42 protein-coding genes, 1 tRNA gene and 1 pseudogene (1 of these 44 running past the window's edge) are annotated in these 46,295 nt (G+C 54.7%); 17 read left to right on the top strand and 27 right to left on the bottom strand.

Features of this window, described 5'->3' with window-relative positions; translation table 11 throughout:
- The 14 genes from CRO87_RS14400 to CRO87_RS14340 form a co-directional block, all read right to left on the bottom strand.
- A partial coding sequence (locus CRO87_RS14400) for a DUF3304 domain-containing protein (RefSeq protein WP_141398706.1) occupies window positions 1-326 on the bottom strand: 326 nt, incomplete at its 3' end.
- A gap of 203 nt (window positions 327-529) precedes the next feature.
- Complete coding sequence (locus CRO87_RS14395) at window positions 530-1,063, bottom strand: DUF3304 domain-containing protein (RefSeq protein WP_097163630.1); 534 nt, start codon at window positions 1,061-1,063, stop codon at window positions 530-532.
- A gap of 62 nt (window positions 1,064-1,125) precedes the next feature.
- Window positions 1,126-1,344 (bottom strand): YceK/YidQ family lipoprotein, encoded by a 219-nt coding sequence (locus CRO87_RS22585; protein ID WP_141398705.1) that lies wholly within the window; start codon window positions 1,342-1,344, stop codon window positions 1,126-1,128.
- A 71-nt stretch (window positions 1,345-1,415) separates the two neighbouring features.
- Window positions 1,416-2,201, bottom strand: a complete 786-nt coding sequence (locus CRO87_RS14390; protein WP_097163629.1) for a DUF4123 domain-containing protein — start codon at window positions 2,199-2,201, stop codon at window positions 1,416-1,418.
- A gap of 3 nt (window positions 2,202-2,204) precedes the next feature.
- Window positions 2,205-4,583, bottom strand: coding sequence for a type VI secretion system Vgr family protein (locus tag CRO87_RS14385; protein WP_097163628.1), 2,379 nt, complete (start codon window positions 4,581-4,583; stop codon window positions 2,205-2,207).
- Window positions 4,580-7,234 (bottom strand): type VI secretion system ATPase TssH, encoded by a 2,655-nt coding sequence (tssH, locus tag CRO87_RS14380; RefSeq protein WP_097163627.1) that lies wholly within the window; start codon window positions 7,232-7,234, stop codon window positions 4,580-4,582. Before tssH ends, CRO87_RS14385 begins: the two co-directional genes overlap by 4 nt.
- Before the next feature lie 175 nt (window positions 7,235-7,409).
- Entirely contained in the window at window positions 7,410-7,901 is a 492-nt protein-coding gene (gene hcp / locus CRO87_RS14375) for a type VI secretion system effector Hcp (RefSeq protein WP_028019678.1), read from the bottom strand.
- 13 nt (window positions 7,902-7,914) lie between these two features.
- A complete protein-coding gene (locus tag CRO87_RS14370) occupies window positions 7,915-9,618 on the bottom strand; it encodes an OmpA family protein (protein WP_097163626.1) in 1,704 nt (567 codons plus the stop codon).
- Complete coding sequence (gene tssL / locus CRO87_RS14365) at window positions 9,615-10,304, bottom strand: type VI secretion system protein TssL, short form (protein WP_097163625.1); 690 nt, start codon at window positions 10,302-10,304, stop codon at window positions 9,615-9,617. The genes CRO87_RS14370 and tssL overlap by 4 nt, the downstream gene beginning before the upstream one ends.
- Window positions 10,301-11,641, bottom strand: coding sequence for a type VI secretion system baseplate subunit TssK (tssK, locus tag CRO87_RS14360; protein ID WP_097163624.1), 1,341 nt, complete (start codon window positions 11,639-11,641; stop codon window positions 10,301-10,303). The genes tssL and tssK overlap by 4 nt, the downstream gene beginning before the upstream one ends.
- A gap of 16 nt (window positions 11,642-11,657) precedes the next feature.
- Entirely contained in the window at window positions 11,658-13,208 is a 1,551-nt protein-coding gene (gene tssC / locus CRO87_RS14355; RefSeq protein ID WP_097163623.1) for a type VI secretion system contractile sheath large subunit, read from the bottom strand.
- 35 nt (window positions 13,209-13,243) lie between these two features.
- Complete coding sequence (gene tssB, locus CRO87_RS14350) at window positions 13,244-13,741, bottom strand: type VI secretion system contractile sheath small subunit (RefSeq protein WP_097163622.1); 498 nt, start codon at window positions 13,739-13,741, stop codon at window positions 13,244-13,246.
- A 661-nt stretch (window positions 13,742-14,402) separates the two neighbouring features.
- Window positions 14,403-14,490: transfer RNA gene (locus tag CRO87_RS14345), tRNA-Ser, on the bottom strand.
- Between the two features lie 145 nt (window positions 14,491-14,635).
- Complete coding sequence (locus CRO87_RS14340) at window positions 14,636-16,264, bottom strand: ABC transporter substrate-binding protein (protein ID WP_097163621.1); 1,629 nt, start codon at window positions 16,262-16,264, stop codon at window positions 14,636-14,638.
- Between the two features lie 273 nt (window positions 16,265-16,537).
- On the opposite strand from CRO87_RS14340, the gene yccA reads away from it, so the two are divergent.
- Both yccA and tusE read left to right on the top strand, forming a co-directional pair.
- On the top strand, window positions 16,538-17,197 hold the full coding sequence (gene yccA / locus CRO87_RS14335; protein ID WP_097163620.1) for an FtsH protease modulator YccA: 660 nt from the start codon (window positions 16,538-16,540) through the stop codon (window positions 17,195-17,197).
- A 90-nt stretch (window positions 17,198-17,287) separates the two neighbouring features.
- Window positions 17,288-17,617 (top strand): sulfurtransferase TusE, encoded by a 330-nt coding sequence (gene tusE, locus CRO87_RS14330; protein WP_097163619.1) that lies wholly within the window; start codon window positions 17,288-17,290, stop codon window positions 17,615-17,617.
- Here tusE and yccX read toward each other — a convergent pair.
- On the bottom strand, window positions 17,614-17,895 hold the full coding sequence (gene yccX, locus CRO87_RS14325; RefSeq protein WP_097163618.1) for an acylphosphatase: 282 nt from the start codon (window positions 17,893-17,895) through the stop codon (window positions 17,614-17,616). The two genes, tusE and yccX, sit on opposite strands and share 4 nt — an antisense overlap.
- A gap of 86 nt (window positions 17,896-17,981) precedes the next feature.
- On the opposite strand from yccX, the gene rlmI reads away from it, so the two are divergent.
- The gene (rlmI, locus tag CRO87_RS14320; protein ID WP_097163617.1) at window positions 17,982-19,172 is read left to right on the top strand and encodes a 23S rRNA (cytosine(1962)-C(5))-methyltransferase RlmI; all 1,191 of its coding nucleotides are present in this window, start codon (window positions 17,982-17,984) and stop codon (window positions 19,170-19,172) included.
- Window positions 19,173-19,235: 63 nt separating this feature from the next.
- On the top strand, window positions 19,236-19,553 hold the full coding sequence (hspQ, locus tag CRO87_RS14315) for a heat shock protein HspQ (protein WP_097163634.1): 318 nt from the start codon (window positions 19,236-19,238) through the stop codon (window positions 19,551-19,553).
- Window positions 19,554-19,586: 33 nt separating this feature from the next.
- Here hspQ and CRO87_RS14310 read toward each other — a convergent pair whose 3' ends face one another.
- Window positions 19,587-20,000, bottom strand: a complete 414-nt coding sequence (locus CRO87_RS14310; protein ID WP_097163616.1) for a CoA-binding protein — start codon at window positions 19,998-20,000, stop codon at window positions 19,587-19,589.
- A gap of 168 nt (window positions 20,001-20,168) precedes the next feature.
- Between CRO87_RS14310 and CRO87_RS14305 the strand changes: the two genes are divergently transcribed.
- The gene (locus CRO87_RS14305; protein WP_097163615.1) at window positions 20,169-20,831 is read left to right on the top strand and encodes a DUF2057 family protein; all 663 of its coding nucleotides are present in this window, start codon (window positions 20,169-20,171) and stop codon (window positions 20,829-20,831) included.
- Window positions 20,832-20,925: 94 nt separating this feature from the next.
- Window positions 20,926-21,384, top strand: coding sequence for a methylglyoxal synthase (gene mgsA, locus CRO87_RS14300; RefSeq protein WP_097163614.1), 459 nt, complete (start codon window positions 20,926-20,928; stop codon window positions 21,382-21,384).
- A 29-nt stretch (window positions 21,385-21,413) separates the two neighbouring features.
- Here the strand turns inward: mgsA and helD are convergent, their stop codons facing one another.
- Window positions 21,414-23,468: a DNA helicase IV gene (gene helD, locus CRO87_RS14295; protein ID WP_097163613.1), complete on the bottom strand. Its 2,055-nt coding sequence runs from the start codon at window positions 23,466-23,468 to the stop codon at window positions 21,414-21,416.
- Between the two features lie 124 nt (window positions 23,469-23,592).
- Between helD and CRO87_RS14290 the strand changes: the two genes are divergently transcribed.
- Complete coding sequence (locus CRO87_RS14290; protein WP_097163612.1) at window positions 23,593-24,039, top strand: YccF domain-containing protein; 447 nt, start codon at window positions 23,593-23,595, stop codon at window positions 24,037-24,039.
- Between the two features lie 17 nt (window positions 24,040-24,056).
- Window positions 24,057-26,192, top strand: a complete 2,136-nt coding sequence (gene yccS / locus CRO87_RS14285) for a YccS family putative transporter (RefSeq protein WP_097163633.1) — start codon at window positions 24,057-24,059, stop codon at window positions 26,190-26,192.
- On the opposite strand, the gene CRO87_RS14280 is transcribed toward yccS, so the two are convergent.
- Window positions 26,173-26,802 (bottom strand): TfoX/Sxy family DNA transformation protein, encoded by a 630-nt coding sequence (locus CRO87_RS14280; protein ID WP_097163611.1) that lies wholly within the window; start codon window positions 26,800-26,802, stop codon window positions 26,173-26,175. The genes yccS and CRO87_RS14280 overlap by 20 nt on opposite strands.
- A gap of 217 nt (window positions 26,803-27,019) precedes the next feature.
- On the opposite strand from CRO87_RS14280, the gene sulA reads away from it, so the two are divergent.
- On the top strand, window positions 27,020-27,517 hold the full coding sequence (gene sulA, locus CRO87_RS14275) for an SOS-induced cell division inhibitor SulA (protein ID WP_097163610.1): 498 nt from the start codon (window positions 27,020-27,022) through the stop codon (window positions 27,515-27,517).
- A gap of 355 nt (window positions 27,518-27,872) precedes the next feature.
- Window positions 27,873-28,931, top strand: coding sequence for a porin OmpA (ompA, locus tag CRO87_RS14270; protein ID WP_097163609.1), 1,059 nt, complete (start codon window positions 27,873-27,875; stop codon window positions 28,929-28,931).
- A 115-nt stretch (window positions 28,932-29,046) separates the two neighbouring features.
- Here the strand turns inward: ompA and matP are convergent, their stop codons facing one another.
- Window positions 29,047-29,514, bottom strand: coding sequence for a macrodomain Ter protein MatP (gene matP, locus CRO87_RS14265; RefSeq protein ID WP_097163608.1), 468 nt, complete (start codon window positions 29,512-29,514; stop codon window positions 29,047-29,049).
- A gap of 184 nt (window positions 29,515-29,698) precedes the next feature.
- Between matP and CRO87_RS14260 the strand changes: the two genes are divergently transcribed.
- A complete protein-coding gene (locus CRO87_RS14260; RefSeq protein WP_097163607.1) occupies window positions 29,699-31,456 on the top strand; it encodes a Lon protease family protein in 1,758 nt (585 codons plus the stop codon).
- Between the two features lie 69 nt (window positions 31,457-31,525).
- Entirely contained in the window at window positions 31,526-32,044 is a 519-nt protein-coding gene (fabA, locus tag CRO87_RS14255; RefSeq protein ID WP_097163606.1) for a bifunctional 3-hydroxydecanoyl-ACP dehydratase/trans-2-decenoyl-ACP isomerase, read from the top strand.
- 80 nt (window positions 32,045-32,124) lie between these two features.
- Here fabA and rmf read toward each other — a convergent pair whose 3' ends face one another.
- The 6 genes from rmf to rlmKL form a co-directional block, all read right to left on the bottom strand.
- On the bottom strand, window positions 32,125-32,292 hold the full coding sequence (gene rmf / locus CRO87_RS14250; RefSeq protein WP_097163605.1) for a ribosome modulation factor: 168 nt from the start codon (window positions 32,290-32,292) through the stop codon (window positions 32,125-32,127).
- A gap of 255 nt (window positions 32,293-32,547) precedes the next feature.
- Window positions 32,548-33,114: a membrane integrity-associated transporter subunit PqiC gene (pqiC, locus tag CRO87_RS14245; protein ID WP_097163604.1), complete on the bottom strand. Its 567-nt coding sequence runs from the start codon at window positions 33,112-33,114 to the stop codon at window positions 32,548-32,550.
- Window positions 33,111-34,751 (bottom strand): intermembrane transport protein PqiB, encoded by a 1,641-nt coding sequence (gene pqiB, locus CRO87_RS14240; protein WP_097163603.1) that lies wholly within the window; start codon window positions 34,749-34,751, stop codon window positions 33,111-33,113. The genes pqiC and pqiB overlap by 4 nt, the downstream gene beginning before the upstream one ends.
- A gap of 4 nt (window positions 34,752-34,755) precedes the next feature.
- Complete coding sequence (gene pqiA, locus CRO87_RS14235; protein ID WP_097163602.1) at window positions 34,756-36,009, bottom strand: membrane integrity-associated transporter subunit PqiA; 1,254 nt, start codon at window positions 36,007-36,009, stop codon at window positions 34,756-34,758.
- 16 nt (window positions 36,010-36,025) lie between these two features.
- Window positions 36,026-37,930, bottom strand: a complete 1,905-nt coding sequence (locus tag CRO87_RS14230) for an ABC transporter ATP-binding protein (RefSeq protein WP_097163601.1) — start codon at window positions 37,928-37,930, stop codon at window positions 36,026-36,028.
- 12 nt (window positions 37,931-37,942) lie between these two features.
- A complete protein-coding gene (gene rlmKL, locus CRO87_RS14225) occupies window positions 37,943-40,048 on the bottom strand; it encodes a bifunctional 23S rRNA (guanine(2069)-N(7))-methyltransferase RlmK/23S rRNA (guanine(2445)-N(2))-methyltransferase RlmL (protein ID WP_097163600.1) in 2,106 nt (701 codons plus the stop codon).
- Window positions 40,049-40,141: 93 nt separating this feature from the next.
- Between rlmKL and CRO87_RS14220 the strand changes: the two genes are divergently transcribed.
- On the top strand, window positions 40,142-41,251 hold the full coding sequence (locus CRO87_RS14220; protein ID WP_097163599.1) for a YcbX family protein: 1,110 nt from the start codon (window positions 40,142-40,144) through the stop codon (window positions 41,249-41,251).
- Here the strand turns inward: CRO87_RS14220 and zapC are convergent.
- Complete coding sequence (gene zapC, locus CRO87_RS14215) at window positions 41,248-41,790, bottom strand: cell division protein ZapC (RefSeq protein WP_097163598.1); 543 nt, start codon at window positions 41,788-41,790, stop codon at window positions 41,248-41,250. The two genes, CRO87_RS14220 and zapC, sit on opposite strands and share 4 nt — an antisense overlap.
- Window positions 41,791-41,958: 168 nt before the next feature.
- Window positions 41,959-42,969, bottom strand: coding sequence for a quinone-dependent dihydroorotate dehydrogenase (gene pyrD / locus CRO87_RS14210; RefSeq protein WP_097163597.1), 1,011 nt, complete (start codon window positions 42,967-42,969; stop codon window positions 41,959-41,961).
- 234 nt (window positions 42,970-43,203) lie between these two features.
- Between pyrD and ssuE the strand changes: the two genes are divergently transcribed.
- The 4 genes and pseudogenes from ssuE to ssuC form a co-directional block, all read left to right on the top strand.
- Window positions 43,204-43,779: an NADPH-dependent FMN reductase gene (gene ssuE / locus CRO87_RS14205; RefSeq protein ID WP_097163596.1), complete on the top strand. Its 576-nt coding sequence runs from the start codon at window positions 43,204-43,206 to the stop codon at window positions 43,777-43,779.
- A gap of 1 nt (window position 43,780) precedes the next feature.
- A pseudogene (locus tag CRO87_RS14200) lies at window positions 43,781-44,783 on the top strand (sulfonate ABC transporter substrate-binding protein).
- Window positions 44,743-45,888: an FMNH2-dependent alkanesulfonate monooxygenase gene (ssuD, locus tag CRO87_RS14195; RefSeq protein ID WP_097163594.1), complete on the top strand. Its 1,146-nt coding sequence runs from the start codon at window positions 44,743-44,745 to the stop codon at window positions 45,886-45,888. The pseudogene CRO87_RS14200 and the gene ssuD overlap by 41 nt, the downstream one beginning before the upstream one ends.
- A 9-nt stretch (window positions 45,889-45,897) precedes the next feature.
- Window positions 45,898-46,295 carry the 5' portion of an aliphatic sulfonate ABC transporter permease SsuC gene (gene ssuC / locus CRO87_RS14190; RefSeq protein ID WP_097163593.1) on the top strand. 394 nt of this gene lie beyond the right edge of the window, so 398 of the gene's 792 nt are visible here — the first part of the coding sequence; the start codon lies at window positions 45,898-45,900; the stop codon falls past the right edge of the window.

Below are 46,295 nucleotides of genomic sequence, written 5' to 3'. Positions count from 1 at the left end.
CAAGTTTTATACTTTTCACGATCAGCGAAACCTGGAAAACCTTCTGAAGTTCCAACGCCAGTCTGCCAGTCTACACGTACCGTCATCCCAGGTTTCCATACAGCAGGCACGCCATAACAACACCCACCACCGCCACCGTCAAAAGGTCCAATAATATCAATACCCGACTGCCCGTTAACGCTGAAGTGGTTGATGGCCCACTTAGTATGGTTAATGGCTTTAATTGTTCCTGTGCCACCGCTTTGCGTTTGTGCTTCTGCCTTTGGCTGGCTGCATCCGGCCAGTAAAAAAACACCCAGTAACACGCCAGAGATTGTTATCTTCATCCTTATCTTCCTTTTATTTCGCCGCCCACTCTTACAGATAAAATGATTTAATTATGCCACTGACTGGCATAATTAAATCATTTCTACCATTGAGATAAATCTTTATCAGACTCTTTTCTGTTGGTTTCTAGCTACCAACGCAGCCTGTGACGGCAAACGCCCCTGCGCCGGAAATTCCGGCGGATACCAGACCAGACCTGTTATTACTTGGGACAAACCTTCGGCTCCTTCATTTCCAACGGCAATTTGATAGGGTAAGAGGGGCTAACGTAGGTAAAGGAGCTTGTTGTCACCTTCACATCGTCACAGGGCAGAAAATGCACTGTAATGCCGCAAGTTTCCTGTCCAGTGTAATCTGGCAGCGACACCGTTTTACTGTGCTGACGGTTCTGAGCCTTTATTTTTTTTGCCCATTCCAAAAATTTCTTCTCATCAGCATATCCTGGAAAATCATCAGAACTCCCGACTCCTGTTTCCCAGTCAACTCTGACTGTCATATCTGGTTTCCAGACGGAAGGCACACCATAGCAACATCCGCCACCACCGCCATCAAATGGACCGATCGCATCAATTCCAGATTGCCCATTAACGCTGAAATGGTTGATGGCCCATTTGGTATGGTTAATGGCCTCAATCGTCCCCGAACCACCTCTTTGCGTCTGTGCTTCTGCCTTTGGCTGGCTGCATCCGGCCAGTAAAAAAATGCCCAGTAATACGCCAGAGATTGTTATCTTCATCCTGATTTCCCTCCAAAAAAAATGATATATCCCAATATCATTTAAAAAATCACATTCCTTTATTAACGATTTTCAATACAAATTGCATCAATCGGCAGCGTCACTGTATCCAGTACGGCAGAGAAAGGGACATCAAGCCAGGGAAGGTAGACCCAGTATCCCATATCCACCATTTTTCGTGTTCCCTGATAATACTCTCGATAACACCCTGAGGCATGTTCTGATAGAGAACCACAGCCACTTAAAAGAAACACAGACATCAACACTGTTATTTTTTTCATTCCCTTTCCTTATTTATTTTTGTCATCCTAAAAACAAATAAATCAAATGATTTGACTTAAAAAAGCTGTCCTCATTCGATTTGATTACCCAATCGGGTTAAATGGTCGATTGCAAAGGCATCGCGCTCATCGTCAAACAACACCCCGGCCTGGGTCGCTTTCACCATGCCTTCAAAACAGGCTTTGAATTGGGACTCTTTGGAGGAGAACATATTTATTATTGGCAGTTGCTGGGCGACAAAACGTTTTGCATCACACAGGCACATAAATTTTTCATACTGCCTATCACTGAAATCAAGCTGCTGGGCAGCCTCATCGTGTTTCGAAATACTTCCCCGCCCCGCCAAAAATGCCGGTTGTCCGTCAAGATCCTGCCACCTCCAGAATAGTACCGGGTATTTCAGTTGTTCCTGTTGCTCGGTATCCAGAATATCCGTAAAAAGATGCGGAAAAATACGCGTATCCCAGAACCGAAAAATCCCTTCCCGGCCTTCTTGCCGGGCATTAGCGATTTGCGTCAGCCATTTTCCCAATCTGGATAATGGCCATGACGAACATAAGATCAGTAAAGGCGCCTTTGTAGACATCTCTTTTGCCAGCGCCTGAAGCCAGTTCCATTGTTGCAGATCGTTAATCACTATCCGAATCAGCAGTGGCGCATCTTCGGGATAAATATCTTCAGGCAAATCCTTATAGAGCGACTGCCATTTAATCTGCGGTGAAAAGCCAGATAGCGCAGGGATTACGGAATAATCCACGCTGCACTGATCAACAATGACATCGATGTAGGCCTGTCCAATCTGCTGGCAAAGCCGTTTAGCGTCCTCTAACCAGGCATCAGAGTATTCATTCTGCACTTATTAACTCTCCCTTGGCACAAATCCTTTCGCCATCTCCTGCGCCCTTTTCAGGCATTCCTTACAGACAGAGGATGGAAGTTCCGGCAGCGGAAAATCCTCGCTCTGCGGCCCCAGCATTTCGTGCTGGCCCTTCAGGCTCAGCAGACCAGGCCCGTGTATATGAATCTCTCCCTGCGGCGAAAGCTTTATATACGCTCCGCCACAGCTAAGCGTAATACCGTTTTTCGCAGTAAGCTGCAGATGGCCCTGAGTGGACTGTACGGCCACGTCTTTCAGAGAGGTCAGGGAGAGGGTGTCTGCGTGTGATTCAAAAGTCATCGGACCTTTTGCAGAAACAAGCCGCACTCCCTCCTGCTGAGCCAGCATCGAAATTGCTTTGCTGGCATTGACTGAATGACGTTGTGCTGTGGCTATATTGACCTCACCCAGACTTTGCAGGTAAAGACCTTTTCCACTGTGCATTAACGTACTTTCAGGTGTGACCGCAGCAATTCCTTTTGGTGCCGCTATTAATAATGCGGCCTCTTTCAGGTTGTCTGCTCCGCTGACGAATTCCCTCAGCGAATCTGCATCCGGCGAAAAGTTGCGATGAGCCCTGGTTATGCTCCCCCACTCGATTATCTGGTTCAAAGCCCCTTTTAGCAGGCTGATGGTCGGGGCCATTTCCAGCACCTGGCCCTGCCCTGATGCCTGTCCATCCGCAGTAATGAACAACCCTTTCTGCGCCCTTATCGCGCCCCAGCTGTCCGTGCGCAGCTCGAAGCCCTCGCCCCGCTTCTGCTTTTCACTGTCAACCAGGTGACCGAGGTTCAGCTGGCTCTTGCCGCCGTACTCCGTCGAGACCTTGATGTGCTCCTGCCCACGGTTATCGTCGAGGCGGATTTTGTTGTTCGCTGGCGTGCGCAGAACGTTGCGTTTGTAGTTCTGGATGGTGACGTGGTCGCCGTGGGCTGAGTCGTGCAGCACGCCCGCAATATAGGGCCTGTCCGGGTTGCCGTCCTCAAAGCCAATCGCCACTTCGGTGCCCGCCAGCAGCGGCAGGTGCAGGCCGTAGGTGTCACCGGCGTACGGGCGGGACTGGCGTACCCACAGGCTTTCGAACCCGGTCTCCCAGTTATCGCGGTCAAACAGCATATTGACGCGGTAGCGCCCGTCTTTATCGATATGGCCGTAGGTGTCGTTCTCGGTGGTGCTGGTGACGCGGGCCGGTAAGGTGCCCGCCATCACCGGGCGTGAGCCGGGCTCAGGACGGAAACTAAAATCAGTGCTGTCCGGGATGCCATCGAAGTTGACGCTGAAATCTTCATCACGCCTTGCGTGGGTGTGCATCGCCGTGATGATTACACCTTTCGCGAACACCTCTGCCACTTCGTACCCGCCGGTAACTTTCAGCACCTGCCCCGGAGAGAGGGTCGGGCAGCTGGTGATGGCGTGCGTCTGCGTCTGACCATTCAGATAACGTTCATGACGAATGCGGGCATAAAAGGCACCGGATTCCGGGGCCGGATTGCGGTCATATGCGCTGCCCGGCGTCAGGTAGTTGTCGGCGTAGTGATAGGCATCACCGTAGGTGGTCACATCCCCGCCAGTCGCATCCACCAGCGTGTTCATGTCTTCCGTGGCCTGGCGGTAGTTGTAGTCGCGGGTGCTGACCTGCTTTTGCACCACGCTGTGGTGGCATTCCATCTCCCAGACCGAGTCCACGCCTTTCGAGTGCTGGCCGGACGGCGGTACGGACGGCAGGGTCAGGCCTTTCTCGTAACCCTGCTGGCTGTCGTAAAACTCCACCACATCGATATTAAGGCGCGTGTCGGTGGTGAAGCGGAACCAGATACCGACCTCACCCAACAGGCGGGTGATAAAATGCAGGTCGTCTTCGCCGTACTGCATCACCTGCTCACGGCGCGGGTACGCTTTTGAAAGCGAGAACAGAAAATCCTGACCGCGCATGCTGTGGCGCTCGCGCAGGATTTTTTCCACGATTTGTGGGACCGACATGTCCTGATAAATAGCGTTCTGGCGCGAACGGTCGAGCAGCGCCAGGCGTGGCTGGAGCGTCAGGGCATAATGGGTTTCATCCTTTGAGGTGTTGAGACGTTCAAAGCCGCTCACCACCCCCTGAAGGGTTCGCACGGCCTGCTGCATTTTGATGCCATAACCCTGGTCGACCGGGGCCTGCAGCTTCAGGGAGGCTGCTTTCATCAGAATCATCTCTTTGCTGATGGCGTGGTCGCCGCTGGTGAATTCAATGCGGTAGCTGAACGGTTTACTTAAGGCCTCTTCGCCCTCGAAGGCCAGCACGTCGAGTTCCTTTTCACAGCCTTTCACCGACAGCTGGTGATGGTTGTGGCTGAATCTTATTCGTGGATTGGTGCTCATGCGTTCTCTCCTTCAGTCCGGTTGAAGTTCAGTGAGATCCCCTCAGCCTCACTCCAGCCAAGCGTCAACGCATTAGGTTTCTGTTTCGCCGCCATATGGCTCAGCAGCTGCTGACTCAGCACCGGCAGGATTTGCTGATTAAGCAGGCTGTCGACGTTACGCGCCCCGGTGTCCGGCAGCAGGCAGGCGCTGGTCAATGCGTCATACAGGCTCTCATCGATTTGCGTGGTCAGGCCGTAATGACGGTGCAGACGCTTGCTCACCTGGGCGAGTTTCATTTCCACAATGGTGCGCATGGCAGTTTCCGCCAGAGGGCGGTAAATCACAGTCTGGAAGCGTGCCAGCAGCGCGGGCTGGAAGTGGTCACGCAGGATCGGACGCAGCAGCTCGTGCAGATCGGCTTCGGTGGCTTCCGGGCTTTCATCCAGCAGCTGCATCAGATGGTCGCTGCCGAGGTTGGAGGTCATCAGAATAACGGTGTTGCGGAAGTCGATTTCGCGCCCTTCTCCGTCGCGCATAAAGCCACGGTCGAACACCTGGTAGAACAGGTTCATCACGTCGCGGTGAGCTTTTTCCACTTCATCCAGCAGCACCACGCTGTATGGGCGCTTCCGCACGGCTTCGGTGAGAATGCCGCCCTGCCCGTATCCGACGTAACCCGGTGGGGAGCCTTTCAGCTGGGAGACGGTATGGGGTTCCTGGTATTCGGAGAGGTTGATGGTGATCAGTGATTTTTCGCCACCGTACAGCACGTCAGCCAGCGTCAGTGCGGTTTCGGTTTTGCCTGTGCCGCTCGGGCCAACCAGCAGGAACACACCCTGCGGGCCATTCTCAGAGGTCAGCCCGGTTTTTGCTGCACGCAGGCGCTGAGCAATCGCAGTCAGTGCCACATCCTGGCCCACTACACGTTTGCCGATTTCCTTTTCCAGGCTCAGCAGTTCGGTCTGCTCGTCCTTCATCAGTGAAGACAGCGGCACGCCCGTCCAGTCGGCAATCACGGTGGCGACGGTGCGTACGTCCACATCCACGGAAAGCAGCGGGTTACTGTGCTGCATGCCGTTCAACTCCTGCTGTAGCGCGCGGGTTTCACTCTGACGGGAGATGTCCTGGCGACACTCCAGTAGTTGTTCGGTGAGTTTCAGCTCCTGGCCGTACTGGGATTCCAGTTCGTCGAGTTGAACGATATGATCGCTCTCTTCCTGCTCAATGGCGGCCAGGCGTTCACCATGGCTCTGGTTGCCGACGACAATGTCCTCCATCAGCGCCTGCTTCTCCATTTCCAGGGCAGTGATTTGCGCGCGGATGCGGGTCAACTGTTCTGGTACGGTATCGAGGCTCATGCGTACGCGTGCAGCGGCGGTATCGAGCAGGTCAACAGCCTTGTCCGGCAGCTGACGACCCGTCAGGTAACGGCGCGACAACGTAACCGCAGCACGCACCGCATCGTCGGTGATATGCACATTATGGTGTTCGGCATAGCGGGATTTCAGGCCGCGCAGCATCAGGCAGGCGGTGTCGTCATTCGGCTCATCGACTTTCACCATCTGGAAGCGACGTTCCAGGGCGGCATCGCGCTCGAAATACTGTTTGTACTCGCTCCACGTGGTGGCGGCAATTGTGCGTAATTCACCGCGTGCCAGCGCAGGTTTCAGCAAGTTGGCCGCATCTGCGCCACCCGCCTGATTGCCTGCCCCGATAATGGTGTGAGCTTCGTCAATAAACAGCAGGATCGGCACCGGCGACTGCTGCACGGCATCGATGACGTTTTTCAGGCGCTGTTCGAACTCGCCTTTCACACCTGCTCCCGCCTGTAACAGGCCAAGATCAAGAGTGCGCAGAACAACAGGCTTGAGGGATTCCGGCACGTTGCCCTCGGCAATACGCAGCGCCAGCCCTTCCACCAGCGCCGTTTTGCCGACACCCGGCTCGCCCACCAGGATCGGGTTGTTTTTGCGACGACGTGAGAGGATGTCCACCATCTGACGGATTTCCGTATCACGGCCAAACACCGGGTCGATTTTGCCCTCTTTCGCTTTGGCGGTGACGTCGAGGGTGAATTTATCCAGCGCGTTCTGTAATGCCGGGCTGAGCTCACCCTCTTTTGCTTCAATGCCCGCCGGGCGACCGATGATCTCCACATCGCCGCCAGATGAGTGCAACAACTCTGCTTCCTGCTGCACTTCCGGGCGCTCGTCGGACTGCGCATCCAGCAGCGGACGCAGGCGTTCGAGCTGACTCTGGCCTAACGTCAACAGCGGCCACAGGCCGTCACAATGAATCAGTTTCGGGCTCTCAATAAGCGCCATCAGCAGATGCTGGCTGCGAATTTGTGCCTCATTCTGCAATGAGGCCGCCATCCATGCCTGCTTCAGCAACGCATTAAGGGAGTCGGCAAGCGCCGGGCGGCTGCGCACCGAACGAGGCAGCCCGTCCAGCCAGCCGAGTAGCGCCTGCCACATGCCGTCCATATCCCACTCGTAGCGACGGGCCAGCACGGTGAGATCGCCCTCACCCTGCTCCAGCAGCTTGAGCAGCCAGTGCTCCGGCAGAATTTCTGCATGCGCACGGGTCTGACACAGGGAGGCTGCTCCTTCCAGCGCGCGCGCGCAGTAAGGATTGAGGCGACGTAACAGGACGGCTGAGTTTTCCATTTTTCTCTCTCTTGAGTGTTCCCGGGCACGCTACCGCCCCTCGCTGTTCCCTGTTCATCAGGAACCCAAAGCGCATCAGGTCAGGCAGGCAGATTGTGTGATTCTTTGCTGAGCGCCAGTGAGTGCGGCGGACGCTCAGCAAAGAATTGCGGACAGGGACCTGTCCGCAGCGGGCTTACGCCGTGGCGCGTTCGTTCCAGGAATCGGAATGAATGATGTTGCCGTCTTTGTAGGTCCAGGTGATTTTTTCGTAACGCAGTTCGATCTGCTCGAGGTGGTTGTGCTTCTCGAAGGAAGGATCCTTGATGTCGTGCATCACCGGGTTAACTTTCACCACTTTCACGTTTTCCAGTTTGGTGTTGAAGTACTCCACTTCCTGGCCCGCGTCGTTGATTTTGTACCACTTGAACTCCGCAGACTTGAGGGTCTGACCGGTGGTCACAGCCTTGTACAGATACGGGCTGGAGGAGTCGATTTCCTTGGTGAACAGGAACGGGGTGTGGATACGGGTACCGGTCAGCTTGCCGGTGTTATTATCGGTCGGGATGTACAGGTTATGCTGCTGTGCAACCACTTCGATGCTGCCTTCGCGATCCTGCACGTCCACAGACCCTTTGATGTCCGCGCCGCCGTCGTCTTTCAGCCAAAGATAAACAGGAATTGCCATCGGATTTACTCCATTAATGTTGAGAAACGTCATCATCCTGCGATGACGCCGGGGTTTTGCCAGGTATCTGACAGGCGTTGGCCTGCGGTACCAGGCTGATTTCGACACGACGGTTGAGCGCACGGCCTTCCGGGGTGTCATTGGTTGCGACCGGGCGGCTTTCGCCATAGCCCTGCACCGCAAAACAGCTTTCCGGCACGTCACCGGTGTCGCGCATCCAGTTGCGCACCGCTTCAGCGCGTTTCTGGGAGAGCGTCTGGTTAAGCCCAGGGTTGCCGGTGTTATCGGTATGCCCCGCGACCACAATCAGCCAGCCGGGTTTGGCCTTAATCCCCACCAGCGAGTTGACCAGCAGTTTGGTTGAGCCAGGTTTGAGGTCATATTTGCCTGAATCGAACAGCGACATGCTGTCGAGGCGGATGATTTTCGGTACCGCTTTGGGTATTGACGGCGGCGGTGGAGGCGGTGGAGGCGGAACATAGGAACGGATAGCATCCAGAACAGGCATCCGCAGGCGCTCTCCCTGGTAAAGCCCAAAACTCGTGCGAAACGGATTACCGTTACGGGCCCACTCATCAAGCTGCGTTGCATCTTCACGCAGCACGCCGACTGCCGCAGCCTTCAGGCTGTAATCGTCCGTTGAAATGCGATCGTAGCGATTGATGTCAAAACTCATGCGGTGCAACAGCTGACTGTTGTTCCAGCCGCTGCTGCACAGGGCTGCGATAGCGGCAAGTGTGAACAAGCCGAATCCACAACGCCACGCCCGCTGGCGCGGGGTCAGCCCTTGCCCTTCCGGCAACATAGGCAGCACAAAGTCCGGTAACAGCGACATCACCGTGCTGTCAGTCCCCACTGGCTGCCAGCCCGCGGCCTGCTGCATCGCAGTATGACGGGAAAGCCAAGCGGTCCAGACTGATGAGGCCAGGCTCCCTGCCAGAATAGGGCCTATGCCCCACAGCACGGCGGTTGGGGCAATAGCCGGGATATCCGGGTTCTCATCCATAAAGACCGCTTTGACGTGCTGATGGAACCAGGTCATCAGGCTGTTCATCAGCACTTGCTGCTGCATCGCCATGGCTCCCCCGGTAGTGACCCAGGCAGCAATAGAACAAGGGGCTGATGATTCACGCCAGACGCTGATCCCCTCCCCTGGTATGGCGACCTGCCACAGCATGTCGTTCATCATGGCGCTGCCCGCGAGGCCGTTCAGCACAAGCGGCACGCAATGACCTGTATCCCGACGCAGCTGGCTGATTTGCCAGCGCAGGGCCAGCAGCTTGCTGGTGAGCGCTTCACCATCGGCATTTTTCTGCGGGCAGATACAGACCATCACGGAAAGCTGCCGTCCCCAGTCCGGGCGCAGCCACAGCAGCTGACGCGCAACCTGTTGAACATCCTGATGTTGTTCAACGCGGATCCAGCACCCCTGCGTCACGGTCAGCACCTGCGACTGCTCCGGCCATGCCTGAGGCAAATCACCACAAACCAGCACGACGGGCTGGCGATAAGTCGCTTCCGGAAGATTATCGAGACGCACTGTAGAGTGCTGTTCCGAACGGCGAGAGACCACGTACAGAATTGCGGCTATTGCTCCCCAGACGACAAGGAGCAGAATAACTGAAGCCAGCCGGGACACAGGCAAGAAACCCAGACACACCACGCCCGTCAAAAGAGCAGCCCAGAGTGCAAGCCAACGCTGTTGCGCAGGACTCATTTCACCGCCCCAGGCAACAGGGTTGCCAGCGTCTGATCCAACCAGTGATTCAGCCCCCACCACAGCGCGGCAACCACAACAGCGCTCACGGCAATACGAACAGGCCATGAGGAGAACCAGTTACCCACGCCCCGCCCGGTGCGGCTTTCAGCCAGAACCGGATGCGTTTGCGGGTAAGTGAAAGGTGCGACGTGTTCGCTGAGCGCTTTGACCAGCTTTTGCCTCTCAGGATCGTTCAGTGAACGGAAACTGCCGAGGAAGCCCAGCATCATGACTCGCTGGAAGCAGGTCAGCACGGCGTTTTCTGGCGCAGATTCACGCAGTACATCACGCATGCGGTCACACAACGTATCACCGGCCTCCATAGTGCCAAGGAAATGGCCCTGCAGAGGAATGTCGTACCACTGGACGCAGGCATCATCCTGCTGGCCCCGGCTTTTCACCGCTTCATCGATCAGCGCACACTGGGCAGTGAGAATATGCAGGCAGCTGGCTTCGTCCAGCCCCTTTTCTTTCAGCGCCAGCTGCACGCGTTCAACATCGGCAACACAGCGATCCCATAACAGCCGGCCTTCGCCCTCCTGGAAAATGGGCCCGTGACGTAAGCTGATTACCTGCAGCCACGTATCCTGCAACAGAGCATCGATATCGATGGGCGCAGTCATTCCACGCTTGTTTTCACTCATGTTCTTAGTACCGCAAAGAGTTCAAGTTCAGGTTCGCCAAGCGTGCCCGGGGTGTAGAACATACAGCTGCGGCTCTCAAGCATTTCCTGTGCGGCAGGATGGGTAAGGTCGAGAGAGAAATACTGATTTTCCAGGCGCAGCGGAATGGCAGCAGGCACGTGGCGCAGCGGCTTGAGGGGGATCCCCTGCCGGGAAGCATTCACCAGGCTTGTGACATAATCCGGACTCCCTACCTTGCACTGACGCGGGAACTGCTCCTGAAGCTGCGCCACCGGAACAGGTGAGCGTACAGACAGGTAATAGTCGGCCCCTTCCAGCAGGCGAGGATCCTGCAAGCGAGCCAACCACTGACGCAGGCGTTTGTCATGAGTGAGCTCAATGGACACCACACGGGAGGGCAGACTGGCTTCCAGTAAATCGCTTAACAGGTCAAACAGCGGCGGGAAAACCGCATTCAGGTGTTCGTGCTGATAAACCGGAATGGCGCTGACCTGGTGCTCCAGGGAGAACGTCAGCAAGCTACCGGCGAGACGAGCCAGCTCAGGGAACAGACGCTCAACGGCGCTTTGCGGGAAACGCTGAAACTGCCCCAGCACCGGCTCAGCGCTGTTGAGTGCGTTGAGTAACCAGAACAGGGAGACATCGGCCACCGCAAAGTCAGCCATTCGTTCGTTGCTCTCACGACGCATGGACATCAGCCGCGTCAGACGCGCCCGCAGCTGGGTCATCAGCTGCTCGAGCTGCGCTATCATCCAGCGGCTGCTTCGCACGCTCAGCAAGGGTGGTAAAAAGCTGTCATCCAGCGTCCATACGCCCTGCGAGTCCTGTTGCAGACGTGCCACCGGGCAGGTCAGGTAGTCGCTGTTATTCTGGTGGGCAAAGCGCAAGCTTAGCTCAGGTTGCAGAACCGCAATCTGTCGACTGTCGTCGCCAAACTGGTTGCGAACATCATGCCAGCGCTGGCGATAGCGAACCGGACGTTCAGCGGTCTCGTCCGGTTTCAGGCAGTTGCCGCCGTTGGCTCGCCACAGGGGCAGCGCCAGTACCACAACGGTTTCGTGCGACTCCCCTTCAAGCGATAGTACTGACGGCAGGCCGTCGGCATTATCGCTATCAACAAGGGTGCCATCCTGAAAACGAATATGCAGCCTGCGGGCCTGCAGGCGCCCCAGCTTCAGCGTCTCCGGCTCAAATGCCGCCTCAATCACTCCCCAGGGATGAGTGAGGCCCATCTGCGCAATACATTCCGTGGACCAGGCCGCATACGCGGCCTGTTGCTGGAAGTGCTGGGGCGAGACCATGATCCCTCTGCCCCATAACGGTTGTTCCGTTTTCATCGGCTTCCTGCCTTAGTTACGATTTCGCCTTCGGCATCTGGGAAACCAGCGACAGGTTGACGTCCATCCCTTCCACCTGGAAGTGCGGCACGGCATACAGCTTCACGCGGAAGAAGCCTGGGTTGTCTTCGATGTCTTCGACCATCACTTTCGCGTCACGCAGCGGGTGAGATGCCTGCAGTTCGTCGCCCGGATCGGTCATTTCAGTGACCAGCCCGCGTACCCAGGTGTTCAACTCCAGCTCCAGCAGACGGCGATCCTTGGTGGTACCGATGTTTTCACGCTGGATAAGCTTCAGGTAATGGGCGATGCGCGACAGCAGGAAGATGTACGGCAGACGCGCGTTGATGCGGCTGTTAGCAGTGGCATCAGCGGTGTCGTACAGCGCCGGTTTCTGTGTGGAGTTCGCCGAGAAGAAGCACGCGTAGTCGCGGTTTTTGTAGTACGACAGCGGGATGAAGCCGAGGTTGGCGAATTCAAATTCGCGGGTTTCCGGGATCATCACTTCGGACGGAATTTTCACCTGATTGCCGGTGCCGAGATCGTACAGATGGATTGGCAAGTCCTGTACCGCGCCGCCCGCCTGCGGGCCACGGATCTGCACGCACCAGCCGTTATTGATGAAGCTCTTCACCATATTGGCGGCGAAGGCGAACGACGCATTGGTCCACAGGTATTTGTCGTGATCCGGGCCTTTCACTTCTTCGATGTAGTTGAAGCTGCGCACCGGCACGGTGTCCGGGCCATACGGCAGACGACCGAGCACACGCGGCATTACTAGACCGATATAGCGTGAATCGTCGGTGTCGCGGAACGATTTCCATTTGATGTATTCGGCGCGGTCAAAGTAGTTGCCGATATCCTTGATGGCCGCCACTTCTTCCATACTGTCTTTCAGGAAGAATTTCGGGCTAGCGGAGCCGATAAACGGCATGTGCGCGGCAGCGGACACTTTGGACAGGTTGCGCATCAGCGCCACATCCTGAGCGGAGGCATCAAACTCGTAGGCAGAGATAATCGCACCAATCGGCTCACCGCCAGGGGTGTCGTACTCGGCGATATAGGTCTGCTTGTACAGGCCGCTCTGGATAATTTCAGGCGAGTCCTCGAAGTCCTGGCGCAGTTCGTCTTTAGAGAGATCGAGAATTTCCAGCTTCACGTTTTGGCGGAAGTCGGTTTTATCCACCAGCGACTTCAGGCCGCGCCAGACGGACTCCACTTTCTGGAATTCATCGTTGTGCATCACTTCGTCGAGCTGACGGCTGATCTGGAAATCAAGTTCCGCAATATGATGGTCGAGCAGGGTTTTATCGAGTTTTTCGACGGACTGGCCTGATTTTTTCAGGCACTGCATAAAGACCTGAACGGCGGCGGTAACACGCGCGTCAGCAGAGGTTTCCGCCATCACGTTATTATCCTGGAAGCCATCCAGCTCGCCGAGTTTTGAGACCGGCGTTAAATTAATTTTTTCGAAAAGAGACGCATAGACACCGCCCTGAGGCAGGTTTTTTTCCAGCGTTACACCGCCATCCTGAGACTGGGATTCATTATTCAGAGACATAAGCATTTTTCTCGTAATTATTCCGTTAACGTTTCCAGTAATTAGTCCTGGGCCGGGGCAAGTGCATTCAGCTCATTACGCAGTTCGTCGCTGAGAGTCGGGTCTTTGAGGATCTTTTCCAGTTCTTTCCGGAAAGTTACGTTATCCAGAAGATTGGATTTTAAATCGCGCAGCAAATTACGCATGGCCAGCATGGCGCGCAGCTGTGGGATTTGGCGGGCAACCTGCTCAGGCTCAAAATCTTTCATCTCCTGGAACTGCAGGCGAATATTCTCTTCGGAGCCATCATTTGCCAGGGTGTTTTTAACGATGAGACTCACTTCGGGGTTCAGCTCTGCCAGGACGCTGTTGAAGTTGTTCTTGTTTACGTTGATTTTTTCACGCTCGGACAGCGAGCCTTCGGCCTTGCCGTTACTGAAATCACCCACGGTCAGTAATTTGAGCGGAAGCTCGACTTTCTTCTGGGCTCCGCCCGTGTGTAAATCTAATTTAATATTAACGCGTGCCTTAGGAATTTCCTGCTGAAATGAATCTGCCATGATTCTTCTCCTGAATAAATTTATCCATTAATAGATGCGGCGCCCGTATTAATAGGGTCTCTTTTTGTACCAGCAATGCAATAAAAGGTAAAGGAGAGGCGGCATATTTAAAACTTTAGCACTACTAAAGTTAAATTTAGTAAAATTACAGAATGTTATTGCCACTGGCTTTTAGCGTCATAAAATCATTAATTAGGAATTTTCAAAATTAAATTCAAACCATCTGAACAATATAAATTAATTATAATTAATTGAATTGTATTTTTGGCATGAATGAAAGGAGTGTTCTTTATCTCAGGAACATTTGGATAGAGGCTCAAAGGCAGACTTAATGGATAACGCCCTCTTGCCACACCGCCCGGTAAATTGCAGAGATGCCGCTGAAGACAAACTCCGTAACCATCGTTCCCTATGGACTCTACAGGAACTCCGCTAGCTGGGGATGTACTACGACAAGGCCATAACGGCAAAAATCACGGAGGTGGTGTGAAAATCTGTAGCTTCTGTCAAACAGGCAGCAAAAATCTCGGCAGCAGTTATGGCAATGCCTGTGTGAGAAGCGGGACTGGGAATGGGCAAAATAGACCTGGTGAATATACTTAAACTTTACCAGCGGCCAAAAACAACAAGGGGTTACCTTTCGGTAACCCCTTGTTTAATTTGGCGGAAGCGTAGAGATTCGAACTCTAGAACCCTTTCGGGTCGCCGGTTTTCAAGACCGGTGCCTTCAACCGCTCGGCCACGCTTCCTAAGTGAGGCGTACTTTAAACATCAGAAGGCATCCTGTAAACCCCCACCTTGTTCGTTTGCCTGAAAAACAATCAAAATGCGTTTAATTGGCTTAATTTACAACGTATTGAGCAGTATTTCAGCGTTTTCGCCCGAAAAAATAGCTCAGTGTTTTTTGATAAACATATCTTTGGTGTAGTAGAACCCGAGCTTATCCGGAGTGAATCCACCTACCCAGGGTTTCACCAGATGGGTACGCACATAGTGATAAACCGGTATAGCCGGAACGTCCTGGGCAAGAATATCTTCCGCTTTCTGGTAATACTCGCCTCGCTTTGCCACATCCGTTGCTTTAGCCGCATCCACCAGCATCTGATCAAAGGTCGTGTTGCTGTATTTGCTGGTGTTTTCGCTGTCGCCCGTGCGGAAGTTATTCAGGAAGGTTGAAACATCATCGTAGTCGGCAATCCAGGCATAGCGCACGACGTCAAAGTTGCCGGTATGCATTGAGTCCAGCATGGTTTTCCATTCCTGATTTTGCAGCTTCACTTCCACACCCAGATTTTTCTTCCACATCGAACTGGCGGCAATCGCAATGCGCTGATGAGATTCAGAAGTGTTGTATAACAGATTGAAAGAGAGCGGATGATTTTCGCCAAACCCGGCTTCCGCCAGCAGTTTTTTCGCCTCAGCGATACGCTTATCACGCGGCCAGCTGGCGTAATCAGGTTTTTTCAGACTGACACCACCGATTTCCGGCTGGCTGATTAACCAGGCCGGACGCTGCCCCTGCCCCAACACTTTGTCAGCGATGATGTCTTTATCCAGCGCCATATTCAGCGCACGACGCACGCGCGCGTCGTTAAACGGTGCTTTGGTTGTATTGAACTGATAGTAGTAGGTGGCAAGCTGCGGCGAAACGTCCAACTCGCTGCCCATGGTCTTTTTCAACTGCGCAAACTGGTTGATCGGAACCGTATAGGCAATATCGATCTCCCCTGCCTTATAGCGATTCACATCCGCCGCTTCAGAGGAAATCGGCAGATAGGTCACTTTATTAATCACCGTATGTGCATTATCCCAGTACTTCGGATTACGCTCTGCAACGATACGTTCGTTCACCACCCATTGCGTCGGCTTGTATGCGCCGCTCGTGACAATGTGCTGCGGCTGCGTCCACTTGTCGCCAAAGCGCTGCACCAGGACAGGATCGACAGGCACCATCACATAGTGATCGAGCATAGAAAGAAACGCGGCATTCGGCTGGGAAAGCGTGACCTGTAGCGTCTGGTCATCCAGGGCTTTTACACCCAATGCGTCGGGCGATTTTTTACCAAGGGCAATGTCTGCTGCATTCACGATATGCATATTGCCGGGATAGCTCGCGTACGGTGAAACAGTTTTGGGATCAACCAGACGCTGCCAGCTCCAGACCACATCCTGCGCGGTGATTGCCGTTCCATCGGACCAGGTAATGCCCGGGCGCAGGTGGAAAGTCCAGACCGTATTGTCTTTCTCCTCCCACTTTTCCGCCAGGCGCGGTTCTATCGAGCCATCGGCACGCACCGCCACCAGCCCGTCGAAGATGTCCCTGATAATATTACCTTCGACATCACTTTCGACCTTATGTGGGTCAAGCGTGGCAGGCTCACTACCGTTGTTCCTGACCAACTCCTGTTTATCCGCAAGAATCGTGCCTTCCGGGACCTGCGCCGCCCAACTGTGAGATGCAGCACTAAGGAGTCCGGCCAGCAGCAACGCCTGCGTAATATGATTGTGGTTTTGTGGTTTCATGTCCTTTGCCTTATTGATTTCATTATGGGTGACACCGTCTCCAGTGTTAGCGGTGGTTTCGCAATAAGGCAATATTTTTCAGTAACCTATAAGATGTCGATCTGGTTAGCGGCAAAAAAACAACGAACATGCTGCCATGAATTTTATCGCCGATATTTTCGTCTGTATGACAGGGAAAACGGGTCGGTAAAGATGGGTAAAAGCACTAGAGCTTTTGACTTTGTTTACTTATTCTCAGCAGTTATGACAACTATCTATAAAGAGAGTGACACTATGGATCGTATTATTACCTCGTCGCGCGATCGTTCATCGCTACTTAGCACACACAAAGTCCTGCGTAATACCTATTTTCTGCTGAGCCTGACGCTGGCGTTTTCCGCCATCACGGCGACGGCAAGTACCGTTCTGATGCTGCCTTCTCCGGGTCTGATCCTGACGCTGGTCGGCATGTACGGCCTGATGTTCCTGACTTATAAAACGGCAGACAAACCCGTGGGCATTTTGTCTGCATTCGCCTTCACCGGTTTCCTCGGCTATATCCTCGGCCCAATGCTGAACGCGTATATCTCCGCGGGCATGGGGGATGTGATCGGCATGGCGCTGGGCGGTACCGCGCTGGTGTTCTTCTGCTGCTCAGCTTACGTACTGACCACCCGTAAAGATATGTCCTTCCTCGGCGGTATGCTGATGGCGGGCATCGTGGTTGTGCTGATCGGTATGGTGGCCAACATCTTCCTGCAGCTGCCAGCGCTGCACCTGGCTATCAGCGCGGTGTTCATCCTGATTTCTTCAGGCGCCATCCTGTATGAAACCAGCAACATCATTCACGGCGGCGAAACCAATTACATTCGCGCCACCGTGAGCCTGTACGTGTCCCTGTACAACATCTTTGTCAGCCTGCTGAGCATCCTTGGCTTCGCCAGCAGAGACTAAACCGCATTATGCGTTACCCGAGCCCCGCTTATGCGGGGCTTTGTTTTTTGCTACACTGCGGCGGTTTTCTGCGAACGGTTGTGAAAGATAATGTTGAACTTTGAAGGCAAAACGATAGAAACCGATAACGACGGCTACCTGAAAGAGAGCAGCCAGTGGAGCGAAGGCCTGGCGGAAGTGATTGCCGCGAAAGAGGAAATTGTCCTCTCGCCTGAGCACTGGGAAGTGGTGCGCTTCGTGCGCGACTTTTACCTCGAATTCAATACTTCGCCCGCCATCCGCATGCTGGTCAAAGCGATGGCCAAAAAATTTGGCGAGGAGAAAGGCAACAGCCGCTACCTGTATCGCTTATTCCCCAAAGGCCCGGCGAAACAGGCCACCAAAATTGCCGGCCTGCCTAAACCGGTGAAGTGCATCTAATAGCGGATCCCGAAGTCGGTCCATACTTTTCCGGGCTGGTGCGGTTCAGCCAGAACCTTATCCACCCGGGCGCTGCGCGGCCCGCCCGCTTTCAGCCAGGCGATAAGCTCTTCCACTTTTCCCGCATCTCCACACGCCAGAACTTCAACGCTGCCGTCGTCCAGATTTTTGGCATACCCTGTTAACCCGAGCTTTAAAGCTTCACGTTGCGTGCTGTAGCGAAACCCGACACCCTGCACCATGCCGTGAACCCACGCGATCGTACATACCTGCGCCATACCTGCTCCCCCGGTTAGTCGTTGCATTTCCCCGCTGACGTGGGAAAATGGCGCCCATTTTCTTTGAATCAACAGAATAGCAAATTATGAGCGTACGTTTAGTGTTAGCCAAAGGCCGCGAAAAATCCCTCCTTCGCCGCCACCCGTGGATCTTCTCCGGCGCCGTCGCGCGAATGGAAGGTAAAGCCTCTCTCGGTGAAACCGTGGATATTGTTGACCATCAGGGAAAATGGCTGGCACGCGGGGCGTACTCACCTTCCTCACAAATTCGCGCCCGCGTCTGGACGTTCGATAAAAATGAAGCCATCGACATCGCCTTCTTCGAGCGTCGCCTGCAACAGGCACAAACCTGGCGCGACTGGCTGGCTCAGAAAGACGGCCTCGACAGCTATCGCCTGATCGCCGGTGAATCCGACGGCCTGCCGGGCGTCACTATCGATCGCTTCGGCCACTTCCTTGTGCTGCAGTTGCTCAGCGCCGGGGCAGAATACCAGCGTGCAGCCTTGATTAGCGCCCTGCAAACGCTCTACCCGGAATGCGCGATTTACGATCGTAGCGACGTGGCGGTACGTAAAAAAGAAGGCATGGAGCTGACCCAGGGCCCGGTAACCGGCGAGATACCGCCTGCCCTGCTGCCAATTGAAGAGCACGGCATGAAGTTGCTGGTGGATATTCAGGGCGGACACAAAACCGGTTACTACCTCGATCAGCGTGATAGCCGTCTGGCAACGCGCCGCTATGTGGCCGATAAACGTGTTCTGAACTGCTTCTCCTACACCGGCGGTTTCGCGGTGTCTGCGCTGATGGGCGGCTGCCGCCAGGTGATTAGCGTCGATACCTCCCAGGAAGCGCTGGATGTGGCAAAACAGAACGTCGAACTCAATAAACTCGATCTGAGCAAAGCTGATTTTGTGCGTGACGACGTGTTCAAGCTGCTGCGCAGATACCGCGATGAGGGTGAAAAGTTCGACGTGATCGTGATGGATCCGCCGAAGTTTGTCGAAAACAAGAATCAGTTGATGGGTGCCTGCCGCGGCTACAAAGACATCAACATGCTGGCCATTCAGTTGCTGAACCCGGGTGGCGTGCTGATGACCTACTCCTGTTCAGGCCTGATGACGACCGATTTATTTCAGAAAATCATCGCCGATGCCGCAATTGATGCCGGGCGTGATGTACAATTTATAGAGCAGTTCCGTCAGGCAGCCGATCACCCGGTGATCGCAACCTACCCGGAAGGGCTGTATCTGAAAGGGTTTGCCTGTCGCGTCATGTAAGTTGAAAAGTGAAACATTGCCCACATATTTAATGTCAGTAATGTTTCCCGGGAGGTGACTATGATGATTGCCAGCAAATTCGGTATTGGCCAGCAGGTCCGGCATTCCCTGTTAGGGTATCTGGGCGTGGTGGTAGATATCGACCCGGAATATTCTCTGGAGGATCCAGAGGAAGATGAAGTGGCAGTGAACGACGAGCTGCGCGCTTCTCCGTGGTATCACGTGGTGATGGAAGATGATGACGGTGAACCCGTTCACACCTACCTCGCCGAGGCTCAGTTGAAAAGCGAACCTTCCGACGAACATCCGGAACAACCCTCCATGGACGAACTGGCGCAGTCCATTCGCCAGCAACTTCAGGCGCCGCGCCTGCGTAACTGACAAAAAACCCCGCGCTGCGGGGTTTTCTTTTCTCTACTTAGCCAGCCCAAGTCTTGGGATTTCAATAGCCGGACATCTGTCCATTACCACGTCCATTCCGGCCTCGCGCGCCAGCACAGCAGCCTGTTCATTGATCACACCAAGCTGCATCCACAGCGTTTTCGCCCCAATCGCAATGGCCTCCTGCGCCACGCCCCATGCCGCTTCTGAGTTGCGGAATACGTCGACCATATCCACCTTCTCCGGCACCTCGGCCAAAGTGCCATAACCCTGCTGGCCCAGCAGCGTTTTCCCTGCTACCTTCGGCGATACCGGGATCACGTGATATCCCTGATCCAGCAGATACTTCATCACCCGGTAGCTTGGGCGATCGGGCTTGTCGCTGGCTCCCACCAGCGCGATAGTGCGGGTCTTCGTCAAAATGCCTGCAATCTCGTTCTCTTTCATTGTGTCCTCCGGGCAATTTTGCAAAGTGTACGACAATCCTGATGAGCCAGCCATTCAGTCATACCAGAGTATGAGGGCAGAACCGTGGATTATGTCTATATGTTAATGAAAACCACTTTCGTAAAATTTTGATACACTCTACGGGCAGGCTTTTTTCAGGAGATAGCGATGAGAGCAGGAATAGTCATGGTGTGTCTGTTGCTTCTGATGCCTGGCAGCGCTTTTGCCACCACGCTTCGGCTTTCGGGCGACATCAATTTACTGGTGCTGGACGGCAAGAAAGTCTCCAGCCTGCTGCTGCGCGGCGCAGAAAGTCTTGAGGTGGATAATGGGCCGCATCAGGTCGTTTTCCGCGTCGAAAAGATGATTATTCTGCCGGACCAGAATCGTCAGCTTTACGTCTCCCCGCCGCTTATCGCCAACTTTAATTCTCAGCTTGTAGGCCAGGTTAACTTCAGCCTGCCAAAGCTCGAAACCCTGGAAGACACACAGGATTTCACCAACACTCCGCACGTCAGTCTGCTGGATGGCAACGCGATGCCGATCCCGGTCAAACTGGATATTCTGGCGATCACCCAGGTCGGCAACGACATTGATTATGAGAAGGCGACCACCACCTATAATCTCGCCAATAAACAGGCCTCCAGCACTGAGTTCAGCGCTCCCGTTCCCGACGACAGTACACTATTAACGAAAACCAACGAGCTGGATAACCCTGCCTATCAGTCGCAAACCCTGACCGAACAACGGCTGAAGTATTGGTTTCAGCTGGCCGATCCGCAGACCCGCCATCGTTTCCTGGAGTGGGCAAAATCGCAGCCTTCTTCCTGAGATCATGACATAGCGCAGGAAATATCACCGTTGTCGCTTGCAGCAGTGGCTGCTTTCAGTAATCTGTCCGCATGTTGAATAGTGGAAAATGATAATGGAACAAACCACCCGCACCCTGCCGGGCCGCAAGCATATTGCCCTTGTGGCACACGATCACTGCAAGCAGATGCTGAAAGCCTGGGTTGAACGCCACCAGCCGCTGCTGGCAGAACATGTTCTCTACGGCACCGGCACCACCGGCAATCTGGTACAGCGAGCCACAGGACTTGATGTGAACGCCATGCTGAGCGGCCCGATGGGCGGCGATCAGCAGGTCGGCGCGATGATCGCCGAAGGCAAAATAGACGTGCTGATTTTCTTCTGGGATCCGCTGAATGCCGTCCCGCACGATCCGGACGTTAAAGCCCTGCTTCGCCTGGCGACCGTGTGGAACATTCCGGTTGCCACCAACGTGGCCACGGCGGATTTTATTATTCAGTCGCCAAACTTTAACGCGCCAGTCGAAATCCAGATCCCGGATTACCAACGCTATCTGGCTGAACGTCTGAAGTAATAAAAATCCCCTCAGTCGAGGGGATTTTTTTAGGGCTTTCGTGCCACCGGCACATCGAGATACTTCAGCGCATCGACGAATGCTGACGGTTGCTGTTTATTGAACAACAGCCAGACGCGCTCGCGGGCACGCGTCATCGCCACGTACAGCAAACGTCGCTCCTCGGCATCAGGGAAATCCTCTGGCTGCGGCAATAAAGCCTGCTCCATGATTGACTCCCGCGCAGGGGCAGGAAAAGCATCCTGACCATCCTGCAAACCGAGCACGATAGCGAAATCTGCCTGCTGGCCCTTACTGGCATGGATAGTCATAAAATCCAGTTGCAGCTTCGGCCAGCGCGTCGCGGCTTTCTCCAGCGCCGCAGGTTTGAGGTGGTGGTAACGGGCCATGATCAAAATGCGCTGCTCCGGTCGGGCATAGCCGCTCAGCTTGTCGAGCAAGGCATCCAGCTGATCGTCCGGCAGCAGCGTAACCGCTTTTTTATCACCTGCAGTGAGGCTGTTCAGCGGTTTAGTCAGCTGATGAGGGTTTTGCTGAATGAAGCGGTTGGCAATCTCGCCGATGCGGCCATTGAAACGGTAGGTGGTATCCAGCGCGCAGTTGTCACCTTCGCCGAAGTACGCATTAAACGCCGTTGTCAGGGAGAGCTGCGCGCCGCTAAAGCGGTAAATCGCCTGCCAGTCATCGCCAACGGCAAACAACGTGGTGTGCGAGTTTTGCTTACGCAAGGCCGCCAGCAGTGCGGCCCGCTGTGGTGAGATATCCTGAAATTCATCCACGAGGATATGCTTCCACGGACTGACGAAGCGCCCTTTCTCGAGGATATTGATGGCCTGATGGATTAGCCCTGAGAAATCAACGGCCCCCTCCTCTTTCAGGGCCGTTTTCCAGGCTTTCAGCAGCGGCGCCATCAGCTTGACGCGTTTGCCAAACAGCTCACGAATCTCCTCCGGCGCGCTTTCAATCATTTCGGCCTGGGACCCGCCGTGGGATCGCATCAGACTCACCCAGCGATCGAGCCGGCTGCCCATTCGGCGAACAATTTTCGCATCGTGCCAGTAATCTTCCTCTGGCACATCCCACGCCATCTCTTCTGTCAGCCACTGTCGCCAGCCTTTGGCCTGGGCTTTTTTCTCCTGACACTGCTGCTGCCAGCAGTCGGTCAGTAGCTTCTGGCGAGCCTGAGCGTCATTTTCCAGTTGGCTGACCACCGGCACTTTTTTACTGCCCTGCTGAATAATATGCAGCGCCAGCGCATGAAAGGTTTTTGCGCTGATAGCATCGGTACTGAGCCGCTCGCGGATACGTTCATCCATCTCCTGCGCGGCTTTTCGCCCAAAAGCTAACAGCAAAATCTGATCGGGGGCGGCTTCGCCTCTGGTCAACAGCCATCCGGCCCGCGCCACCAGCACGGAGGTTTTACCGCTGCCTGCTCCTGCCAGCACCAGCAGCGAACGCTCTCCATTCACTACCGCACGTGCCTGCGCAGGGTTCAGAGGCGAGGATTCGATACCCGCAAAAAATGCGGCATACTGGGTCAGCATTGCCTGGGTAAAGGCCTGATTATGTTGCAACCGGCTGGCATCAATGTCATTCAGCCACGCCAGGCACTTGTGCCAGAGTTCACGGCAGTTATCGAAGCTCTCCAGCCGGGTCACCGGTACCGGCAGCGCATTCAACGCCTGACCAATGGTCTGTCGCAGCCCAGCTATCGCCTGTCGGGTCAGCCATTTGCCTTCGGCACTATGGTCAGAGATGAGCGTCAGCTGACGGGTGAGCACCTCAGCAGCGATATGGCTCATCTCATCACTCCACTGCTGCCAGCGGGTTTGCAGGTGGTGATGAAAACGTTGGGTATCGGCCCATTCCGTTCCGTGCAGGCGCACAACTTTGTTGTCCGGCAGAACGAACTCCAGTTCGCCCCAGACCAGACCACGCTTGCAGTGGATGGCCGTCAGCTGGTTGAAGGGTATCAGGTACTCATGGCGATCGCCGGAAACCTTCACTCCGGCGTTAAGAAGTTCAACCCGGTCGTAAGGGTGCTGCGCCATTCGCTTGCCGAGGGCTGTTGCTTTTAGTTCCATGTCTTGCCAAATCCCGGGTTTAGACGTATCCCTGTCAGTGTAACCGCCAGATTCCAGGTGCTCCAGCGCTAAAAAACGTTACAATCGTCGGGTCTTTCTTTTCACAGGACTGAACTGAGGTCATATGCGTACCGTTCTGAATATTTTGAATTTTGTGCTCGGTGGGTTCGCCACCACCCTCGGCTGGCTGCTGGCAACGGTTGTCAGCGTCATACTGGTTATCACTTTGCCACTGACCCGCTCCTGCTGGGAAATCACCAAATTGTCGCTTCTTCCCTTTGGCAATGAAGCGGTGCACGTGGATGAGCTGAACCCGAATGACAAAAGCAACCTGCTGAACACCGGTGGCACCGTGCTGAACATTTTGTGGTTTGTACTGTTTGGCTGGTGGCTGTGCCTGACCCATATTGTGGCGGGTATCGCCCAGTGCATCACGATCATTGGTATTCCTGTTGGCATCGCGAACTTTAAAATTGCCGCCATCGCCCTGTGGCCCGTCGGACGTCGTGTGGTTTCAGTTGAAACGGCACGTGCTGCACGTGAAGCCAATGCGCGCCGTCGTTTCCAGTGATCGGGGCACGTCGTGACATGCTGAGTCCTTTATTACGCCGCTACACCTGGAACAGCGTCTGGCTGTATAACGCCCGCATCTTTATTGCCCTCTGCGGAACCACAGCGCTGCCCTGGTGGCTGGGCGAAGTGAAGCTCACTATCCCGCTAACCCTGGGCGTGGTCGCGGCAGCCCTGGCCGATCTTGATGACAGGCTGGCCGGGCGCTTGCGCAACCTGGTCATTACGCTGGTCTGTTTTTTTATTGCGTCGGCCTCCGTGGAAGTGCTGTTCCCCTGGCCCTGGGCCTTTGCGCTCGGCCTGACGCTATCGACCAGCGGATTTATTCTGCTCGGCGGGCTTGGGCAGCGCTATGCCACCATTGCCTTTGGTGCGTTGCTGATTGCCATCTACACCATGCTCGGCGTTTCGCTCTACGAACACTGGTATCAGCAGCCGCTGCTGCTTATTGCCGGCGCCGTGTGGTACAACCTGCTGACGTTAACCGGGCATCTTATTTTCCCTATCCGCCCTCTGCAGGATAACCTCGCCCGCAGCTATGAACAGCTGGCGCATTACCTGGAACTGAAATCTCGCCTGTTTGACCCTGATATTGAAAATGAAACCCAGGCGCCATTGGTCGAACTGGCGATGGCCAACGGGCAGTTGGTTACGACGTTGAATCAGACCAAGGCATCTCTGCTGACGCGCCTGCGCGGCGACCGTGGGCAGCGCGGCACTCGCCGGACGCTGCACTACTATTTTGTCGCGCAGGATATCCACGAACGCGCCAGCTCCTCACACGTTCAATATCAGCCGCTTCGCGACAACTTCCGCTATAGCGACGTCATGTTCCGCTTCCAGCGCTTACTCTCAATGCAGGCTCAGGCCTGCCAGCAGCTTTCCCGTTCGATTCTGTTACGCACGCCTTATCAGCACGATTCACGTTTTGAACGCGCGTTTGCCCATCTGGACGCCGCGCTGGAGCGCGTGAGTACGACTGGCGCAGCAAAAGAGCAGATGAAGGCCCTGGGTTTCTTGCTAAATAATCTGCGCGCCATCGACGCTCAGCTCGCCACTATTGAATCTGAACAGCAGCTCGCGATGCCACAAAGCGAAACTGAAACACAGCTTGCCGACGATCGCCTTCACGGCATGAGCGACGTCTGGCTTCGCCTGAGTCGAAACTTTTCTCCCGAATCGGCGCTTTTTCGCCATGCGGTCAGAATGTCGCTGGTGCTTTGCGCGGGCTATGCCTTTATTCAGTTTACAGGGCTTAACCATGGCTACTGGATCCTGCTAACGAGCCTGTTCGTCTGCCAACCCAACTATAATGCAACGCGCCACCGCCTTGCTCTGCGCGTGATTGGCACATTGATTGGCGTGGCAATTGGGCTACCGATATTGCTGCTGGTGCCTTCTGTGGAGGGGCAACTCCTCCTCATCGTGCTTACCGGCGTTCTGTTCTTTGCTTTCCGAAATGTTCAGTACGCCCACGCAACGATGTTTATTACGCTGCTGGTTCTGCTGTGTTTCAACCTGCTGGGTGAAGGTTTTGAAGTCGCCCTGCCGCGCATTATCGACACGCTTATCGGGTGTGCTATCGCCTGGGCTGCCGTGAGTTTTATCTGGCCTGACTGGAAGTTTCGTAATCTTCCGACGGTCATGGCTCGCGCCGTCGATGCCAACTGCCGCTATCTTGATGCGATTCTGGAGCAATATCATCAGGGGCGGGACAATCGCCTTGCTTACCGTATAGCTCGCCGTGATGCCCATAACAGGGATGCGGAGCTTGCCTCAGTGGTGTCCAATCTGTCGACGGAGCCAAGGGCTACACCGCAGATGCGTGAAACGGCTTTCCGCCTGCTTTGCCTCAACCACACCTTTACTAGCTACATTTCCGCGCTGGGTGCACATCGAGAAAAACTCAGCAACCAGGACGCTTTGCGGCTGCTTGATGATGCGGTCTGTTACGTTGACGATGCTTTCCACCATTCGCCAGCAGACGAAAAACGCGTTCAGGAAGCACTGGCTGGCCTCATGGAACGCATTCACAATATCGAGCCTGGTTCAGAGTCGAAAGAACCGCTGGTTTTACAGCAGATTGGGCTGATGGTCAGTCTGCTGCCAGAGTTTTGCCGTCTACAGCAGGAGGTTACTCCTCCGCCAGCGTAATTTTACTTCTCTCCATTAGCTTCTCTGCCCAGTTAAGGAGATGCTGGCGACGAAGCAGGGGGATTCGAGTGGCATGAATCCCCTGAATTGCGCCTTCCAGAGCGAAGAGGACATTAATGCTCAAATCCTTACGTATCGCGCGAAGGCGCTGCCACGCAGCAGCAGAGCCTAAAGCCCGAAGCATCTCCAGATCGTGAATCCCCGCCTCAGACAGCAGCAGTTCAAATTGAAAAGTGATATTGGGTAAATTCTTCAGCCTACGGGAATCGCCGCGCCGTTTTTTTTCGCTCAGAGCGCCCCGCAATGACATCGCTGACATTTTTAGCAGCATTGGCTGATCCTGCCAAAGGGCATCATCTACAAGATAGTAATTGAGGGAAACCGGGCGACCACGTTTGTTGAGCGTTAAAAGTCGCAAAGGATTTGATGCGGAGTAACCCACCCCTTGTTCGCAAACTCTGAGATAAAGCTCACCGTCAGCAACCATCGCAAACACGGTGCCATCAATCGACAGGCTGTATCCGCCAAAAAGCGCCCGGTGGCTAATTGTCCCCAAAGAGGCAAAGTAATTTTCACACTGTTGAATCCGTTTATATGAGATTTTTCTCATGATTATCTCCTGTAATCATGTAGTTATAGGTATAAGTTTTACTACCGGATCCGTTAACAATGACCATAGGGAACTTCATTTCAGGGGGCAAGCGGTTCTTTTCTTAGCCAGGTGATTCTGTGCAATTTTGCGAGGCGCTTTCAGAAAATGAGGTTGATCTTTATCCGCGCTCGTCGTACTGTATATTCATACAGTAACCCACAGGGCGGGATTCACTATGTACACTTCAGGCTATGCAAATCGCAAATCACTGGCACCGGCAGCAGCAGTTGGTCAGGCACAGTACGGTGCTACCGGGCTTATCAGCGAAGTGCTGTATCGTGAGGATCAACCGATGATGACTCAATTACTGCTGCTGCCTCTTTTGCAGCAGCTCGGTCAGCAAGACCGCTGGCAGCTGTGGCTCACGCCGCAGCAAAAATTGAGTCGGCAGTGGGTTCAGGCATCCGGTTTACCGTTATCGAAAGTCATGCAGGTTAGCCAGATGTTACCCGGCGCAACGCTTGAGTCGATGATTCGTGCACTTCGCACAGGTAACTACAGTGTGGTCATCGGTTGGGTTTTAGAAGAACTTAGCGAGGCAGATCAACGCGAGCTCGCCAGCGCGGCTGATGAAGGGAATGCAATGGGCTTTATTATGCGCCCCGTCAGAGCAAGTGCTCAGCCAACGAGACAGTTTTCTGGCCTGAAAATTCACTCAGACTTGTATCATTAAATGAATTTAGGATTTTTCCTGGTATTTTTTTTGCTGTTTCGATAACCCGCTAAATTCTGCGGGTTATTTTTTGGAAATGCTTGTGTGGTGCGGCTCGCAGCATTTTATTCGGAACAAAAAACCAACATAAATGTTAAATAATGTGTATACAACTCTTTTTTTTTCATATGCCTGACGGAGTTCACACTTGTAAGTTTCCAAGTACGTTGTAGACTTTACATCGCCAGGGGTGATCGGCTTAAGCCACAGATTATGGCGTACTTAATGATTAGGTCCCGCCCCCGGTAAAGGATTTAACCGTGAACTTCTAAATGGATTTTCATGGCGATTTTTGGATGATAACGAGGCGCAAAAAATGAAAAAGACAGCTATCGCGATTGCAGTGGCACTGGCTGGCTTCGCTACCGTAGCGCAGGCCGCACCGAAAGATAACACCTGGTATGCAGGTGGTAAACTGGGCTGGTCCCAGTTCCACGATACCGGCTGGTACAATAGCTCCCTGAACAACAACGGTCCTACCCACGAAAGTCAGCTTGGCGCTGGTGCTTTCGGTGGTTACCAGGTAAACCCGTATGTTGGTTTCGAAATGGGTTATGACTGGCTGGGCCGTATGCCTTACAAAGGCGACGTCACCAACGGCGCATTCAAAGCTCAGGGCGTTCAGCTGACTGCTAAACTGGGTTACCCGGTAACTGACGATCTGGACATCTACACCCGTCTGGGTGGTATGGTTTGGCGTGCAGACTCCAGCAACAACAACCCAGCTCAGGGCGACAACCACGACACTGGTGTTTCCCCAGTATTCGCTGGCGGCGTTGAGTGGGCAATGACCCGCGACATCGCTACCCGTCTGGAATACCAGTGGGTTAACAACATCGGCGACGCTGGCACTGTAGGTGTTCGTCCAGACAACGGCATGCTGAGCGTAGGTGTTTCTTACCGTTTCGGTCAGAACGACGTTGCTCCAGTTGTTGCTCCGGCTCCGGCTCCAGCTCCAGAAGTACAGACCAAGCACTTCACTCTGAAGTCTGACGTTCTGTTCAACTTCAACAAATCTACCCTGAAACCAGAAGGTCAGCAGGCACTGGATCAGCTGTACTCCCAGCTGAGCAACCTGGATCCTAAAGACGGTTCCGTAGTTGTTCTGGGCTTCACCGACCGTATCGGTTCTGACGCTTACAACCAGAAACTGTCTGAGCAGCGTGCTCAGTCTGTTGTCGACTACCTGATCTCTAAAGGTATCCCGGCTAACAAGATCTCCCCACGTGGTATGGGCGAATCTAACCCAGTGACTGGCAACACCTGTGACAACGTGAAAGCTCGCGCTGCACTGATCGACTGCCTGGCACCAGATCGTCGCGTAGAGATCGAAGTTAAAGGTATCAAAGACGTTGTAACTCAGCCAGCGGCTTAAGTTTAACGTTTAAGAAAAAACCCCGCGCTGCGGGGTTTTTTTTGGCTTAAATTTGGCAGAAAAAACAGAGCAACTATAACGGTCTGACTTCCTGTGGCATTGCGGTCAAACGCGACTAATCAGATCCGCTCGACTCTTTCCCTAACAGCGCCTGCAAATCCTGCTTCAGCGTTGTCATCTTGCTGGCGTACTTCTCTTTATTCTCCGCATCCTCAATCAGCTGCACAATCGTCTCTGACAGTGTTTTCCCTCGCCGTTGCGCAAGCCCGGCCAGACGTTGCCAGACGATAAACTCCAGGTCGATTGATTTCTTGCGGGTGTGCTGATGCTCAGCATTAAAATGACGTTTACGTCTCGCCCGTATTGTCTGCTTCATTCGGTTGAACAGCTCAGGGTTCATATGCTGTTCAATCCAGTCATTCACCTGCACAGGTTCATTTTCTAGCGTCAACAAGCTATCTACCGCGTCCTGTGCCGCGCTGGCCTCAATGTAGCGGGTAATAAGTTCGCCTTCCCGGTGCTTCTTTACCAGGTATTTCCATTTCCAGCCGCTTTCAAGGTTTTCCAGTTGTTGATATTTCATTGCGATCTCAATGTGACCGTGTAACTCATTTCAGGATAACAGGTTTTTGCTGATGTGCTGAGAAGAAATCACCCTCAAGTCCTGAGGCTAAACGAAGACAGAAACTAGCCAGTGAATCCCCGTGTGCGGAGTGGCTCCTTGAGGTATAATCCTCCGCTTTACATCTGACTAAAAAACAGCGACTTTGACGATTACAAAACTTTCACAGCGCGATGTAGCCCCGGACCTCGAGGCATATCAGACGCTGTTTACCCAGCCAGATTTGGCGACCCAAACCGATTCCTTACCCGGCGAACTGCAGGCTCGACTGCATTACGCGCTGGACCAGTTCCTCTATCCTCAAGCTATTTCCGACTTTCTGCTGGTGAAAGCCCCTGAAGAGCCGGAATATCTGGATTTGCTCGCTGAAGCGACACGCGAATTGCGCAGTTCTGTCCCGGAGCTGAGCGGTGTTCAGTATGAGATTAAAGGCAGCACAATTACGCTGACGCCTGCGACTTCGCCTGAAGATAATTTTGCCAGCAGCGGCCCAATAATCCAGGCCGACTGGGTTGAAGCTGAGCAGCTGTTTGGCTGCGTGCGCCAGTTTAACGGTGATATCACCCTTCAGCCTGGGCTGGTACATCAGGCCAACGGTGGCGTACTTATCCTGTCACTTCGCAGCCTGCTCTCACAGCCACTGCTGTGGATGCGCCTGAAGAATATTGTCACGCGTAAACGTTTCGATTGGCTGCCCTTTGATGATGCCCGCCCCCTGCCCGTCGCTGTTCCTTCCATGCCACTTTCGCTGAAATTGATGCTGGTCGGCGAACGTGAATCGCTGGCTGATTTTCAGGAGATGGAGCCTGAGCTGTGTGAAAAATCCATCTACAGTGAATATGAAGACAATCTGCAGGTCGTTGACGAAGAGGCGCAGAAGCTTTGGTGTCAGTGGGTCTGGCATATAGCCCGCGGCCTGAATTTACCAGGCCCGGACACTGATGCCTGGCCGCTTCTGATTCAGGAAGGTGCCCGCTATACCGGCGATCAGCAGGCTCTGCCGCTCTCTCCGCTGTGGATTGGCCGCCAGCTGCGTGAAGCCGCAGCCTTTTGTGAAGGCGAACGTTTCAGCGCTGAGCAACTGGCAACGATGCTCAACCAACGTCAGTGGCGCGAAGGCTATCTCGCCGAGCGCATGCAGGATGAAATTCTGCTGGAGCAGATACTGATTGAAACCGAAGGTGAACAGATAGGTCAGATTAACGCGCTGTCCGTGGTTGAATTCCCGGGGCATCCGCGTGCTTTCGGTGAGCCTTCGCGCATCAGTTGCGTCGTCCATATCGGCGACGGCGAGTTTACCGATATTGAACGTAAGGCTGAGCTGGGCGGCAATATTCATGCGAAAGGCATGATGATCATGCAGGCATTTCTGATGTCGGAGCTTGGGCTCGATCAGCAAATACCTTTCTCGGCATCCCTGACGTTTGAGCAATCCTACAGTGAAGTGGACGGCGACAGCGCCTCAATGGCCGAGCTGTGCGCACTCATCAGTGCTCTGGCCAACGTACCGCTCAATCAAAGCCTGGCGATTACGGGCTCCGTTGATCAGTTCGGACGCGCCCAGCCTGTTGGCGGCCTCAATGAGAAAATTGAAGGATTCTTTGCCATCTGCCAGCAGCGTGGCCTGACCGGCAAGCAGGGCGTCATTATTCCTTCTGCCAACGTGCGCCACCTTAGCCTTGCGCAGGACGTTCAGCAGGCTATAGAAGCAGGGGAATTCTCGCTGTGGGCGATTGACGATGTGACTGATGCGCTGCCTTTGCTCACGCAATTGATATGGGATGGCGAAGGCCAGACCACGCTTTTGCAGACCATCCAGGAGCGTATTGCACAGGCAAATCAGCAGGATACCCGCCCTCGCCCGTGGGCATTGCGCTGGCTAAACTGGTTCCATGCAAACTGATCGGACTTGTTCAGCGTACACGTGTTAGCTAGACTGCGTCGCGAACTCAAAATAAGGCTTACTGAAAACATGGTAGATAAACGCGAATCCTATACAAAAGAAGACCTTCTTGCCTCCGGTCGCGGTGAACTGTTTGGCGAAAAAGGCCCGCAGCTGCCGTCAGCAAATATGCTGATGATGGACCGTGTCATCAAGATGACCGAAACGGGCGGTAACTTCGATAAAGGCTACGTGGAAGCAGAGCTGGATATCAATCCTGACCTGTGGTTCTTCGGTTGCCACTTCATTGGCGACCCGGTAATGCCTGGCTGCCTGGGCCTCGATGCCATGTGGCAGCTGGTTGGTTTCTATCTGGGCTGGCTCGGCGGTGAAGGCAAAGGCCGTGCGCTGGGCGTGGGTGAAGTCAAATTCACCGGTCAAATTCTGCCAACCGCGAAGAAAGTCACCTACCGCATCCACTTCAAGCGCGTTATCAATCGTCGCCTGATTCTGGGTATCGCAGACGGTGAAGTGCTGGTTGACGGCCACAAAATCTATGAAGCAACCGACCTGAAGGTTGGCCTGTTCCAGGATACTTCTGCGTTCTGATTCGTGAATGTTGCCCTGCGGGCTGACTGAAACGGCGAAGCCTCTGCATGCAGAGGCTTCTTTGTATTAAAGAGACAGCATCAAGCGATTACTGCCCTGTCCCCCATGGCTTCTCGCCAGCCTCCCAGCCAGTGTGACCTCTGATTCAAGGTCTGATAAGGACAGATTTCTTTTGATTTGCCAGCGATGCCTGCCTGGTACCCACGTTGATGTGCCCGTTCCAGGCGATCACGTTTTTGTCTCTTCATGCCTCGTTTCCCTCATTTTTTGATCTGGTGGAAAAGAAAACAATGGCCGCAAAATGTGCAACCACATATTAGGGATAACCCTAATCACGGGCAGCGTCAATGCGCAAAATTCACGCCAGTGTCATAAATGTGAGCTACGCGGAAGTTCATTTGTACAAAAAGTGTGAGCCGGGACAAGTAACTGACTGAGGTGGAAAACAAAAAAAACCGCAGCAGAAACAGGTCTGCTGCGGTTTTCGCGGTGATGAATTTTACTTATGGTAACCGATTCATCGCCTGCGCAATGGACGCGGCTTCCTGACTCCAGGCCTGCGCCAGCGTTTTCACCATCGCGTCATAGCCATCCTGCTGCTGCTTGATTTCGATGTGGAACGGACGCTTGATAAGCTGCCCCTGATGGTTCAGAAGCCATTCGCCGCTGACGATAACCGTGCCATCATAACGCCCATGGAAACCGCTGACGTTCACGTTCAGCGTATCCTGATCGCTCCCCAGTGGCGTTGATGCCACCACCCAACCCGGAAGCTGATTGCTGAGGTTGGCCACAAGCGTGGTGCGCAGCTGCTGGTCCAGCGGGCTTGCCCAAAGATTGCTATTGGCAATCACGTACTGGACATCGCTGGTCTGATACACCACGCCGTTTCCGGCGAGGTAATCAGGAATACTCACCTGCTCAACCCAAAGCAGTCGATTCCCCTGGCTGACCGTGCTCTGTGCGCCAGCCTGCGGGAGAGGCAATTGATAATAGGTTTTGCTGTCGCTGCCGCTGCTACTGCACGCCGACAACAAACAGGCCATCACTACCGGTAGCCACTTTTTCATTCTTTTGCCCTCTTCGGCTGCGGATCCTTTTTATCTTTCGCTTCAAACACCAGCGCATTGCTCTTATCGTTCAGCGTTTTCAGCACCGGCTGCAGTTCGCGCAGAACCTGATCCAGACGCTGCATGTCTCCCACCATCTTGTTATAAGCGGCGGAGCCTGGCTGGAAGCCCTGCATGCTGCGGTTCAGCTCACGCAGGGTTTTCTGCATATCGGCTGGTAGATCCTGCATTGCCTGGCTGCCCGAAATCTTGTTCAGATTATCAAGCGTCGTCTGTACACGCTTCATGGTTCTCTGGCTTTCCGCCAGCGAACTGGTGGCCTGCTCGAGCAGCGGGTTAATTGGCAGGTTATTGATCTTATCCAGCGCGTCCATCAAGCGCTGCTGAATCTGAGCCAGACCACCGCTGACGGTTGGAATAATTTCATAGCCGCCAAACTCGCGGAACTTGCCTCGCGGTTCTGCCTTCGGATAGAAATCAAGATCGATATACAACGCCCCTGTTACCAGGTTACCGGTTTTCAGCGAGCCGCGTAAACCACGGTCGATCAGGCCACTCAGGTGAGATTTAATGTCCGGATCGCCACCAAGCTGATTGATCAGACGTTCCGGTTCAATGCGAACTTCTACCGGAATACGATAGTCATCATTCAAACGCTGATGCAGACCAGGGATAAAGAACGGCACTTTGCCCACTGTGCCAAGACGGATGCCGCGGAATTCCACCGGCGCGCCAGGCTGAAGCCCACGAACCGAATCCTTGAAGAACAGAACGTAATCAACGTGCTGGGTGTAGATCGAATCCTGAATACTGCGCTGGTCGTCAAACAAATGGTAACCCGTTTTATTGGCAACCGGCTCGCCCATGTCCTGTCCTTCCGGCACATCAAAACTGACGCCGCCGCCAAACAACGTAGACAGGGAGCCCATTTCAACACGCATCCCCGCAGAGGTCAGGTCCACCGCAATACCGCTGTCTTTCCAGAAACGAACGTTGGTGGTGACCAGACGGTCGTTCGGTGCATTGATAAACAGCTGATAGGAAATGGTGCGTTTTTCCGGGTTAAAGGTGCTGGTTTCCACCGAGCCCACGCGATAGCCGCGGAACAGGACAGGATCGCCCGGCGAGAGCTGCCCGGCTTTGTTACTTTCCAGCAGAATGCGGATCCCTTTCGCATCCGGCGGTGCCAGCGGCGGAGAATCCAATAGCTGAAACAGCGCGGGTTCAGCCCCTTTCTTACCCGGCTGAAGCTCAATATAAGCGCCGGAGAGCAGCGTACCGAGGCCGCTGACGCCTTCGCGACCAATTTGTGGCTTCACCACCCAGAAGACGGTATCGCCATGCAGTAGTTTCTCCATCCCCGTATTCAGACGCGCCTTGATTTCAACGTGCGTCAAATCATCGGTCAGGGTTGTGCTTTCCACCACGCCAACGTCCACGCTGCGGCTCTTGATGCGGGTTTTTCCGCCTTCGATGCCTTCAGCATTGGTGGTCATCAGCGTCACTTCTGGCCCCTGATGGCTGTAGTGATAAAAGAGGATCCATGCGCCGATAAGCGCGGTAACGATGGGAAAGATCCACACCGGCGACCAGTTCTTCACCTTCTGCACTTTGGCCTCTCCACTCTTGTTTTCCATGTTGCTACTTTTCCTCATGGCTGGGCTCTGGCTCGCGATCCCACAATAAGCGAGGATCAAATGTCATGGCAGAGAACATGGTCATCACGACCACCAGCGCGAACATCACTGCTCCCATCGCCGGATAAATGTTCATCAACCCTCCCATGCGTACCAGCGCCGACAGCACGGCTATCACAAAAACATCAATCATTGACCAGCGGCCAACGAATTCAACCACCTCATACAACAAATGCATTCGCTCGTTATCCCGCGAGCCATTGCCATTGGCGTTCCAGCACAGCCAGCCGATGGCGATCATTTTCAGCGTCGGAACCATAATACTGGCGATAAAAATCACCATCGCGACCGGATACGAACCTTCACTCCAGAGCAGCACCACCCCGGCAATGATGGTGGAAGGCAACTTCTCACCGAGCAGGTCCGTTATCATAATGGGCATGATATTGGCAGGAAGATAAAGAATAATCGAAGTTATCAGCAGCGCCAGCGTCCACTGCAGGCTGTGCTTGCGCCGTACAAACCCTTTGGTTTCGCAGCGCGGACAAACTGGCTGGTCTGCGCGAAGAATCGCCGTGCAGCAAGGGCACGAACGTAATCCCTGGCGGATCCCCGTTATCCCTGGTTTAAGCGGCTGCTGAGCCGCAGGCATTGGCGCGATGTCGTCCCACAACCATCGACGGTCGACGCACTGGAAGGCCCGAAGCTGCAGCAGACAAAACAGGCACCACGGCAAGAAGCTGGCACCGACGCCGATATCGCCGTACGCCATAAGCTTTACAAAGCTCACTAATACGCCAGCGAGAAATATTTCCGCCATGCCCCACGTTTTCAGGTGGAACAATATGCGGGCGAGGAAAATCTGGACCTTCTGCGGCAGCGGAACACGGTTTACCAGCATGATGATGGTCAGCAGGCAAAAAGCCGGCACCAGCTGCACAAACAGCAGGAAGAAGGTGCCGAGGCTTGCGTAGTCTTCGGAGAAGAGCACATGAGGGATCTCAAGCAGCTCAATTTCACTGCTGATTCCCCCCACGTTCATATTAACGAAAGGAAAGAGGTTCGCCAAAAGCAGCATAAAAAGCGCCACCAGCGCGTAGGCTGTCGGGCGCTGTCGCGGCTCGTCCCATTCCGTGGTAAGCGTAGTGCCACAGCGTGGGCACAACGCTTTATGACGATGTTCCAGGTGCGGTAACGCCACCAGCATATCGCATTGCGGGCACAGGATATGCCCTGCGCCCTGGTGTTCATCGCACATGAACGTTCCTCTTAAATTAACCGCCGTTTTTCAACGCTTCGAGCTCTTCCCAGCGTTCGAACGCTTCTTCCAGCGCTTTCTCTGCCGCAGCCATCTCTGACAGCACCTGTTGGGTGTGGTCATGAGACTGGCTGAAGAAAGAGGCATCCGCTACCTGTGCCTGTAAGCTTTCCAGGTTAGCTTCAAGTTCTTCAAGACGTTGAGGAAGCTGCTCTAATTCGCGCTGCAGGTTATAGCTTAGTTTGCTACTCGCGCGTTTGACAGATCCTGCTTTCGGCGCCTCATTCAGAACCTTCGCAGTAATCGGTTGTTTTTGCGCCAGCGACTGCGCCTGCTGACCTCGTGCATCATGATAGCCGCCAACGTAGGCCCCGATTTTGCCGTTGCCTTCGAAAATCCAGCAGTCGGTAACGGTGTTATCGACGAACTGACGATCGTGGCTGACCAGCATGACGGTGCCCTGATAGCCGTCGATCAACTCTTCCAGCAGCTCGAGCGTTTCGACGTCGAGGTCGTTGGTCGGTTCATCGAGGATCAGCAGGTTGCTTGGCTTGAGGAACAGACGCGCCAGCAACAGACGGTTGCGCTCCCCGCCCGAAAGCGCACGCACCGGCGTCATGGCGCGTTTCGGGTGGAACAGGAAGTCCTGCAGGTAGCCCAGCACGTGACGCGGCTTGCCGTTGACCATCACTTCCTGCTTGCCTTCGGCCAGGTTGTCCATCACGGTTTTGTCGGGGTCCAGCTCGGCACGGTGCTGATCGAAGTAGGCCACTTCCAGCTTGGTACCGACGTGAACGCGCCCGCTGTCGGCCTGTAATTGACCCAGCATCAGCTTCAGCAGCGTAGTCTTACCGCAGCCGTTCGGGCCGATCAGGGCAATTTTGTCGCCACGCTGAACCTGAACGGAGAAGTCTTTCACCAGCACTTTGCCATCGACCTGATAATCGACGTTTTCAAGTTCGAAGACAATCTTGCCTGAGCGGCTGGCCTCTTCAACCTGCATACGGGCGCTGCCCATCACTTCACGGCGCTCGCTGCGTTCGCGACGCATGGCTTTCAACGCACGCACGCGGCCTTCGTTACGGGTACGGCGAGCCTTGATGCCCTGACGGATCCACACTTCTTCCTGCGCCAGCTTGCGGTCGAATTCTGCATTTTGCAGCTCTTCCACGCGCAGGGCTTCTTCCTTCTCCAGCAGGTACTGATCGTAGCTGCCCGGGTAAGTCACCAGCTTGCCGCGATCGAGATCGACGATGCGGGTCGCCATATTGCGAATAAAGGAGCGGTCGTGGGAGATGAAGATAATGGTGCCTTTGAAGGTTTTCAGGAACCCTTCCAGCCAGTCGATGGTTTCGATGTCCAGGTGGTTCGTCGGTTCGTCGAGCAGCAGAATGCGAGGCCCGCTGACCAGCGCACGCCCCAGCGCCGCTTTACGCAGCCAGCCGCCGGAGAGCGCACTGAGCTGCATATCCGCTTCCAGACCCAGCTGCTCCAGCACTTCATTAATGCGGTTTTCCAGCTGCCACAGGTTGTGGTGATCCAGCTGCTCCTGCACTTTCGCCAGCTCATTCAGGTTTTTGTCGCTCGGGTCGGTCATCACCAGATGGGAAATCTCATGATAGCGCTTGAGATAAACCGCCTGCTCTTCAATACCTTCGGCAATAAAGTCGTAAACGCTGCCCTGCACGTTGCGCGGCGGATCCTGTTGCAGACGCGCCACCACCAGATCCTGTTCATAGATGATGCGACCGTCGTCCAGACCCTGTTCGCGGTTGAGGATCTTCATCAGCGTCGATTTACCGGCGCCGTTGCGCCCGACCAGACAGACGCGTTCGTTGTCCTCGATATGCAGTTCAGTATTATCGAGAAGCGGCGCATCGCTGAACGACAGCCAGGCGCCATGCATACTAATTAAAGACATTTATTCTTTCCTTCAGGCTGCGGTAATCAGCCAGCAGTTATGGATCTGACGGTTACGGGCGAAGTCTGGCGAAAGCGTTTTTTGAGTAATTTCTTGTGCTTTCAGGCCAAGTTTTGCCATGCCGTCGGTGTCGAGTTTGAAGCCGCGCTTGTTGTTGGAGAACATGATCGTGCCGCCTTTGCGCAGCAGGCGTTTCAGATCGGCCATCAGCTTCAGGTGATCGCGCTGCACGTCGAAGGTATCTTCCATGCGCTTGGAGTTGGAGAACGTTGGCGGATCGATAAAGATCAGGTCGAACTGCTCATCGGCATCGCGCAGCCAGCCCAGCACGTCGGCCTGTAACAGGCGATGCGGGCGACCGGTCAGGCCATTGAGACGCAGGTTACGTTCGGCCCACTCCAGATAGGTACGCGACATATCCACGGTCGTGGTGCTGCGCGCCCCGCCCAGGCCTGCGTGAACGCTGGCGCTGCCGGTGTAGGAGAACAGGTTGAGGAAATCTTTGCCTTTGCTCATCTGGCCAAGCATCTTACGGGCGATGCGGTGGTCGAGGAACAGGCCGGTGTCGAGGTAATCCGTCAGGTTCACCCACAGGCGCGCGTTGTACTCGCTGACCTGCATGAACTCACCCTTCTCGCTCATCTTCTCATACTGATTTTTGCCTTTCTGACGCTCACGGGTTTTCAGCACCAGTTTGTTCGGCGCAATGCCGAGCACGGAAATGGTCGCGGCGATAACGTCAAACAGACGGTGGCGCGCTTTGGTGGCATCCACGGTTTTTGGCGGCGCATATTCCTGAATCACCACCCACTCGCCGTAGCGATCGACCGCCACGTTATATTCCGGCAGATCGGCGTCGTACAGGCGGTAGCATTCAATGCCTTCCTGACGGGCCCACTTCTCAAGCTTCTTAAGGTTTTTACGCAGGCGGTTGGCGTAGTCGTCCGCCAGCATGACCGGCGCAGCGCCGTCGGTTTCCGCCAGGTGATAGTTCTTCTGCACACAGTCCAGCGGGCCGTTTTTAGCTTTGAACTGACGCTCGGCGCGCAGCTGCAGGCAGCTCAGCAGATCCGGAGAGGCGCTGAACAGGGACAGGTTCCAGCCGCCAAACTGGGTTTTCATGATGCGGCCCAGCAGGTTGTGCAGGGCAATCAGCGCCGGTTCGCTGTCCAGACGCTCGCCGTACGGCGGGTTGCTGATGACGGTGCCGTACGGGCCTTTTGGCAATGGATTACTGAGCTTCGCCACGTCCTTCACTTCGAAAGTCACCAGATCGCCAATGCCTGCGCGACGGGCGTTACTCTTCGCACGCTCAATCACTCGGCTGTCGATATCTGAACCGTAGAAGCGGGATTCATACGCAGCCAGCCCTGCGCGCGCACGGGTCTGCGCATCGGCTTTCACTTCCTGCCAGATGGCTTCATCATGCTGCGCCCAGCCCTTAAAGCCCCAGTGACCACGGTGCAGGCCCGGCGCACGATCCGTTGCCATCATAGCGGCTTCAATCAGCAGCGTACCGGAGCCACACATTGGGTCGAGCAGCGGCGTGCCATGAGTCCAGCCAGAGCGCATAACGATCGCCGCCGCCAGCGTTTCTTTGATAGGTGCGATACCGGTGGCATCACGATAGCCGCGCAGGTGCAGGCCTTCGCCACTCAGATCGAGAGAGATATGGGCGACTTCTTTATTCAGGCGCACGTTGATGCGCACGTCCGGATTTTCTTTGTCGACGTTCGGACGCGGCAGGTTTTTGCGGGTGAAGGCATCGACGATGGCGTCTTTCACCTTCAGCGCGCCGTACTGGCTGTTGCGGATCTCTTCATTCACGCCGCTGAAGTGCACGGCAAAGGTCGCATCCTGATTGAACATCTCTGTCCAGCTGATGGCCTGCACGCCGAGGTAAAGGTCCAGATCGCTGTAAACCTTGCATTCGGTGAGCGGCATCATGATACGGGACGCCAGGCGGCTCCACATCAGGCTCTGGTACAGCAGTCGCGTGTCCCCTTCAAAATGGACACCACCCTGAACCACCTGACAGCCGGTCGCGCCCAGCCCTTCGAGTTCAGTTTTTAACAGCTCTTCCAGCCCACGGGCCGTACTGGCAAACAGAGAATTCATATCGTCACTTATTACTTGCAGAAAATTGTTGCGCATTATAGCGAATCTGGGCTTCATATAGGGCGACTTTTTTCACACGCAGAGGACAGCGGAATGGCGACGTTATCACGGCTCTTTATTCACCCGGTAAAATCAATGCGGGGGATTGGCATAACGCACGCCCTGGCCGACATCAGCGGCATGGCTTTTGACCGTATTTTTATGGTGACGGAGCCGGATGGCACCTTTATTACCGCCCGCCAGTATCCGCAGATGGTGCGTTTCACGCCGGTGCCAATGCACGATGGTATACACCTCACCGCCCCCGACAACACAACGGCTGTGATTCGTTTTGCAGATTTTGCCGAACAGTCAGAACCGACCCAGGTCTGGAGTGCTCATTTTACGGCGCGCATCGCGCCTGCCGCGATAAACCAGTGGCTATCTGGTTTCTTTAAACGCGAAGTCCAGCTTCGCTGGGTAGGACAGGACCCGACGCGTCGGGTTAAAAACTTTGACACGGTTCCCCTCTCCTTTGCTGACGGTTTTCCTTACTTGCTGACCAGCGAAGCGTCGCTGCGTGACTTACAACATCGTTGTTCTGCCAGCGTGCAAATGGAGCAGTTTCGCCCCAATTTGGTGGTGACCGGCACGCAGGCCTGGGAAGAAGACACCTGGAAAGTGGTGCGCATTGGTGATGTGGTTTTTGATGTTGTTAAACCCTGCAGCCGCTGCGTTTTCACGACCGTGAGTCCCGAAAAAGGGCAAAAACATCCTTCCGGTGAGCCACTTTCGACACTGCAAACATTCCGCACGGCAAAGGACAATGGCGATGTTGATTTCGGCCAGAACCTGATCGCCCGTAACAGCGGCGTGGTGCGCGTCGGCGATGAAGTGGAAATCCTCTCGACGGGTCCGGGCAAAGCGTATGGCGCAGGCGTTGTGGAAGAGAGCGTTGACGTCACCCGTGAATCCGATGCCGTCGTAGAAATCGACTGGCAGGGTGAAGTCTTCAAAGGCAATAACCAGCAGGTGCTGCTGGAACAGTTGGAACAACAGGGTATTCGCGTGCCCTATTCCTGCCGCGCGGGCATTTGCGGGAGCTGCCGGGTAACGCTTGTTGAAGGGGAAGTCAGTCCGATGAAGAAAAGCGCCGTGGGCGAAGATGGCACCATCCTTTCCTGCAGCTGCATTCCGAAAACGGCACTGCGGCTGGCGCGTTAAACGGCCTGGCCGTAGCTCACTGCAGCCGTAAATGGCTGCGGCTGGAGGCGGTCATTCATCACCTTAATAGCGTCGCCTAACTGCATGGTGCGCCCGGCAAGCGTCAGCCCCGGCTGGGCCAGCAGGCAGAGTGCGGCGTTATCGCCCGGCTCCACCACCAGCAGATTCACACGTTCACCGCTGTCACTCAGCCACACCGCCGCGGCATCACCGGTCGCGGGCTGCCAGCTGTCGTGGTGAGCGGTAAAGTGCCAGCTTTTTGGCATCTGCGGTTTCAGGAAACGAATCGCAACGAGGGCGTTAAGAATGAGTTCGGCGCGGTGCTCTTTGGTTAATTCGAGGTCACGGCATTTTTCTTCAAAAGAGAAATAGAGTGCGGCATCATCGACACAAAAGCCTGTAGGATCAAAGGCATCTGGCGTCAACATTCGGCGGGCAAAACGAGAACGGAACAACATACCATTGGCTAAATCGAGCATCATGCGGTCATGCTCTTCATCAAAATACCAACGCCAGTTATCGTCAGGTTTAATTCGCATTTCTCTCCCCCGTCCTCTTAAGCATCCGTTGCCCGAAACAACATCATCCCGTTTCGTTTATTTGCCTGAATTAAGAAAAGACCATAAAGTTTAAATTAGCAACAGTTGAGGAATATAAAACAACCAGGGCAGGAAATAAAGCCCCGGTTGAAATTTGCGCAGGAAAGATTAGATGTGGGTAACGATTTCTTTAATCAGCGGTGGGCCTTTAAAAATAAACCCGGAATAGATCTGCACCAGCGTAGCACCGGCAGCCATCTTCTCGCGGGCCGCCATCACAGAATCGATACCGCCGACGCCAATAATCGGCAGGCTGCCATTTAATTCAGCAGACAGCAGTCGAATAATTTCCGTACTTTTTAACTGTAATGGACGACCGCTTAAACCGCCGGTTTCATCACAATATTTCATTCCCTGGACCAGCGATCGATCGAGGGTAGTATTGGTGGCAATAACACCATCAATATTATGGCGAACCAAACTGTCGGCCACCTGGATCAATTCTTCATGTGAAAGATCCGGGGCGATCTTCACCGCCACTGGCACATATTTATGGTGCACAGCCTGGAGTTCTTTTTGCTTATTTTTAATCGCTGATAAGAGATCGTCGAGTGCTTCACCGTATTGCAGCGTGCGCAGGCCTGGAGTATTTGGTGACGAAATATTGACCGCAATGTAACCCGCATAAGCATAGACTTTTTCCATACAAATCAGATAGTCATCTTTGCCCTGCTCCACCGGCGTATCTTTATTTTTGCCGATATTAATACCGAGTACGCCGTCAAAATGCGCTTTTTTTACGTTCTCAACCAGGTTATCAACGCCGTGGTTGTTAAAGCCCATACGGTTGATCAAGCCTTCGGCATCGACCAGACGGAAGATCCTCGGCTTATCGTTACCAGGCTGCGGACGTGGCGTCACCGTACCGACTTCGATGGATCCGAAGCCCATCGCGCCGAGGGCGTCAATGCACTCCCCGTTCTTATCGAGTCCTGCGGCTAAACCCAGTGGGTTTTTAAACGTCAGCCCCATGCAGGTTACCGGCTTGGCAGGTACTTTCTGACGCACCAGCGCTTCTAATGGCGTGCCGCTGACGCGACGTAAGTTTTGAAAAGTAAATTCATGAGCGCGCTCTGCATCGAGCTGGAAAAGGGCTTTACGAACGAAGGGGTAGTACATGAACTCTCCTGGATTCCCGGTAGCAAACCGGGGGCGTATTATGTTCTATCCGGCTGCGAAAGGGAATTGACCTGTGGCAAAAAATGCCACGTTATGCGCAAACGTTTTCTTATTTGCAGTTTTCGGCAATCCAGTGCCGGATAAATCATTTAGTGAACGCCCGCGCCTCTGACAAACTCGACTTATTGTTATCAATGTTAGATAAAAGCAAACATTTGGTTATAAGGAGAGAGTATGCGCGTCATCACGTTAGCGGGCAGTCCGCGTTTTCCCTCACGCTCCAGCGCCCTGCTGGAATATGCCAGAGAAACCCTCTCCAGGGTGGATGTCGAAGTCTGCCACTGGCACCTGCAAAATTTCGAGCCTGAAGATCTGCTGTATGCCCGCTTCGACAGCCCTGCCCTGCAAACGCTGATTGAGCAACTGGCACAGGCTGACGGACTGATCGTCGCCACGCCCATTTATAAAGCCTCCTTTTCTGGCGCATTAAAAACCCTGCTGGACCTGTTACCGGAGCGTGCGCTGGAAGGCAAAGTGGTGTTGCCGCTGGCGACCGGCGGCACCGTTGCCCACATGCTGGCGGTGGATTACGCCCTGAAACCCGTACTCAGCGCACTGAAGGCCCAGGAAATTCTGCACGGTGTGTTCGCCGATGACAGCCAGGTGCAGGACTATCAGCACAAACCGCAGTTCAGCCCCAACCTCGAAAAACGCCTCGACAGCGCCCTGGAAACCTTCTGGCAGGCGCTGCACCGCCGCGACATTCGCGTCCCGGCCTTCCATCTGAAGCAAGGAGTCGCCCATGTTTAACCTGTTCCGCCCGCGTATTCGCACCCTGGCGCTCACTGGCTTGCTGTCGCTTTCAGCCTGGAGCCAGGCCGCCGAACCCGCCCCTGACGCGTTGCGAATCGGCTATCAAAAGGGCAGCGTCAGCATGGTGCTGGCGAAAAGCCACGAACTGCTGGAAAAACGCTACCCGAACACCAAAATTTCCTGGGTTGAATTCCCGGCAGGCCCGCAAATGCTCGAGGCGCTGAACGTCGGCAGCATTGATTTGGGCAGCACTGGCGATATTCCACCGATTTTTGCCCAGGCAGCAGGCGCGGACCTGGTCTACGTAGGGGCTGAGCCGCCGAAGCCCAAAGCCGAGGTCATTCTGGTTCCGGAAAACAGTCCGATTAAAACCGTCGCCGATCTGAAAGGTCACAAAGTCGCCTTCCAGAAAGGTTCCAGTTCGCACAACTTAGTGCTGCGAGCGTTACAGCTGGCGGGCCTTAAATTCACCGATATCCAGCCCACTTACCTGACGCCCGCGGACGCCCGGGCAGCCTTCCAGCAGGGCAACGTGGATGCCTGGGCCATCTGGGATCCGTACTATTCCGCAGCGCTGTTACAAGGTGACGTGCGTGTCTTAACCGACGGTAGTGAACTGAAGCAAACCGGATCCTTCTACCTGGCTTCCCGGCCATACGCAGAAAAGAATGGCACCTTTATTGAGGGCGTGCTGGACACCTTCAGCCAGGCCGATGCGCTGACCATCAGCCAGCGTCCACAAAGCACCGAGCTGCTGGCGAAAACCATGGGTCTGCCGGAGGCGGTGATTGCCAGCTATCTGAGTCATCGTCCGCCGACGGTAATCGGCCCGGTCAGCGAGGAAACCGCACGTCGTCAGCAGCAGACCGCGGACCTGTTCTATGACAACCGCCTGGTGCCGAAAAAAGTCGATATCAAAAGCCGCATCTGGCAGCCAGCCGCCCAACAAGGAGCAAAATCATGAGTCTGAATATGTTCTGGTTTTTACCCACCCACGGTGACGGCCACTATCTGGGCAGCGATGACGCCGCCCGCCCCGTCGATCATGGCTACCTGCAACAGATTGCCCAGGCCGCCGATCGGATCGGCTTTACCGGCGTGCTGATCCCGACCGGCCGCTCCTGCGAGGATGCCTGGCTGGTCGCCGCCTCGATGATCCCGGTGACCCAGCGGCTTAAATTTTTAGTGGCGCTGCGCCCAAGCGTGATTTCCCCGACGGTGGCCGCACGCCAGGCAGCGACGCTCGACAGGCTCTCCAATGGCCGCGCGCTGTTCAATCTTGTTACCGGCAGCGACCCGCAGGAGCTGGCCGCCGATGGCGTTTTCCTCGATCACACAGAACGTTATGAAGCGTCAGCGGAATTTACTCACATCTGGCGGCGCTTGCTGGAGGGTGAAACGGTCGATTTTGACGGTAAATTCCAGAAAGTACGTGGCGCAAAACTGCTGTTCCCGCCTGTTCAGCAGCCTCGCCCGCCGCTGTACTTTGGTGGTTCTTCGGAGGTGGCGCAGGAGCTGGCTGCTGAACAGGTCGATTTATATCTGACCTGGGGCGAGCCGCCGGAGCAGGTTAAAGAGAAGATTGCCCAGGTACGCGAAAAAGCCGCTCGACACGGGCGAAAAGTGAGATTCGGCATTCGCCTGCACGTGATTGTTCGTGAAACCAATGCCGAAGCCTGGGCCGCTGCCGATCGCCTGATTTCAAGACTGGACGACGACACCATAGCCAAAGCGCAGGCAGCATTCGCCCGGACTGATTCCGTAGGCCAGCAGCGGATGGCCGCCCTGCACGGCGGCAGACGCAGCAACCTGGAAATCAGCCCAAACCTGTGGGCAGGCGTCGGCCTGGTTCGCGGCGGGGCGGGCACGGCACTGGTTGGCGATGGTCCGACCGTGGCGGCTCGCATTAATGAATACGCCGCGTTGGGCATCGACAGCTTCGTGCTCTCAGGCTACCCACACCTTGAAGAGGCCTACAAAGTCGGCGAACTGCTGTTCCCGCACCTGGATGTCGCCATCCCTGAAGTTCCTCAACCGCAGTCATTGCAGGTGCAGGGTGAAGCGGTCGCTAACGAATTTCTGCCGCGCAAGGTTGCACAGAGCTAAGGAGCATTTATGGCAGCATCTGCAAGCAAATGGCTACTGCGCCTTGCCCCCTGGCTGCTGCCGGTGGGCATCGTGATCGTCTGGCAAATCGCCTCCGTCACCGGCGGGCTCTCAAACCGCATTCTGCCCTCGCCAGAGGGCGTCGTTGAAGCCTTCTGGTCCCTTTCGGCCAGCGGCGAGCTGTGGCAACACCTCGCGATCAGCACCTGGCGGGCGCTGATCGGCTTCTCCATCGGCGGATCGATTGGGCTGGTATTGGGGCTTATCAGCGGCCTGTCGCGCTGGGGAGAGCGCCTGCTGGATACGTCAATCCAGATGCTGCGCAACGTGCCACACCTCGCGCTCATCCCATTGGTTATCCTGTGGTTTGGCATTGATGAGAGCGCCAAAATTTTCCTCGTCGCGCT

The organism is Enterobacter sp. CC120223-11 (assembly GCF_900215375.1).
In the GTDB taxonomy this organism is placed as follows: domain Bacteria; phylum Pseudomonadota; class Gammaproteobacteria; order Enterobacterales; family Enterobacteriaceae; genus Scandinavium.
The sequence above is the reverse complement of the archived record's forward strand: the minus strand, read 5'-3'. Positions and strand labels throughout refer to the sequence as shown.

What these genes read in the sequence shown, in the direction of transcription:
- CRO87_RS14395 (WP_097163630.1), bottom strand. Translation starts at nt 1,063, where the DNA reads ATGAAGATAACAATCTCTGGCGTATTACTGGGCATTTTTTTACTGGCC.
- CRO87_RS22585 (WP_141398705.1), bottom strand. Translation starts at nt 1,344, where the DNA reads ATGAAAAAAATAACAGTGTTGATGTCTGTGTTTCTTTTAAGTGGCTGT.
- CRO87_RS14385 (WP_097163628.1), bottom strand. Translation starts at nt 4,583, where the DNA reads ATGAGCACCAATCCACGAATAAGATTCAGCCACAACCATCACCAGCTG.
- tssH (WP_097163627.1), bottom strand. Translation starts at nt 7,234, where the DNA reads ATGGAAAACTCAGCCGTCCTGTTACGTCGCCTCAATCCTTACTGCGCG.
- hcp (WP_028019678.1), bottom strand. Translation starts at nt 7,901, where the DNA reads ATGGCAATTCCTGTTTATCTTTGGCTGAAAGACGACGGCGGCGCGGAC.
- CRO87_RS14370 (WP_097163626.1), bottom strand. Translation starts at nt 9,618, where the DNA reads ATGAGTCCTGCGCAACAGCGTTGGCTTGCACTCTGGGCTGCTCTTTTG.
- tssL (WP_097163625.1), bottom strand. Translation starts at nt 10,304, where the DNA reads ATGAGTGAAAACAAGCGTGGAATGACTGCGCCCATCGATATCGATGCT.
- tssK (WP_097163624.1), bottom strand. Translation starts at nt 11,641, where the DNA reads ATGAAAACGGAACAACCGTTATGGGGCAGAGGGATCATGGTCTCGCCC.
- tssC (WP_097163623.1), bottom strand. Translation starts at nt 13,208, where the DNA reads ATGCTTATGTCTCTGAATAATGAATCCCAGTCTCAGGATGGCGGTGTA.
- tssB (WP_097163622.1), bottom strand. Translation starts at nt 13,741, where the DNA reads ATGGCAGATTCATTTCAGCAGGAAATTCCTAAGGCACGCGTTAATATT.
- CRO87_RS14340 (WP_097163621.1), bottom strand. Translation starts at nt 16,264, where the DNA reads ATGAAACCACAAAACCACAATCATATTACGCAGGCGTTGCTGCTGGCC.
- yccA (WP_097163620.1), top strand. Translation starts at nt 16,538, where the DNA reads ATGGATCGTATTATTACCTCGTCGCGCGATCGTTCATCGCTACTTAGC.
- tusE (WP_097163619.1), top strand. Translation starts at nt 17,288, where the DNA reads ATGTTGAACTTTGAAGGCAAAACGATAGAAACCGATAACGACGGCTAC.
- yccX (WP_097163618.1), bottom strand. Translation starts at nt 17,895, where the DNA reads ATGGCGCAGGTATGTACGATCGCGTGGGTTCACGGCATGGTGCAGGGT.
- rlmI (WP_097163617.1), top strand. Translation starts at nt 17,982, where the DNA reads ATGAGCGTACGTTTAGTGTTAGCCAAAGGCCGCGAAAAATCCCTCCTT.
- hspQ (WP_097163634.1), top strand. Translation starts at nt 19,236, where the DNA reads ATGATTGCCAGCAAATTCGGTATTGGCCAGCAGGTCCGGCATTCCCTG.
- CRO87_RS14310 (WP_097163616.1), bottom strand. Translation starts at nt 20,000, where the DNA reads ATGAAAGAGAACGAGATTGCAGGCATTTTGACGAAGACCCGCACTATC.
- CRO87_RS14305 (WP_097163615.1), top strand. Translation starts at nt 20,169, where the DNA reads ATGAGAGCAGGAATAGTCATGGTGTGTCTGTTGCTTCTGATGCCTGGC.
- mgsA (WP_097163614.1), top strand. Translation starts at nt 20,926, where the DNA reads ATGGAACAAACCACCCGCACCCTGCCGGGCCGCAAGCATATTGCCCTT.
- helD (WP_097163613.1), bottom strand. Translation starts at nt 23,468, where the DNA reads ATGGAACTAAAAGCAACAGCCCTCGGCAAGCGAATGGCGCAGCACCCT.
- CRO87_RS14290 (WP_097163612.1), top strand. Translation starts at nt 23,593, where the DNA reads ATGCGTACCGTTCTGAATATTTTGAATTTTGTGCTCGGTGGGTTCGCC.
- yccS (WP_097163633.1), top strand. Translation starts at nt 24,057, where the DNA reads ATGCTGAGTCCTTTATTACGCCGCTACACCTGGAACAGCGTCTGGCTG.
- CRO87_RS14280 (WP_097163611.1), bottom strand. Translation starts at nt 26,802, where the DNA reads ATGAGAAAAATCTCATATAAACGGATTCAACAGTGTGAAAATTACTTT.
- sulA (WP_097163610.1), top strand. Translation starts at nt 27,020, where the DNA reads ATGTACACTTCAGGCTATGCAAATCGCAAATCACTGGCACCGGCAGCA.
- ompA (WP_097163609.1), top strand. Translation starts at nt 27,873, where the DNA reads ATGAAAAAGACAGCTATCGCGATTGCAGTGGCACTGGCTGGCTTCGCT.
- matP (WP_097163608.1), bottom strand. Translation starts at nt 29,514, where the DNA reads ATGAAATATCAACAACTGGAAAACCTTGAAAGCGGCTGGAAATGGAAA.
- fabA (WP_097163606.1), top strand. Translation starts at nt 31,526, where the DNA reads ATGGTAGATAAACGCGAATCCTATACAAAAGAAGACCTTCTTGCCTCC.
- rmf (WP_097163605.1), bottom strand. Translation starts at nt 32,292, where the DNA reads ATGAAGAGACAAAAACGTGATCGCCTGGAACGGGCACATCAACGTGGG.
- pqiC (WP_097163604.1), bottom strand. Translation starts at nt 33,114, where the DNA reads ATGAAAAAGTGGCTACCGGTAGTGATGGCCTGTTTGTTGTCGGCGTGC.
- pqiB (WP_097163603.1), bottom strand. Translation starts at nt 34,751, where the DNA reads ATGGAAAACAAGAGTGGAGAGGCCAAAGTGCAGAAGGTGAAGAACTGG.
- pqiA (WP_097163602.1), bottom strand. Translation starts at nt 36,009, where the DNA reads ATGTGCGATGAACACCAGGGCGCAGGGCATATCCTGTGCCCGCAATGC.
- CRO87_RS14230 (WP_097163601.1), bottom strand. Translation starts at nt 37,930, where the DNA reads ATGTCTTTAATTAGTATGCATGGCGCCTGGCTGTCGTTCAGCGATGCG.
- rlmKL (WP_097163600.1), bottom strand. Translation starts at nt 40,048, where the DNA reads ATGAATTCTCTGTTTGCCAGTACGGCCCGTGGGCTGGAAGAGCTGTTA.
- CRO87_RS14220 (WP_097163599.1), top strand. Translation starts at nt 40,142, where the DNA reads ATGGCGACGTTATCACGGCTCTTTATTCACCCGGTAAAATCAATGCGG.
- zapC (WP_097163598.1), bottom strand. Translation starts at nt 41,790, where the DNA reads ATGCGAATTAAACCTGACGATAACTGGCGTTGGTATTTTGATGAAGAG.
- pyrD (WP_097163597.1), bottom strand. Translation starts at nt 42,969, where the DNA reads ATGTACTACCCCTTCGTTCGTAAAGCCCTTTTCCAGCTCGATGCAGAG.
- ssuE (WP_097163596.1), top strand. Translation starts at nt 43,204, where the DNA reads ATGCGCGTCATCACGTTAGCGGGCAGTCCGCGTTTTCCCTCACGCTCC.
- ssuD (WP_097163594.1), top strand. Translation starts at nt 44,743, where the DNA reads ATGAGTCTGAATATGTTCTGGTTTTTACCCACCCACGGTGACGGCCAC.